This is a genomic window from Nocardioides sp., from assembly GCF_036405735.1.
Taxonomy (GTDB): Bacteria; Actinomycetota; Actinomycetes; order Propionibacteriales; family Nocardioidaceae; genus Nocardioides.
The window spans coordinates 55,590-100,249 of sequence record NZ_DASWXC010000037.1; the positions used below are offsets into that span (position 1 = coordinate 55,590).

Annotated in this window: 43 protein-coding genes (1 of these 43 only partly in view); 31 read left to right on the plus strand and 12 right to left on the minus strand. The window is 70.6% G+C overall.

The window, feature by feature from the left end; translation table 11 throughout:
* Together icmF and VGE38_RS05645 are read right to left on the minus strand one after the other, a co-directional pair.
* Positions 1 to 227 carry the 5' end (the start) of a fused isobutyryl-CoA mutase/GTPase IcmF gene (icmF, locus tag VGE38_RS05640; RefSeq protein ID WP_331141558.1) on the minus strand. 2,974 nt of this gene lie to the left of the window's left edge, so the window shows 227 of its 3,201 coding nt (coding positions 1–227); it begins with the start codon at positions 225 to 227; the stop codon falls past the left edge of the window.
* Positions 228 to 308: 81 nt separating this feature from the next.
* The gene (locus VGE38_RS05645; RefSeq protein ID WP_331141559.1) at positions 309 to 809 is read right to left on the minus strand and encodes a MarR family winged helix-turn-helix transcriptional regulator; all 501 of its coding nucleotides are present in this window, start codon (positions 807 to 809) and stop codon (positions 309 to 311) included.
* A 98-nt stretch (positions 810 to 907) separates the two neighbouring features.
* Between VGE38_RS05645 and VGE38_RS05650 the strand changes: the two genes are divergently transcribed.
* The 6 genes from VGE38_RS05650 to VGE38_RS05675 all read left to right on the plus strand — a co-directional run bounded on the left by VGE38_RS05650 (position 908) and on the right by VGE38_RS05675 (position 5,470).
* Entirely contained in the window at positions 908 to 1,231 is a 324-nt protein-coding gene (locus VGE38_RS05650) for a 2Fe-2S iron-sulfur cluster-binding protein (protein ID WP_331141560.1), read from the plus strand.
* An 86-nt stretch (positions 1,232 to 1,317) separates the two neighbouring features.
* Positions 1,318 to 2,598: an aromatic ring-hydroxylating dioxygenase subunit alpha gene (locus VGE38_RS05655; RefSeq protein WP_331141561.1), complete on the plus strand. Its 1,281-nt coding sequence runs from the start codon at positions 1,318 to 1,320 to the stop codon at positions 2,596 to 2,598.
* Positions 2,599 to 2,606: 8 nt separating this feature from the next.
* Positions 2,607 to 3,098: a hypothetical protein gene (locus VGE38_RS05660; RefSeq protein ID WP_331141562.1), complete on the plus strand. Its 492-nt coding sequence runs from the start codon at positions 2,607 to 2,609 to the stop codon at positions 3,096 to 3,098.
* Entirely contained in the window at positions 3,095 to 3,916 is an 822-nt protein-coding gene (locus VGE38_RS05665; RefSeq protein ID WP_331141563.1) for a 3-methyl-2-oxobutanoate hydroxymethyltransferase, read from the plus strand. Before VGE38_RS05660 ends, VGE38_RS05665 begins: the two co-directional genes overlap by 4 nt.
* A gap of 51 nt (positions 3,917 to 3,967) precedes the next feature.
* Positions 3,968 to 4,816, plus strand: coding sequence for an alpha/beta fold hydrolase (locus VGE38_RS05670; protein WP_331141564.1), 849 nt, complete (start codon positions 3,968 to 3,970; stop codon positions 4,814 to 4,816).
* A gap of 9 nt (positions 4,817 to 4,825) precedes the next feature.
* On the plus strand, positions 4,826 to 5,470 hold the full coding sequence (locus tag VGE38_RS05675; protein ID WP_331141565.1) for a 2,3-bisphosphoglycerate-dependent phosphoglycerate mutase: 645 nt from the start codon (positions 4,826 to 4,828) through the stop codon (positions 5,468 to 5,470).
* On the opposite strand, the gene VGE38_RS05680 is transcribed toward VGE38_RS05675, so the two are convergent.
* Entirely contained in the window at positions 5,409 to 6,338 is a 930-nt protein-coding gene (locus VGE38_RS05680; RefSeq protein WP_331141566.1) for an ABC transporter substrate-binding protein, read from the minus strand. The genes VGE38_RS05675 and VGE38_RS05680 overlap by 62 nt on opposite strands.
* 60 nt (positions 6,339 to 6,398) lie before the next feature.
* Between VGE38_RS05680 and VGE38_RS05685 the strand changes: the two genes are divergently transcribed.
* From VGE38_RS05685 to VGE38_RS05740, 12 genes are all read left to right on the plus strand, one after another.
* Positions 6,399 to 7,550, plus strand: a complete 1,152-nt coding sequence (locus VGE38_RS05685) for a zinc-dependent alcohol dehydrogenase (RefSeq protein ID WP_331141567.1) — start codon at positions 6,399 to 6,401, stop codon at positions 7,548 to 7,550.
* On the plus strand, positions 7,547 to 8,254 hold the full coding sequence (locus VGE38_RS05690; protein WP_331141568.1) for a 4-carboxy-4-hydroxy-2-oxoadipate aldolase/oxaloacetate decarboxylase: 708 nt from the start codon (positions 7,547 to 7,549) through the stop codon (positions 8,252 to 8,254). The genes VGE38_RS05685 and VGE38_RS05690 overlap by 4 nt, the downstream gene beginning before the upstream one ends.
* Complete coding sequence (locus VGE38_RS05695) at positions 8,251 to 9,270, plus strand: amidohydrolase family protein (RefSeq protein ID WP_331141569.1); 1,020 nt, start codon at positions 8,251 to 8,253, stop codon at positions 9,268 to 9,270. Before VGE38_RS05690 ends, VGE38_RS05695 begins: the two co-directional genes overlap by 4 nt.
* Positions 9,270 to 10,256, plus strand: coding sequence for a substrate-binding domain-containing protein (locus tag VGE38_RS05700; protein WP_331141570.1), 987 nt, complete (start codon positions 9,270 to 9,272; stop codon positions 10,254 to 10,256). The genes VGE38_RS05695 and VGE38_RS05700 overlap by 1 nt, the downstream gene beginning before the upstream one ends.
* Positions 10,257 to 10,334: 78 nt before the next feature.
* Complete coding sequence (locus VGE38_RS05705; RefSeq protein ID WP_331141571.1) at positions 10,335 to 11,582, plus strand: cupin domain-containing protein; 1,248 nt, start codon at positions 10,335 to 10,337, stop codon at positions 11,580 to 11,582.
* Complete coding sequence (locus VGE38_RS05710) at positions 11,569 to 13,149, plus strand: ethanolamine ammonia-lyase reactivating factor EutA (RefSeq protein WP_331141572.1); 1,581 nt, start codon at positions 11,569 to 11,571, stop codon at positions 13,147 to 13,149. Before VGE38_RS05705 ends, VGE38_RS05710 begins: the two co-directional genes overlap by 14 nt.
* Entirely contained in the window at positions 13,146 to 14,342 is a 1,197-nt protein-coding gene (locus VGE38_RS05715; RefSeq protein ID WP_331141573.1) for a cupin domain-containing protein, read from the plus strand. The genes VGE38_RS05710 and VGE38_RS05715 overlap by 4 nt, the downstream gene beginning before the upstream one ends.
* 4 nt (positions 14,343 to 14,346) lie before the next feature.
* Complete coding sequence (locus VGE38_RS05720; protein ID WP_331141574.1) at positions 14,347 to 15,846, plus strand: ethanolamine ammonia-lyase reactivating factor EutA; 1,500 nt, start codon at positions 14,347 to 14,349, stop codon at positions 15,844 to 15,846.
* Positions 15,847 to 15,862: 16 nt separating this feature from the next.
* A complete protein-coding gene (locus tag VGE38_RS05725; protein ID WP_331141600.1) occupies positions 15,863 to 17,092 on the plus strand; it encodes an MFS transporter in 1,230 nt (409 codons plus the stop codon).
* Between the two features lie 12 nt (positions 17,093 to 17,104).
* A complete protein-coding gene (locus tag VGE38_RS05730) occupies positions 17,105 to 18,352 on the plus strand; it encodes a M1 family aminopeptidase (RefSeq protein ID WP_331141575.1) in 1,248 nt (415 codons plus the stop codon).
* A 102-nt stretch (positions 18,353 to 18,454) separates the two neighbouring features.
* Positions 18,455 to 19,570: an ABC transporter substrate-binding protein gene (locus VGE38_RS05735; protein WP_331141576.1), complete on the plus strand. Its 1,116-nt coding sequence runs from the start codon at positions 18,455 to 18,457 to the stop codon at positions 19,568 to 19,570.
* Positions 19,571 to 19,661: 91 nt separating this feature from the next.
* Positions 19,662 to 20,804, plus strand: a complete 1,143-nt coding sequence (locus tag VGE38_RS05740; RefSeq protein WP_331141577.1) for an MFS transporter — start codon at positions 19,662 to 19,664, stop codon at positions 20,802 to 20,804.
* A gap of 16 nt (positions 20,805 to 20,820) precedes the next feature.
* On the opposite strand, the gene VGE38_RS05745 is transcribed toward VGE38_RS05740, so the two are convergent.
* Complete coding sequence (locus tag VGE38_RS05745; RefSeq protein ID WP_331141578.1) at positions 20,821 to 21,561, minus strand: FadR/GntR family transcriptional regulator; 741 nt, start codon at positions 21,559 to 21,561, stop codon at positions 20,821 to 20,823.
* 321 nt (positions 21,562 to 21,882) lie between these two features.
* Between VGE38_RS05745 and VGE38_RS05750 the strand changes: the two genes are divergently transcribed.
* Genes VGE38_RS05750 through VGE38_RS05760 form a run of 3 tightly spaced genes read left to right on the plus strand, consistent with a single transcriptional unit; the run spans position 21,883 to position 25,603 of the window.
* Positions 21,883 to 23,553 carry an ABC transporter permease gene (locus VGE38_RS05750; protein WP_331141579.1) on the plus strand — a complete coding sequence of 557 codons (1,671 nt, stop codon included), beginning with the start codon at positions 21,883 to 21,885 and terminating at the stop codon, positions 23,551 to 23,553.
* 29 nt (positions 23,554 to 23,582) lie between these two features.
* Positions 23,583 to 24,716, plus strand: coding sequence for an ABC transporter ATP-binding protein (locus VGE38_RS05755; RefSeq protein ID WP_331141580.1), 1,134 nt, complete (start codon positions 23,583 to 23,585; stop codon positions 24,714 to 24,716).
* 8 nt (positions 24,717 to 24,724) lie between these two features.
* Complete coding sequence (locus VGE38_RS05760; protein WP_331141581.1) at positions 24,725 to 25,603, plus strand: NAD(P)-dependent oxidoreductase; 879 nt, start codon at positions 24,725 to 24,727, stop codon at positions 25,601 to 25,603.
* Here the strand turns inward: VGE38_RS05760 and VGE38_RS05765 are convergent.
* Positions 25,590 to 26,822 (minus strand): NAD(P)/FAD-dependent oxidoreductase, encoded by a 1,233-nt coding sequence (locus VGE38_RS05765; protein ID WP_331141582.1) that lies wholly within the window; start codon positions 26,820 to 26,822, stop codon positions 25,590 to 25,592. The genes VGE38_RS05760 and VGE38_RS05765 overlap by 14 nt on opposite strands.
* Before the next feature lie 81 nt (positions 26,823 to 26,903).
* Here VGE38_RS05765 and VGE38_RS05770 point away from each other — a divergent pair, with 81 nt between their 5' ends.
* Together VGE38_RS05770 and VGE38_RS05775 are read left to right on the plus strand one after the other, a co-directional pair.
* Positions 26,904 to 27,332: a MarR family winged helix-turn-helix transcriptional regulator gene (locus VGE38_RS05770; protein ID WP_331141583.1), complete on the plus strand. Its 429-nt coding sequence runs from the start codon at positions 26,904 to 26,906 to the stop codon at positions 27,330 to 27,332.
* Positions 27,329 to 28,576, plus strand: a complete 1,248-nt coding sequence (locus tag VGE38_RS05775; protein ID WP_331141584.1) for an MFS transporter — start codon at positions 27,329 to 27,331, stop codon at positions 28,574 to 28,576. Before VGE38_RS05770 ends, VGE38_RS05775 begins: the two co-directional genes overlap by 4 nt.
* Positions 28,577 to 28,619: 43 nt before the next feature.
* Here the strand turns inward: VGE38_RS05775 and VGE38_RS05780 are convergent, their stop codons facing one another.
* On the minus strand, positions 28,620 to 28,955 hold the full coding sequence (locus VGE38_RS05780) for a hypothetical protein (RefSeq protein WP_331141585.1): 336 nt from the start codon (positions 28,953 to 28,955) through the stop codon (positions 28,620 to 28,622).
* Positions 28,956 to 29,039: 84 nt separating this feature from the next.
* On the opposite strand from VGE38_RS05780, the gene npdG reads away from it, so the two are divergent.
* The 3 genes from npdG to VGE38_RS05795 all read left to right on the plus strand — a co-directional run bounded on the left by npdG (position 29,040) and on the right by VGE38_RS05795 (position 32,469).
* Positions 29,040 to 29,708, plus strand: a complete 669-nt coding sequence (gene npdG / locus VGE38_RS05785; protein WP_331141586.1) for an NADPH-dependent F420 reductase — start codon at positions 29,040 to 29,042, stop codon at positions 29,706 to 29,708.
* A 40-nt stretch (positions 29,709 to 29,748) separates the two neighbouring features.
* On the plus strand, positions 29,749 to 30,759 hold the full coding sequence (gene fgd, locus VGE38_RS05790) for a glucose-6-phosphate dehydrogenase (coenzyme-F420) (protein WP_331141587.1): 1,011 nt from the start codon (positions 29,749 to 29,751) through the stop codon (positions 30,757 to 30,759).
* 63 nt (positions 30,760 to 30,822) lie between these two features.
* The gene (locus tag VGE38_RS05795; protein ID WP_331141588.1) at positions 30,823 to 32,469 is read left to right on the plus strand and encodes a methyl-accepting chemotaxis protein; all 1,647 of its coding nucleotides are present in this window, start codon (positions 30,823 to 30,825) and stop codon (positions 32,467 to 32,469) included.
* A gap of 188 nt (positions 32,470 to 32,657) precedes the next feature.
* Here the strand turns inward: VGE38_RS05795 and typA are convergent, their stop codons facing one another.
* Complete coding sequence (gene typA, locus VGE38_RS05800; protein ID WP_331141589.1) at positions 32,658 to 34,547, minus strand: translational GTPase TypA; 1,890 nt, start codon at positions 34,545 to 34,547, stop codon at positions 32,658 to 32,660.
* A 136-nt stretch (positions 34,548 to 34,683) separates the two neighbouring features.
* On the opposite strand from typA, the gene VGE38_RS05805 reads away from it, so the two are divergent.
* Complete coding sequence (locus VGE38_RS05805) at positions 34,684 to 35,988, plus strand: protealysin inhibitor emfourin (RefSeq protein ID WP_331141590.1); 1,305 nt, start codon at positions 34,684 to 34,686, stop codon at positions 35,986 to 35,988.
* A gap of 159 nt (positions 35,989 to 36,147) precedes the next feature.
* Here the strand turns inward: VGE38_RS05805 and VGE38_RS05810 are convergent, their stop codons facing one another.
* Together VGE38_RS05810 and VGE38_RS05815 are read right to left on the minus strand one after the other, a co-directional pair.
* Complete coding sequence (locus tag VGE38_RS05810) at positions 36,148 to 36,837, minus strand: aspartate/glutamate racemase family protein (protein ID WP_331141591.1); 690 nt, start codon at positions 36,835 to 36,837, stop codon at positions 36,148 to 36,150.
* A gap of 188 nt (positions 36,838 to 37,025) precedes the next feature.
* Positions 37,026 to 37,793, minus strand: a complete 768-nt coding sequence (locus VGE38_RS05815; protein ID WP_331141592.1) for an SDR family NAD(P)-dependent oxidoreductase — start codon at positions 37,791 to 37,793, stop codon at positions 37,026 to 37,028.
* A 109-nt stretch (positions 37,794 to 37,902) separates the two neighbouring features.
* On the opposite strand from VGE38_RS05815, the gene mshA reads away from it, so the two are divergent.
* The 3 genes from mshA to VGE38_RS05830 all read left to right on the plus strand — a co-directional run bounded on the left by mshA (position 37,903) and on the right by VGE38_RS05830 (position 40,747).
* The gene (gene mshA / locus VGE38_RS05820; RefSeq protein ID WP_331141593.1) at positions 37,903 to 39,162 is read left to right on the plus strand and encodes a D-inositol-3-phosphate glycosyltransferase; all 1,260 of its coding nucleotides are present in this window, start codon (positions 37,903 to 37,905) and stop codon (positions 39,160 to 39,162) included.
* Positions 39,159 to 39,650: a type III secretion system chaperone family protein gene (locus VGE38_RS05825; protein ID WP_331141594.1), complete on the plus strand. Its 492-nt coding sequence runs from the start codon at positions 39,159 to 39,161 to the stop codon at positions 39,648 to 39,650. The genes mshA and VGE38_RS05825 overlap by 4 nt, the downstream gene beginning before the upstream one ends.
* Positions 39,651 to 39,814: 164 nt before the next feature.
* Complete coding sequence (locus VGE38_RS05830; RefSeq protein ID WP_331141595.1) at positions 39,815 to 40,747, plus strand: type IV toxin-antitoxin system AbiEi family antitoxin; 933 nt, start codon at positions 39,815 to 39,817, stop codon at positions 40,745 to 40,747.
* Between the two features lie 106 nt (positions 40,748 to 40,853).
* Here VGE38_RS05830 and VGE38_RS05835 read toward each other — a convergent pair whose 3' ends face one another.
* The 3 genes from VGE38_RS05835 to VGE38_RS05845 form a co-directional block, all read right to left on the minus strand.
* The gene (locus tag VGE38_RS05835; protein WP_331141596.1) at positions 40,854 to 41,795 is read right to left on the minus strand and encodes a DMT family transporter; all 942 of its coding nucleotides are present in this window, start codon (positions 41,793 to 41,795) and stop codon (positions 40,854 to 40,856) included.
* Positions 41,796 to 41,943: 148 nt separating this feature from the next.
* Entirely contained in the window at positions 41,944 to 42,621 is a 678-nt protein-coding gene (locus tag VGE38_RS05840) for a response regulator (protein WP_331141597.1), read from the minus strand.
* A complete protein-coding gene (locus VGE38_RS05845) occupies positions 42,618 to 43,799 on the minus strand; it encodes a sensor histidine kinase (RefSeq protein WP_331141598.1) in 1,182 nt (393 codons plus the stop codon). Before VGE38_RS05845 ends, VGE38_RS05840 begins: the two co-directional genes overlap by 4 nt.
* 121 nt (positions 43,800 to 43,920) lie before the next feature.
* On the opposite strand from VGE38_RS05845, the gene phoU reads away from it, so the two are divergent.
* Positions 43,921 to 44,571, plus strand: coding sequence for a phosphate signaling complex protein PhoU (gene phoU, locus VGE38_RS05850; RefSeq protein WP_331141599.1), 651 nt, complete (start codon positions 43,921 to 43,923; stop codon positions 44,569 to 44,571).
* Positions 44,572 to 44,660 lie beyond the last annotated feature (89 nt).

Genomic DNA, 44,660 nt, shown 5'->3' on the forward strand with positions numbered 1-44,660 from the left:
TCGACGTGGCCGCCCTGGTAGGAGCTGACCGCCACGCAGTGCGCGTCCTCCTCGACAGCGGCGTCGACGACCTCCTGCACCGACCGGTTGTGCCCGAGGTGGATCACCTCGCACCCCTGCGACTGGAAGATCCGGCGCATGATGTTGATCGAGGCGTCGTGGCCGTCGAACAGGCTGCTCGCGGTGACGACGCGGACGTGGTGCTGGGGGACGTGAAGGTCGGTCATGGCGCGGCGCAGCTCCAAAAGGTTGGAAGTCCTAGTAATCCGATAGTAGGACGTCCAACCAATCCCGTCGAGATAGCGCGGTCAGTCCTCGACGGGGTCGCCCAGCGCTGCGCGGACCGCGCCGAGCAGGTCGGTCAGCGCGACCACGTCGGCGGGGGAGGCACCCGGCTTGGCGAACACCTCGTCGTTGAGCCCGTCGGTGGCCGCCTCGACCACCTCGCGGCCCGCGTCGGTGATCGCCGCGAGCACGACCCGGCGGTCGGTCTCGCCGCGCTCCCGGCGTACGAAGCCCTGCTTCTCCAGCCGGTCGACCGCCGAGGTGACCGAGGTGGGGTGCACCTGCAGCAGCGAGCCGAGCCTCGTCATCGGCAGGGCTCCGGCGCGAGTGAAGGAGAGCAGCCGGAGGACCTCGTAGCGGGCGAACGTCAGCTCGTGCGGGCGCAGCACGGCGTCGATGCGCTCCATCAGCAGCTGGTGGACGCGGGCGACGGAGGTGACCATCGCCATTCCGGGCGCGGCGTCGGTCCAGCCGTGGGCGTCCCACTGTCGGCGCGCCTCGCGGATCGGGTCGAGCTGGGGCATGGCGACACCCTAGGGCGCCGGACCTCCGCAGAGGTTGACGTGACCTGGGCCACGAAGGCACAATGGTTAGGCCATTAGTTGGAACGAAGGGAAGTCTCGTGCCGAAGGTCGTGTACGTGGGTAGTGACGGTGACGAGCGGGTCGTCGACGCTGCCGTCGGCGAGAGCGTGATGAGTGCCGCTCTGCGCAACGGGGTGCCCGGCATCATCGGCGAGTGCGGAGGCAACAACTCCTGCGCGACGTGTCACGTGATCGTCCGCGAGGAGTTCAGCGCGGCGGTGGGCGGTCCGAACGACATGGAGGACGACCTCCTGGACCTCGGGGTGACCGATCGCCAGGACTGCAGCCGCCTCGGCTGCCAGATCGCCATCACCGAGGAGCTCGACGGTCTCACCGTCGACGTTCCCGCGCACCAGAACTGACCGCCGCCAGCCCGAGTTTCCGGACCATTGTCATCCGCTTAATGGTCTGATAGTTAAGCCTCAATCTGGTTCTGGAAGGAACGACGATGCTTCGCACCGAGATCAACGAGCTGCTCACGCAGACCGGCCCTGGTACGCCGATGGGTGAGCTCTTCCGGCGCTACTGGCAGCCCGTGCTGCTGGCCGAGGAGCTCCCCGAGAACGACTGCCCGCCGGTGCGGGTCAAGGTCCTCTCGGAGCGTCTCATCGCCTTCCGTGACAGCTCGGGCCGCTACGGCCTGATGGACGAGTTCTGCGCGCACCGCGGCGCCTCGCTGTGGTTCGGCCGCAACGAGGAGAACGGCCTCCGCTGCCCGTACCACGGCTGGAAGTACGACGTCACCGGCCAGGCCGTCGACGTGCCGAGCGAGGCGGACAACGGCAACTTCTGCGCCAGCGTCAAGCTGAAGTCCTACCCCATGGTCAAGCTCGGCGACGTCCTCTTCGCCTACCTCGGCGACCCGGCGAAGCAGCCGCCTCTGCCCGAGTGGGAGGCCTACACCGTTCCCGAGGGCCAGGTCTTCACCTCCAAGCGGCTGCAGGAGTGCAACTGGCTGCAGGCGCTCGAGGGCGGCATCGACTCCAGCCACGTCACCTTCCTGCACGGCGGCAACCTGGAGAGCGACCCGCTGTTCAAGGGCTCGAAGGGCAACGAGTACAACAAGGGCGACCTCAAGCCCTTCTTCGAGGTCGTCGACTACGAGGGCGGCCTGCTGATCGGCGCCCGGCGCAACGCCGAGGAGGACACCTACTACTGGCGCGTGACGCCGTGGGTGCTCCCGAACTTCACGATGGTCCCGCCGCGCGGCGACCACCCGGTCCACGGCCACTTCTGGGTCCCGATCGACGACGAGAACTGCTGGGCGTACAGCTTCGACTACCACCCCACCCGGAAGCTGACCGACGTCGAGGTCGCCGCCATGCGCGCCGGCAAGGGCGTCCACAGTGCCAACGACGCGGCGTACCGTCCGCTGGCCAACAAGGACAACGACTACCTCATGGACCGCGAGGCCCAGCGCCGCGGCGAGACCTACTCCGGCATCGAGGGCATCGCGCTGCAGGACTCCTCGCTCCAGGAGTCGATGGGCCCGATCGTCGACCGGACCAAGGAGCGCCTGGTCGCGACGGATGCCGGCATCATCAAGGCCCGCCAGAAGCTCCGCAAGGCCGCGCTCGCCCTGCAGGAGGGCGTCGAGCCGGTCGGCAACCGCCCGCAGGACCAGAAGGTCCGCTCCGTCGCCAAGGTGCTGCCCCGCGAGCAGGCCTTCGTCGACGGCATCGGCGAGGCGATGAGGGCCGAGCCGGGCAAGCCCCACACGACGGTCTGAGGTCGGCCATGTTCGAGAACCTGTCGATCCCGGTCGGGCCCAGCTCGTGTGCCGAGGCGACCACCGCCAAGGAGGCGGCGTTCCGCATCGACTACCCGCTGCCGGCCGCCCGCAACACCCGCATCATCGCGCTCGACGCCGAGGCGGCCGAGATCGTCCGTGCCGCGTCGGAGCTGGAGTGGGGTGAGGCCCGCTTCTACGTCACCAGTGACCCCGGCACCGAGCTGGTGACGATGGACGGGGAGACCGTGGCGCTCGAAGGCGAGATCGCCGAGTCCAACACGCTCGTCATGGTGTCGGTCTCCGGCGAGAACGCCGCGGCGATGGCTCACCTCGGCGAGGTCTGCTACAACCAGGGCATCATGACCGCGGGGCTGGCGATGACGCCCGGCGATCTGGACAGCGACGCACTGCACCACCTGCGGCCGCACGCCCGGGTGCTCCTGGTCCCGGCGGAGCCGGACGACCTGGTCGAGCTGCTCTGGGCGACCCGCGCATGAGCACGGGCGCGCCCTCGAAGGTCAGCGTGCCGTCGCTCCAGGCGATGAAGGCGGCCGGCGAGAAGAGCGTCTGCTTCGTCGCCTGGGACTACCAGATGGCCCAGCTCGCGGACCGTGCCGGCGCCGACATCGTCTCGGTCGGCGACACCGTCGGCGTCAACCTCTGGGGGCAGCCGCACCCGCTGGAGATCACGATGGACGAGATCCTCGTGGTCGCCAAGGCGGTCCGCCGCGGGGTGCGGCGCGCGTTGCTCAGCGTGGACTTCCCCTTCGGCCCGCTGCAGGAGGGGCCGGCCAGCGCCGTCACGGCCGCCATCCGGATGGTCAAGGAGGCCGGCGTCGACCTGGTGAAGCTCGACGGCGCCTCGGACCACCCGGAGGCCGTGGAGGCCATCACGCGGGCCGGCATCCCCGTCTTCCCGCAGTTCGGCATCACGCCGCAGACGTCGCTGAAGTACGGCATCGACTACCAGGCCGCCGAGGGCGTCCACGTGCCCGACGAGATGGTCGACGAGATGGTCGCCGAGGCCAAGCGGCTCGAGTCCGCGGGCGCGGTCGCGCTCAACTTCACCAACTCCGGTCCGGTCGTCGGCCCGGCGGTGGTCGAGGCGGTGGGCATCCCGGTGCTCGGCGGCTTCGGGGGCGGCCCCTGGCTCGACGGCCGGATCCGGATGGTGACGGCGGCGATCGGCTACAGCGCCGGCAACGTCGACAAGGAGCCGGACACCTACGCGAACGTCGCCAAGGTGGCCTTCGACGCCCTCGTCGAGTGTGCCTCCGACATCCGGGGAGCCAGGAAGCTCCGCGGCCAGAAGTAAGCCCGTCACAGCACCAGTCAGCGCGAATCAGAGCCAGTCAGAGGAGCAGCCGTGCCCATCGTCGACCTCGACGGAATCAGGACCCGTTACGAGACCGTCGGCGAGGGGCCGGCTGTTCTCATGTTCAGCCCGGGCGGCTTCGACTCGAGCCTGGAGAACTGGACGACCTTCGGTCGCTACAAGGACCTCGGGTTCGTCGGCGCTCTGTCGGAGAGCTACACCTGCATCGTCTTCGACCGCCGCGAGTCCGGGCAGTCCGGCGGCCGCCTCGAGCGCCTCTCCTGGGACAAGTACGTCGCCCAGGCGGTCGGGCTGCTCGACCACCTCGGCGTCGAGAAGGTCCACGCCATGGGCGGCTGCGTCGGCTGCTCGACGGCCGCGGCCCTCGCCGTGGCACGTCCCGACCGGGTCAGCAGCATGGTGCTGTTCTCGCCGGCCGGCGGCTACACCTACCGCGCGGCGCAGCACAAGCGCTTCCACCAGCACATCGGGTTCGTGGTCGAGCACGGCTTGCAGGCCGTCGTCGACCTGGCCCGCGAGTCCGGCGCCGGGTTCAGCAAGGACCCGCGGGTCGGCCCGTGGGCGGCGCCGCTCCGCACCGACGACAGCTTCGCCGCGTCGTACGCCGCCACCAGCCTCGACCGGTACCTCGCGATCGTCAGCGGCACCTCCCGGGTGCTCTTCGACCGTGACACGGTGCCCGGCGTCGAGCCCGAGGACCTCGCCGTCCTCGACGTCCCCGCCCTGATCGTGCCGGGCGAGGACCTGTCCCACACCCGCTCCGCGGCGCGGTATCTCGAGGAGTGCCTCCCCGACACCGACTACTGGGACGTCCCCGTGGCCGAGCAGACGCCGGCCGCCTCGCAGCAGCGCGTGCTCGAGTTCCTCGGCCGGCACTAGGTCGGCCCGATGCTGATCCTCGTCCGCCACGGCGAGAGCGCCTGGAACGCCACCGACCGGTTCGCCGGTTGGGCGGACGTCGCGCTCACCGAGGTGGGTCGGACCGAAGCCCGCTCGGCCGGCCGATGGCTGCGGGAGCAGGGGATCGTGCCCACGCTCGTCCACACCTCGCTGCTGGCCCGGGCACGCAACACCGCCGACCTGATGCTGGACGCGTGCGGCGCCTCGACGGTGCCGGTGCTGGCCACGCCGCGGCTCAACGAGCGGCACTACGGAGCGTTGCAGGGTATGGCCCGGACCGAGGCCGTCGAGTGCTACGGCGCCGACGCGGTCGCACGCTGGCGGCGTGGGATCGAGGACCGACCGCCCGCCGACGCGTCCGGGCGGGGGGAGAGCCTGGCCGACGTCCGCGCCCGGCTGGAGCCGTACCTCGACGGCGAGCTGCTCCCCGCGCTGGACGCGGACGAGACCGTGCTCGTGGTCTCCCACGGCAACACCCTGCGGATGCTGACCCAGCTGCTCGTCGGGCTCAGCGACCCCGACGCCAGCGCGCTCGAGGTGCGGACCGGTGTTCCGAGGGTCTTCCGCGACCTCAGCCCTGCAGGTGCAGGGTCTCCGCGGCGAACACGTCCTCGATCGCGACCGGTTGCGTGAGGATCCCCTGGGCGACGGCGTTCTCCATGAGCTTCTCCAGGACGGCGCGGTTGGGCTCGACGCCGTAGGGGAGCGGGTCCGCGTCGCCGGTGATCTCGGTGAACCTCTGGAAGTTGCGGTCCTGCTTGGTCTCGGCCAGGCCGTCCTGCAGCCGTGCCACGTAGCGGCGCTTGGCCTCGGCGAAGGCCTCGAACAGAGCGACCGGCAGGTCCGGGTGCTCGGCGATCAGGTCGTCGCGGACCACCACGAGGTGGTTGACCGGCACGAAGCCCGTCTCCTTCAGCGAGTCCCAGGCGGCGTCGGCGGGCAGCAGCGAGACCACGGCGTCGTTCTCGATGCCGGCGTTGACGACCGCGTCGAGCTCGCCGGCGAGCAGCAGCTCCTCCAGGGTGCGGCCCTCGGGCGCGGACTCGACGTTGGCCGGCGGCACGTACGTCGCGACGTGCTCGTCACCGGAGAGGACCCAGGTCACCGACGACAGGTCGAGCCCGGCGTCGGCGAGCGCCGCCCGGGCCCAGACGCCGGCGGTCACGGTGTAGCCGCGGTTGACGCCGACCCGCTTGCCGGTCAGGTCGGCGGCCGTCCTGATGGGTCCGTCCTCGAGCACCTGGGTCTTGCCGTGGTGGAAGTCGCGGACGATGAAGATCGGCAGCGCGGTGAACGCCGCACCGTGCTCCTTGGCGGTCAGGTAGGTGGTGACGGCGAGCTCGGCGACGTCGTACTCCAGGCCCCGGACCATCTTTCGGAAGCCCTTCACCAGGACCGGCTCCTCGGCGAACGTCAGCGAGTAGCCCGACGGGGTGACGTCGCCGTCGATCAGCGCGCGGTTGGCGCCCTGGGCGCGGGTCAAGGTCGAGAGCTGTCGCATAGGGCGATGATATGTTGGTCAGACCATTCTGCCAATGGACGTTCGATCGATGGAGAACAGATGACCGACAAGGTGCTCGCGGCCGTCCGAACCGCGCCCGGCACGACCGAGATGCGCGAGTTCGACAAGCCGCGGATCGATGCCGAATCCGCGCTGCTGAAGGTGGAGGTCGCCGGCATCTGCGGCACCGACGTCAAGCTCTACACCAACCCGCCCACCTTCGCCGCCACCCAGGGCGAGGTCATCATGGGCCACGAGAACGTCGGTGTGATCGCGGAGGCGGGGGAGAAGTTCCTCCAGCGCCACAACGTCGAGATCGGCGATCGGATCTTCCTCGAGCACTACGTCGCCTGCTACAGCTGCGAGTGGTGCCGGATCGGCGAGTACCGCCACTGCGAGGCGACCGACTGGCGCACCAACCCCGACGCCCGTCGCTTCGGCTACACCTCGACCGGCTTCGAGGGCACCTTGTGGGGCGGCTTCTCGGAGTACGTCTACCTGCCGTGGAACGCGGTCATGCACAAGATCCCGGACAGCATTACAGCGGAGGAGGCCGGCCTGGTCATGCCGCTCTCCAACGGCATCGAGTGGGCGCTGCTGACGGCCGGCGTCGGCTACAACGACACCGTCCTCATCCAGGGGCCGGGCCAGCAGGGCCTCGCCCAGCTCGTCGCGGCGAAGACCGCGGGTGCGGCGCAGGTCATCGTGTCCGGCACCACCCGCGACCAGCACCGCTTCGAGCTGGCCGAGGAGCTCGGTGCCGACGCGGCCGTCGACGTCCTCACCGAGGACCCGCGCGAGAAGGTCATGGACCTGACCGGTGGCCGCGGCGTCGACTACGTCCTGGACTGCACCTCGCGGGCCGGAACCGCCCCGGTGCTGCTCGGCGTCGACGTCCTCAAGCGCCGCGAGGGCACGCTGCTGATCCAGGGCGAGCTGGCGGCGTTCCCGGACTTCCCGGTCAAGAAGATCACCGAGAAGGCGATCACCATCAAGTCCGCCCGCGGCCACTCCTTCAACGCCTGCGAGCTCGCCGTGGCCCAGCTCGCCTCGCACCGCTACCCGCTGGAGAAGCTCGCCACGCACCGCTACGGCATCGACCAGGTCGACCACGCCATCCGGGTGCTCGCCGGCGAGACCGACGAGGACGCGATCCACGTCTCGATGATGCCGTCGATGATCGGCCAGGCCGGCGGGGTGGTCGCCCGATGAGCCCCATCGTCGTCACCAACCCGCCGCGCGCCGACCGCGAGGTCGTCGGCGCGCTCGCCGGCTACGGCGTCGCGACCGTCCACGAGGCGCAGGGTCGCCGTGGGCTGCTCGGCTCCCACATCCGGCCCCGCCAGCGCGGGGTCCGGGTCGCCGGCACCGCGGTCACCGTCACCGTCGCTCCCGGTGACAACACCACCATCGGCGTCGCGGTCGAGCAGTGCGGCGAGGGTGACGTGCTCGTCGTCGTGCCGACCGCTCCGTGCGACATGGGCTACTTCGGCGACCTGCTCGCCACGACCCTGAAGGTGCGCGGCGTGCGCGGGCTCGTCATCGAGGCGGGCGTGCGCGACGTCGCCGACCTCAACGAGATGGGCTTCCCGGTGTGGTCCAAGGCGGTCTCCGCCGAAGGCTGCGGCAAGGGCAACCTCGGCGACGTCAACGTCCCGATCGGTATCGCCGGCCGGATCGTCCACCCCGGCGACGTGATCCTCGCCGACGACGACGGCGTGGTCGTCGTACCGCGTCTGGAGGCCGCCGACGTGCTCGCCGCGTCGCAGGCGCGCGAGGAGAAGGAGGCGAAGGCGCGGGCCCGGTACCTGGCCGGCGAGATCGCCCTCGACGTCAACAACATGCGTCCGCTGCTCGAGCAGGCGGGCGTCCGCTACGTCGACTACGAGGACTACCGCAAGGAGCAGGGGCTGTGAGCCGTCCGATCATCGACATCCACGGTCACTACACGACCGCTCCGGGTCAGCTCCAGGCGTTCCGTGACGCCCAGCTGGCTGCGCTCTCCTCCGGTGGCGCCGCCCCGGCGATGGCACCGATCAGTGACGACGAGCTGCGCGAGAGCGTCGAGAGGAACCAGCTCCGCGTGCTCAAGGAGCGCGGCGGCGACGTCATGCTCTTCTCGCCGAAGGCATCCGGCATGGAGCACCACGTGCCCGACGCCGCGGTGGCGACGGCGTGGGCCCAGGCGTCCAACGACCTGGTGCACCGCATCGCCGAGCTCTACCCGACCGCGTTCGCGCCGGTGGCCCAGCTGCCGCAGACGCCGGCCGGGAACATCGACGGCGTCGTCGCGGAGATCCGCCGTACCGTCGGCGAGCTCGGCTTCGTGGGCGTCAACCTCAACCCCGACCCCTCGGGCACGTGGGCCGGCAAGCCGATCACCGACGAGTCGTGGTTCCCGGTCTACGAGGTGCTCGAGGAGCTCGACGCCCCGGCGATGGTCCACGTCTCCACGGCGTGCAACCCCAACTTCCACACCCTGGGCGCGCACTACCTCAACGCCGACGTCAGCGTCTTCGTGCAGCTGCTGCAGTCCGACCTCTTCAGCCGCTTCCCGAGGCTGCGCCTGCTGATCCCGCACGGCGGCGGAGCCGTCCCGTACCACTGGGGCCGGTTCCGGGGCCTGGCCATGCGCAACGGCTGGCAGGACCCGGCCGAGCTGTGGCGCAACGTCTTCTTCGACACCGCCGTCTACCACCAGCCGGGCATCGACCTGCTGCTCGACGTCGTCCCGGCCGACAACGTGCTCTTCGCCTCGGAGATGCTCGGTGCCGTCCGCGGTGCCGACCCGGCCACCGGCATCGAGTGGGACGACACGCTGCGCTACCTCGAGGCGGCGGAGCTGAGCGACGCCGACCGCGCCAAGGTCATGACCGACAACGCGCTGCGCGTCTACCCGGGGCTGGCCACGCGCCTCGGCACCGGCGTCTGATGCGGCGACTCCCGCTGACGCTCGCGTGCGGGGACTACGACCGCACGCGAGCGCTGCTGGAGGGGACCGTGGTGCCGGACGGCATCGACCTGACCTACCTGCGGCTGCCGGTCGAGGAGACCTTCTTCCGGATGCTGCGTCATCGCGAGTTCGACGTCGCGGAGATGTCGCTGTCGACGTACGCCGCCACGCTTGGCCGGGATGACCCGCCGTTCGTCGCGCTCCCGGTCTTCACCTCGCGGATGTTCCGTCACGGCGGCATCTTCGTGAACGCCGACGCGGGCATCGAGCAGCCGTCCGACCTGCGCGGCAAGCGGGTCGGCAACGCGGAGTTCCAGCTCACTGCCAACGTCTGGATCCGCGGCATCCTCGAGGACGCGTACGAGGTCCCGGTCGGCTCGGTCAGCTACCTGACCGGCGGCCAGGAGACCCCCGGGCGGATCGAGAAGGGCGCCATCGAGACGCCGTACGACCTGAGCGCGATCCCGGCCGACCGCACCCTCGCCGACATGCTGCACACTGGCGAGATCGACGCGTTCTACGGCCCTCGGATCCCGAGCTCGTTCCACGCCGGCGACGGTCGGGTGCGCCGGCTCTTCTCCGACCCGGTGGCGGCAGAGAAGGAGTACTTCGCGCGCACCGCGATCTTCCCGATCATGCACGTGGTCGCCATCCGCCGCGACGTCTACGAGGCCGACCGGTGGATCGCGCAGTCGCTCTACAAGGCGTTCACGCGGGCCAAGGACCTGGCGTACGACGCGTTCCTTGACTCCTCGGCGCTGCGGTTCATGTCGCCGTGGCTCATCCAGCACGCCGAGGCCGACCGCGCGCTGCTGGGGGAGGACTTCTGGTCCTACGGACTCGAGCCGAACCGCCGGGTGCTCGAGACCTTCCTGCGCTACCACCACGCGCAGGGGCTCTCGCCTAAATGCCTGCGCCCCGACGACCTGTTCGCCCCGGAGTCACGGGAGAGCTTCGTCATCTGAGCGTGACGGTTGCCACTCCCATCTCGTTGGTCTAACCTTTGGACCATAACCACCCGCGCACCCACTGGAGGCTCATTGATGTCCGAGGACAAGACGACACAGAAGGTCTGGCAGGAGCCGACGGGACACGCGCGGGCGGGCTTCGGCGACTTCAAGAAGCAGCCGACCCCCTACGACACCTTCATGGAGTCCGAGGGCATCCCGGTGTGGCGCGGTCTTGGAGTGCGCACCGTCCTCGACCTGCCGCGCGAGGACTGGGAGCGCAAGGGCGGCCGTGGCAGCTACATCCAGACCTACGGCACCGAGACCAAGTGGGGCCACTTCGTCGTCGAGGTCCCGGCCGGTGGCGCGCTCAACCCCGAGAAGCACATGTTCGAGGAGATCTACCTCGCCGTCGAGGGTCGCGGCACCTGTGAGGTCTGGCAGGAGGGGGACGTCAACAAGCACGTCTTCGAGTGGCAGAAGGGGTCGATGTTCTCGATCCCGATGAACGCCTGGTTCCGGATCGTCAACGCCACCTCCAAGCCTGCCGTGCTGATGGCCGGCAACACCGCGCCGAACGTGCTCAACCAGCTCAACAACGTCGAGGCCGTCTTCAACAACGACTTCATCTTCCGCGACCGCTTCAGCGGTGCCGACGACTTCTACAAGTACCGCGAGGAGGTCGAGCCCGACCCGGTCCGCGGTCTCGCCATGCGGCGCACCAACTTCATCCCCGACGTCGTCAACTGCGACCTGCCGCTCGACAACCGTCGCTCGCCGGGCTACCGCCGCGTCGAGCCGTACATGACCGACAACCAGTTCTACTACTGGATCGCGCAGCACGAGAACGGCCGCTACTCCAAGGCGCACGCGCACACCTCCGCGGCGATCCTGATCTGCCTCAAGGGCAAGGGGTACACCCACACCTGGCCCGAGCACCTCGGCCCGACCCCGTGGGCCGACGGCAACGGCGACCAGGTGCAGCGCCTCGACTACGAGCAGTTCGGCTTCATCACCGCCGCCCCGGGCGGCCAGCGCTGGTACCACCAGCACTTCTCGGTCTCCAAGGAGCCGTTCCGCCTCAGCGCCTGGTTCGGTCCGCACAACCCGGGTCGTGACCCGGGCGCGCCGGGCTCCAAGCACACCGACTACACGGCGCGCGAGCTCCACGAGGGCGGCACCGCGATCGCGTACTGGCAGGAGGACCCGCACGTCCGCAACGAGTACGAGTCGCTCCTGAAGGAGAACGGCGTCGAGCTGCGGATGGACCCGACGTGGTACGAGAAGCCAGAGGGCATCGAGTGGGACTACAAGAAGCGGCAGATGGCTGATGGGATTCAGTGACCCCGCTGAGTCCACGCCGCTCGACCACGCCGGCGGCCGGATCTTCACCAGCGGAGGGCGCAGCCTGATCCTGGAGGACGACGAGATCCGGCTCGTCAGCGTGGGCGTCGACATCGGCTCGTCCACGACGCACATGGTGCTGTCGCGGATCGTGCTGGAGCGTCGGGACAACCGCTACGTCGTGACGTCACGCGAGGTGACGCACACCTCGGAGGTCCTGCTGACGCCGTACAGCACGAGCGACACGGCGGGCGACACGCTCGACGGTGACGCGCTGCGCGCGTTCTTCGACCGGCAGTACGCCGAGGCCGGCGTGCTGCCGGAGCAGATCGACACCGGCGCCCTGATCATGACCGGTGTCGCGGTGCGTCGCCGCAACTCGCGCATCATCGCCGAGGTGTTCTCCGAGCACGCGGGCAAGTTCGTCTCCGTCAGCGCCGGCGACGCGCTGGAGACGCAGCTCTCGGCGTTCGGGTCCGGGGCAGTGAGGCGGTCCGAGCGCAACCGCGACCGCACCATGAACGTCGACGTCGGCGGCGGCACCTCCAAGATCGCCGTCTGCCGGGACGGCGAGGTCGAGGCACTGACCGCGATCGACATCGGTGCCCGCATCGTCGCCTTCGACGCGGACGGTCGGGTCACCCGGATCGAGGAGGCGGCCCGTCGCCTCGGGGCCGAGGCCGGCCTCACCCTCGTCCTCGGCGAGGTGCCGGATCCGGACGGGCTGGCGCGCCTCGTCGACGTGATGGCCGACCACCTGTTCGCCGCCATGCAGGGAGGGACGCCGCCGGCGGCCACGAGCGACCTGCTGCGCCTGGAGCCGCTGCCAGGTGGCCCGGTGCCCGGGGCGCTCTCGTTCTCGGGCGGTGTCGCGGAGTACGTCTACGGGCGCGACACCAGCGAGCACGGTGACCTGGGCCCGCGGCTCGCGGAGGCGATCCGCGCCCGGGTCGACGGCTGGGGCCCAGAGCTGCAGGTGGCCGAGCAGGGCATCCGTGCCACCGTGGTCGGTGCCTCGCAGTACACCGTGCAGGTCAGCGGCACCACGATCTTCGTGGAGCCGACCTCCCTCCTCCCGCTGCGCAACGTCCCGGTCCTGATGCCGCAGCTGCCGCTGGGCGACGAGGAGCTGGACGCGGACCGGATCGCGGCTGCCATCCGCGACGAGCTGCAGCACTTCGACGAGATGCCGAAGGACCAGCCGATCGCCCTGTGCTACGACTGGCAGGGATCCGCGACCTTCGGGCGGCTCGATGCGTTCTGCCGCGGCGTCGCCGCCGGCATGGCCGAGTGGACCCCCCATGATGGCGCGAGCGGCGTGCCGCTGGTGCTGGTCGGCAGCGGCGACGTCGGCGGTCTGATCGGCATCCACGTCAACGAGGAGCTGGGGCTGCCGGTCCCGGTGGTCTCCATCGACGGGCTCGTCCTGCAGGCCTTCGACTTCATCGACATCGGCGAGCTGCTGGCGACCTCGGGCGCCGTACCCGTCGTGATCAAGTCCCTCGTGTTCCCGACCACCGCGGCGCTGGGCCGCGCCACCACTACTGAGGAGGTCATGACTCCATGACGCAGACGTCCGACGCCCCGCTGGCGCAGGCCGAGCCCGGGTACCTGGTCGACCCCTACAAGGACTGGGCCGAGGGCGAGGGCATCCCGATCCACCTCGACTTCGGTCACGACCTGCTCGCCCTCGAGACCGGCCCGTGGGAGCGCTACGGCGCCAAGGGCTGCTTCGCCCACACCAAGGGCATGGGCGACTTCATGGCCAACTACGTCCTCGAGGTGGAGCCGCGCAAGAACACCGAGGTCGTGCGGCACCTCTACGAAGCGTTCTTCTTCGTCCTCGCCGGCCACGGCTCCACGGTCGTGTGGCTGCCGGACGGCACCCAGCGCACCTTCGAGTTCGGCCCGAAGGCGATCTTCGCGATCCCGCTGAACTGCAAGTACCAGATCTTCAACGGCTCGTCGTCCGAGCCGGTCCGGCTCTCGGTCACCAACGACGCGCCGCTGACGATCAACCTGTACCACAACCTCGACTTCGTCTTTAACAACGACTTCGACTTCACCGACCGCGTCAGCGACCCGAAGTACTTCGACGGCGAGGGTCAGCACAACGTCTACAACAAGTCCTCGGTGAAGGTGCAGAACGTCTGGGAGACCAACTTCGTCCACGACGTCAGCTCCTTCAAGCTCTACGAGTTCGAGGGCCGCGGCAAGGGCTCGATGAACGTCAACTTCATCCTGGCCGAGGGCACGATGCACTCGCACGTCTCGCAGATGCCGGTGGGCCGCTACAAGAAGGCCCACCGCCACGCGGCCGGCACCCACGTGCACGCCGTCGACGGCTCCGGCTACTCGCTGCTCTGGTACGAAGGCGACGAGGAGTTCGTGGAGCTGCCCTGGCGTCACGGCATCATGTACACCCCGCCGTTCTGGATGTTCCACCAGCACTTCAACACCGCCGACCAGCCGGCCCGCTACCTCGCCTGCAGCCTGGGCAGCCGGCGCTACCCGTTCATCGCGCTGCGCCGCCGCAGCGCCGAGGGCGCGGGTGCGGTCTCGGTCTCCAAGGGCGGCCGCCAGATCGAGTACGACGAGCAGGACCCGCGGGTGCACCGCAAGTTCCTCGAGGAGTGCGCCAAGACCGGCGTACCGTCGCAGATGGGTGACATCTTCGACGAGCCGGCCATCCTCGCGATCCCCGAGTCGGAGCTGACCGGCGTCATCTCGACCCCGCAGTCCACCGGCCCGGCGGTCTGAGCCGGTGCACGACCTGGACTTCGAGCACTACCACGAGCTCGGCATCACCGAGGACGAGGCCGCCGCGATCGCGAAGCTCATCGAGGAGCAGGACACCCTCGAGCTGGTCACGGTCGGCATCGACATCGGGTCGTCCACCTCGCACCTGCTGTTCGCGAAGGTGGTGATGCGGCGGCGCACGACGGACCTGTCGAGCAAGTTCGAGGTGGTGGACCGCCAGGTCGTGTGGACCTCGCCGATCATCCACACGCCGTTCCGCGAGGACGGGATGATCGACGCCCACCAGCTGTCGCACTTCATCGCCGACGCCTACGGCGCCGCCGGCTTCACCGCCGCCGACATCGACAGCGGCGCGGTGATCCTGACCGGAGAGGCGATCAAGCGGCCCAATGCCCGGGCCATCGACGAGATCTTCGCCAGCCAGTCCGGCAAGTTCGTGTGCGCCACCGCGGGTCACGAGCTGGAGAGCCTGCTCGCCGCGCACGGCTCGGGAGCCACCCGGCTCTCGCGCCAGCGCGGCGGCACGGGTCTGCACGTCGACATCGGCGGAGGCACCACGAAGCTGGCGCTGATCAGTGACGGTGAGGTGCTCGACGTGGCGGCGTACGCCGTGGGCGGTCGCCTCCTCGCGCAGGACGCCGACGGCGCCTGGACCCGCATCGACGACTCCGCCCGGCTCGTGGCCGACGACCTCGGTCTCGACCTCACCCCGGAGACGGCCGCGGACCCCGAGGTCCGCCGGCGCATCTGTGAGCGGCTCGCGCAGGTGTCGGTCGACGAGATCCTCGGCACCGGCGTCGACGAGCTCGGGAAGGCCCTCGAGCTGACCCGTCCTCTCGAACGCAGCGTCAGCCCGGCGTACCTCACCTTCTCGGGTGGTGTCTCGGAGTACGTGTTCGGCAACGAGCCGGGGGACTACGGCGACATCGCCCGCGAGCTGGCCGACCAGATCGTGCGCCAGCTCGCCGAGCGCGCCGACATCCCGGCCATCGACGCCGGCCAGCGGATCCGGGCGACGGTCATCGGCGCCTCGCAGTACACCGTGCAGGTCAGCGGCAAGACGATCTACGTCAGTGACGAGTCGGTGCTGCCCGTGCACAACCTGCCGGTGGTCCACCTCGGCGTCGTGGACGCCACGACGGTCAGTCACGAGGAGATCGCCGCCTCGATCCGGCGTGGCGCCGAGATCCGGGGGGCGGAGCTGTCGGCTCCGGTCGCTCTCGGTCTCAGCTGGACCGGGCTGCCGGCGTACGCCGCCCTGGAGCAGCTCGCCCTCGGTGTCCGGGAGGCGGTCGGTGCCTCCGCGTTGCCGATCACCCTGGTGATCAACGGCGACGTCGGGCAACTGGTCGGCCGGATCCTCGCCGTCGACCTCGGCCTCGAGCGACGGGTCGTGTCGGTGGACGGGGTCGAGCTCAACGACCTCGACTTCATCGACATCGGTGAGGTTCTCACGCCGCCGGGAGTCGTCCCTGTGGTCATCAAGTCGCTGCTGTTCTCCTAAGGGCCCGCCCGTGTCGATGCCAGAGGTCCTGCGCAACCGCTCCTTCGTCGCCTACCTCAGTGGCGTCGTCCTGTCCCAGATCGGGACGCGCGGCGCCATGGCGGCCAGTCTCTATCAGGTCTATGACCTGACCGGCTCGCTCGCGACGACGGGACTGGTCGGCGCGGCGGGCGGGATCGCGGTGATGGTGCTCAGCCCGTTCGGAGGCGCGCTCGCCGACCGGATGGACCGCCGCCGCCTGCTGCAGCTCGCTCAGGCGGCCGGGGGTATCGTCGCGGCCGCGCTCGCCGTCCTGACGCTGAGCGGCCACGTGCAGCCATGGCACGTCATCCTCGCCTCGCTGCTGTCGATGGCGGCCACGACGTTCGACAACCCGACCCGCCAGGCGCTCATCGGCACGATGGTCCCCGCGCACCAGCTGCCCCAGGCCTTCGCGCTGGTGAACCCCTGCCGCGAGGTCGCCGTGCTGGTCGGGCCCGGCCTGGCCGGCGTGCTGATCGCGGTCGGCGGTCCTGGGCTCGTGCATGCGGTCGACGCGGTGACGTACGCCGCGATGATCGTGCTGCTCCTCTTCATCAACGCCCCGACCGATCACCTCTCCCGTGAGCACAAGCCGATCCTCAGCGCGATCGTCGAGGGCGCCCGCTACGTCGCGCACCGGCGGATCATCCTGCTGCTGATGTCGCTCGACCTCTCGGCGATGGTGTTCGGCGCCTACCGGGTGCTGCTCCCGGCCATCGCGCTGGACGTCCTCGAGATCGGCCCCACGGGCTACGGCCTGCTCGCCGCCGCGCCCTCGGCGGGGGCTCTCCTGTCGACCTACAGCATCGTCTCGCTGGTCGGCCGGTCCCGGCGCCACGGTCGGATCCTGATGCTCGCGACCGGCTGCTTCGCGGTCGCCGACCTGGTGCTCGCCAACTCGCACTGGTTCGCACTGACGCTGCTGGCGGCCCTCGGCCTCGGCGCAGCCGACGCGTTGGCGACGTCGATCCGGCACGCCGCCATCCAGATCGAGACGCCCGACGAGCTGCGGGGCCGGGTGTCGTCGATCTCGCAGATCTCCTCGCGGGGTGGCCCGGCGATGGGGGACGCCTTCATGGGTGCGCTCGCCGGGGCGCTCGGCCCGGCCCTCGCGCTCACCGTCGGCGCCTGCGTCACGCTCAGCTATGTGACGGCCATGCTGGCGCGACCCAACCCGGTGCGGTCCTATGCCGGACCCGAGCGAGATCCGGCTCCCGCCGCCTGATCAACTGTCCGCGTGAGCAGGACCGTCCATCTCGCGCTCGGCCCTCACGACGCCGCGGTCCGGACGTCGGTCGGCGGTGTGCTCGTGCACGAAGGGCGGATCGCCTACCGGTCCTCGCCGTGGGGGCTGTCGCGGTGGATCGACGCCGAGGACGGCGGCGCGTACGTCGTCGGCAGTGGCGCGCTCGCCGGCGCGGCCGATCTGCTCGGCACCGTGACCGGTCCGGACGACCTGCTGCCGACGACGGTGCTCGTCGACCCCGGCCACCCCGTCGAGGCCGACGTGGTCGTCGCCCCGCGGCCCGGGACGCTGCTCGCCGGTCATCAGCTCGGGTTCGCCGCCGGTCCGTGGGCTCGCCACCGAGGCGACGGCGTCACGGTCTTCGCCCGACGTACGCTGCCCGACGACGTGACGCCTCTGCTCGGCGAGAGTCGGCGGGCGCTCGACTGGATGCTGGAGTGGTTCGGCGACCCGGCACCGTGGGGAACCGACTACGCCCAGGTGCTGGTGCCCGAGGCGCCCTGGCTCGCGATGGAGCACCCCGGGTGCGTCCTCCTCTCCGAGCGGCTGCTCACGACCACGGCGGACCGTCGCGTCGCGGTGGTGGCGCACGAGGCGGCGCACCAGTGGCTCGGCAATCTCGTCCCGCCCCGGACGTGGGCCGACCTCGGCGTCTTCGAGGGGCTCGCGGAGCTGCTCGGTCAGCTGGCGTGTCGCGCGCTCCTCGGGACTGACGCCGACCGCTACCTGGAGCACCGGCGCCGCAGTGCGCCGCTGGCCGACGTGCCGGGCGTCGATGTCAGGACGCTCGCGGCCACAGCCGGTCTGACGGAGGTGGCCGGGCCGATCCAGCACGCCGTGCTTTTCCACCGCGTCCGCACCGACCTGGGGCCACGGGTGTTCCAGCGGCGCATCCGGAGCCTGGTACGCCGTCGTACCAGCGTCCCGACCAGCGTCGACGACGTCTGGGCGGCGCTCGGGGTCGAGCCCCGCCAGCCGACGCGCGTCCGCCTGCCCGGTCCGCCCGGTGCACGACGTGGGGCTAGACCGGGGGAATGGACCGGCGGCCTCCGCGCACTGGCGGATGTTGATCCCGCCACCGCCGTCGTGGAGGCCCGCCGGGCGTTCCGCGGCGCCGGCGGTCGACGGGTGCTCGAGGCGTTGGACGCGCTCGCCGACCCGTCCCTGGATCCAGCGGTCCGGGTCGGACTGGCAGCCGAGCTGGCGATTGGCACGGTCCAACGGAATTTTCCCGAATAAGGTCTAACCATAAGTCCCTCGGTGTGATATCCATCTCCTAGTGGACTAACCAACAGTCCGACGCGGCCGGTGCGGCCTCGAAGAAGAGCCCTGGGAGAAACCATGATGAAGAAGGCCCTGATCGTTCCGGCGGCCGTGCTGACGGCCGTCCTCGCCGCCTGCGGCAGCCCGACTGCCAGCGGCTCGGACGACGGCGGTGCCTCGAAGGTCGACAGCCACGCGAAGGAGGTCTTCGACAAGTACAACGGCATGTCCGGCCAGGAGCGGACCGACGCCCTCGTCGCGGCGGCGGAGGAGGAGGGCGAGCTCTCGATCTACACCTCCAACACCGACCTGGACGCCATCGTCGACGCCTTCAGCGACAAGTACGACATCGACGTCAACGTCTACCGCGGCAACTCCGAGTCCGTGCTCCAGCGGGTCCTGCAGGAGGCCAAGGCGGGCTTCGCCGGCGTCGACCTGATCGAGACGAACTCCGGTGAGCTGAACATTCTTGGCAAGGAGGGGCTCTTCTACCCCTACGAGGGCGAGTTCCGTGACGCCGTACGGGCCGAGGGCCAGAAGGAGCACTGGACCGCTGACCGGTTCAACGTGTTCGTCGTCGCGTCCAACACCGACCTGGTGAAGGCGAGCGAGCTGCCGACGTCGATCGAGGGCTTCGCCGACCCGAAGTGGAAGGGTCGGATCTCCATGGAGCTCGGGGACGTCGACTGGTTCTCGGCGATGTTCACCCACTTCGTCGAGCAGGGCAAGACGGAGGCCGAGGTCACCGAGATGTTCAAGGCGATCGCCACCAACGCCAAGGTGGTCAAGGGCCACACGGTCCAGGCCGAGCTGCTCAGCGCGGGCGAGTTCGGCGTCGGCATCTCGATGTACTCGCACTCCGTCCAGGAGGGCACCGAGGACGGCCGTCCGATCACCTGGCGGCCGAAGGGCGTGGCGCCCATCCAGCCCCTCGTCCTGCGTCCCAACGGCGCCGGCCTGATGGGCAACGCGAAGCACCCCGCCGCCGCGCTGCTGTTCATGGACTTCCTGCTGACCGACGGCCAGCAGAACATCGCCGACGAGTTCCGTGTCGGCTCGGTCCCGGTGGCGAACGACCCGCTGGCCGGTCTCGACACCATCGAGGTCGACGAGAACGAGATGCTCAACAACCAGAAGAAGTGGGACGACCTCTACGCCGAGGTCGTCCAGGGCGGCGAGCTCGCCGAGGAGTGACCTCTGCCCCCATGCGGCGCCCCGGCTCGTACGTCGAGCCGGGGCGCTCGCGTTTGACGATGCCCGCGGACCCGATCGAGGAGCACTGCTGATGGACCTGTCCCGGCTCATTCCGAGGTTCGAGGGCGACGGGCAGTGGGTCGCCGCCGCCAACGTCGGCTTCTCGTTCGCACTGGGGATGGCGTCGGTGGCCGTCCCGCTGCAGGCCGTCGCCGTGGGCTACTCGGCCGTCGAGGTCGGCGTGTTGACGGCGGTCTCCGCGGTCGCGCAGATGGTGGGCCGGCTCTTCTTGGGACAGGTGATGCGGCGCGTGCCCGACTGGCTGATCGTGGCCGCTGCCTGCGTGTTCCTGGCGGCGTCGTGCCTCGTCGTCGTCGGCAGCAGTGCGGTCGCCCCGTTCGTCGTGGCGCAGCTGCTCCAGGGCGTCGCCCGGGCGGCGTTCTGGACCGGCAGCCAGACCCACGTCGTCCGCGGCGACGGGTCCTCGGTCAAGGCGCTCGCGTCGGTCAACCTGGTGGGGAACCTCGGACTGCTGTCGGGTCCGGTGGTGGCGGGGCTTCTCATCGCCGACGACGCCCGGCTGGCTCTCGGCGTCTCCGCGGGCGCGGCGCTGCTCGCCGTACTGCCTGCGGCGAGGCTCGACCGTCTGCCGCCGTTCCAGAAGCTCCGCGACCGTCCTCAGGGCTACCTCTGGCAGCGCCGCGGCGTCTGGGAGGGCTGCTACGCGGGCGTCACGGCCGGCGCGTGGCGCGGGCTCCTCGGCTCCTACGTTCCGATCGCCCTGGTGCAGGCCGGCCATACGTCCCTGACCGTGGGCGTCCTGGTCGCCGTCGCCAACGCCGCCGCGATCCTCGGGGCCTGGCTGGTCCGAGGCGTCGACGAGTCACGCATCCAGCACGTCCTGCTGGCCGGCACGCCTGTCACCGGACTCGCGCTCGCGGCCATCGGTCCGCTGGCGTTCTCCTCGGTGCTCGCCGCGCTGGCGCTGGTCGTCTCGGGCACCGCGGCCGGTGTGCTGCAGGTGCTCGGCCCGGCTACCGCGGCCGACGCGGTCCATCCTCAGGAGCGGGGCGAGGCGGTGGCGGTGACCGGCACCTGGCGCGCGGCGTCGCTGTTCGTGGCGCCACTCGCGACGGCAGGACTGGTCGCGGTCCTCCCCGTCGGCGCGGCGATGGTGATCACCGGCGCTGTCATGGCCGTCCCGTTGGGCCGCTGGCGAGGGTCCTCGACCTAGCAGCCGGCCCGACGCTTCACTCCTGGTCCGACGGCTCCAGGTCGCGCACGAGCGACGCGGTCCGGTTCAGGTGGGTGTTCATCACCCGGATCGCCGCCTCGACGTCGCGCTTCTCGATCGCATCCACCAGGGCGGCGTGCTCGTCGGTTCCCTTGCGGCCCATCGCGGGCGCGACCAGTTGTGCCTGGCGCAGCGAGAGCAACATCGGGCCGTGGAAGCTCTGCACGAGCATCTCGATGGCCGGGTTGTGCGCGCAGGTGGCGACGCCCACGTGGAAGGCCGCCGACAGGTTCATCGTGTAGGCGTTGCGGTCGAGCGCCTCCTGACCCTGGTCGACCATGCGCCGCAGGTTCGCGATGTCCGCCTCGGTGGCGCGCTCGACGACGAAGGGGAGGATCCCCACCTCGATCACGGTCCGTGCCTCGGTGACGTGTGCGGGGGTGAGCGGGGACAGGGCCATCAGGTCGGCGAGGCCCTCGCCCAGCCGCTCCGTGGTGGGGGAGGCGACGAAGGCGCCACCGCGGGCGCCGACGCGGATCGCGATCAGGCCACTTGCCTCCAGGACGCGCAGCGCCTCGCGCACGGTCACGCGGCTCACGCCGAAGCGCTGGCACAGGTCGCGCTCGCTGGGAAGCCGGTCGCCCTTGACCAGCTTGCCCTCACGGACGAGCGCCTTGATCTGATCGACGATGACCTGCGAGGCGCGGTCGACCGACACGGGGCGGAAGATGTCCTGGCCGGCGGGTTCCTCGATCATGGGTGCCTCGTACCTGTTGATTGGATGGATGGTCTGACCTCACAACCTATCGCCGTGCGGTTCGGTTGTGTCGCTCCTCCGCGCGCAAGCGAAGAAATCTTCAAGGACACTTCCCTTCCCGCAATGTGATGTGCCACACTCAGGCTAATGGTCTGACCGTCAGGCCACTGAAGTAGAGCCTGAGCGCTTGAGGAGCCTTCTGATGTCATCAGCCCGCGTCTTCCGGGGCCAGTCGTGTGGGGAGGCGATGTGAGCGCCGCAGCCACCTCCCCGTCGCAAACGCACGTACCCACCGAGGCTGAGGCCGCCTGGAAGCGCTTCGTGCCCACGCCGAAGCTGCTCATCCTCGGCGTCGTCGCGTTGGTCGTCGCGTACCTGGCGATCGTCCCGCTCTGGTTCCTGATCCAGGGCACCTTCTTCGACTCGCAGACCAACGCCTTCACCTTCAGTGGCTTCACGCGTGCCTACACCGACGACCAGGCGTTCGAGATGCTGCGGAACTCGGTCTGGTTCGCGATCGGCTCCGCGGTGCTGTCGCTGGTCGTCGGCACCGCACTGGCCTTCCTGAACGTGCGCACCGACGTGCCGTTCAAGGGGCTCTTCTTCGCCGCGTCGATCATCCCCCTCGTCATCCCCGGCATCCTCTACACCGTCGCCTGGATCTTCCTGGCCAGCCCCGACATCGGCCTGGTCAACTTCGTGCTGGAGCCGATCTTCGGCGAGGGCGCCGTGGACATCTACACGGTGTGGGGGATGATCTGGGTCGAGGGCCTTCACCTCTCGCCGATCACCTTCCTCTTCATGGTGGCGGCCTTCCGTGCCCAGGACCCCTCCCTCGAGGAGTCCGCTCTGATGTCGGGTGCCTCCCGCATCGCGGTGCTGCGGAGGATCACCGTGCCGTTGCTCCGGCCGGCCATCGCCGCGAGCGTGCTGATCATGACGGTCCGCGCCCTGGAGAGCTTCGAGGTCCCCGCGCTGCTCGGCCTGCAGAACGGCATCTACGTCTTCACCAGCAAGATCTACTTCATGCTGCGGACCTACCCGCAGGACCTCAACGGCGCCGGCGCGCTGGCGCTCGGCCTGCTCGCGATCGCCGCTCTCGGCATGATCATCGAGCACCTGCTGAGTCGCGGCGCGAAGGCCTACCAGACCGTGACCGGCAAGGGCTTCCGGCCGCGCCCGATCGAGCTGGGCAAGTGGCGCCCGCTCGCCGGCGTCGCGATCATCGGCTACTTCCTGCTCACGGTGATCCTGCCGATGCTGATGCTGGTCTACACGTCGCTGCTGCCCTACTACCAGCGGCCGTCGGCCAAGGCCTTCCAGTCGATGTCGTTCGACAACTACGGAGACCTGCTGCACCTGTCGCAGGCGACGACCGCGCTGAAGAACTCCCTCATGCTGGGTGCCGGTGCGGCGACGCTCGTGATGCTGTTCATGGCGATCGCGGCCTGGATCGTGGTGCGCTCCAACATCCCCGGGCGCAAGATCCTCGACCTGCTCTCGTTCGCGCCGCTGGTCATTCCCGGCCTGGTGCTCGGTCTGGCCCTCCAGTTCGTCTACCTGCGGCACCCGATCGCCATCTACGGCACGATCTGGATCCTCCTGGTCGCCTACTGCACCCGCTACATGCCGTACGGCATGCGGTACGCCGTCACCTCGATGCAGCAGATCTCCTCCGAGCTCGAGGAGTCGGCGTCGGTGAGCGGCGCCACCTGGTGGCAGGTCTTCCGCCGGGTGCTGCTCCCGTTGCTGATGCCCGGCCTGCTGGCCGGCTGGATCTACATCTTCGTGGTGTCGTTCCGTGAGCTCTCCAGCTCGATCCTGCTGTACAGCTCGGGCAACGAGATCCTCTCGATCCTGATCTGGGAGCAGTTCGAGAACGGCAAGTTCACGACGCTGGCCGCGCTGGGTGTCGTGATGGTCGCCATCCTGATGCTGCTCGTCTCCATCGCCTACAAGCTCGGGGCCAAGGTCGGCCTCCAGCAGGACTGACCACGAGTTCGGAAAGAGAAGGACAAGCCATGCTGGAGATCAGCAACCTCGTCAAGTCGTACGCCGGGGAGAAGACCGGCAAGCGCGGCTCGAACGGCGCGAGGGTGTTCGCCGTCAACAACGTCAACCTCAGTGTCGAGCCGGGTGAGATGTTCACGCTGCTCGGCCCGTCCGGATGCGGCAAGACCACCACGCTGCGGTCGATCGCCGGTCTGGAGCGGCCCGACTCGGGCACCATCTCCGTCAAGGGCCGCGCGCTCTTCGCCGCGGGCAACGGCGTCAAGGCCGTCAACGTGCCCGCCAACCGCCGCGGCCTGGGCATGGTGTTCCAGTCCTACGCGATCTGGCCGCACATGACGGTGTTCGACAACGTCGCCTTCCCGCTGCAGGTCCGGCCTCGCCAGGAGCGACCGAGCAAGGCTGAGATCGAGCAGCGCGTGGGCCGTGTCCTGGAGGTCATGGAGCTGCGGCAGTACTCCGAGCGCCTGGCCACCAAGCTCAGCGGTGGCCAGCAGCAGCGCCTGGCGCTCGCTCGTGCTCTCGTCATCGAGCCGGAGCTGCTCCTGCTCGACGAGCCGCTGTCGAACCTCGACGCCAAGCTGCGGGAGTCCCTGCGCTACGAGCTCAAGCGCCTCCAGCGCGAGCTGGGCATCACCTCGATCTACGTGACCCACGACCAGATCGAGGCGCTGTCCCTGTCGTCGCACATCGCGGTCATGCGCGATGGCGAGGTCATGCAGCTGGGCAAGCCGCGCGACATCTACGAGAACCCGACCAGCAAGTTCGTCGCCGAGTTCATCGGCTCGTCCAACTTCGTGCAGGGACACGTGCTGAGCCGCACGGGCGAGGACTACGTCGTCGAGTCTGCAGCGGGCCGGCTCCACCTGCAGTCCGCGGCCGCGATGCCGGCCGGCTCGGAGGTGTCGGTCTCGATCCGGCCTGAGGCCGTCGAGCTCTACACCCAGCGTCCGGCGGACCTCCAGAACGTCTGGGAGGGCGTCGTCGGCACCCGCGCGTTCCTGGGCGACGCGGTCGACCATCTGGTCGCCGTCGACAAGCTCGAGCTCCGCGTCCGCTCGCTGCCCAACCTGTCGTTGGAGCCGGGCACGAAGGTCTTCGCGAAGCTGCCGTCGGACAAGCTGGCGCTGGTTCCCATCAGCTGAGGAGAGACATGGAGTCGACAACGATCGGACTGATCGGCGTCGGCGGGATGGGCCTGCCGATGGTCGGGCACCTGCTCCAGGCAGGGTTCGCCGTCGTCGCCCACGACGTGGAAGAGGGCCGGCTCGGCCTCGCGCGCGAGCGCGGGGCGGAGCCGGCCCTCGGCCTTCCCGATCTCGCCGCGCGGGCCGACACGGTGATCGCCTGCCTCCCCGGAGACCGCCAGCTCGCCGCCGTCGTCGGCGAGCTGGCGTGCTGCACGAGGGCCGGGCAGGTGCTGGTCATCGCCGGAACCCACAGCGTCGCAGCGACCAGGGCGGCCGCCGCCGCGCTCGCTCCCCGGGGTGGCACGGTGGTCGACGCGCCGGTGGTCTTCGGCGCTGCCGGAGCGCGCGAGGGCACGCTGCTCTCGCTGTGCGGCGGCACCGCGGAGGACGTTGCGCGCGTGCGCGACGTGCTCGCGGCGTACAGCGGAAGGGGGGTCGAGCACGTCGGCCCGCTGGGCGCGGGACAGATCGCGAAGACCTGCAACAACCTGCTGCACTGGATCCACAGCATCGCCAACTACGAGGCCATCGCGCTCGCCAAGCGCTACGGCATCGACGCCGAGCGGATGCGGCAGGTGCTCACCAGCTGCCCGGGGGACAACGGGACCCTGCGCCGGTGGGAGGACTCCCGGTTCACCTGGCAGGAGAAGGACATGGACCTCGTCATGGACCTGGCCCAGGACGGCGGCCTGGTGCTGCCGCTGACCGGTCAGGTCGACCAGCTGGTCAAGCTGATGACGGCCGGCGACGTGACCGACCTGCTGCACTCCGACGTCGCGCACTACCTCGGCCGCGAGATCCGGGCGCTCTCGCCGGACGAGGGCGGCCTCAGCGAGGGATGAGCGTCTTGAGCTGCACCTCGGTGTCGCCGGCCAGCTCGCGGGGCACCGATCCGCCGGTCTCGAGGATCTTGCGCACCGCCATGTAGTCGCGCGGGGCGTTGACCGCGTCGATCGCGATCAGGTCGGCACCGGAGTAGTAGAGCGCTGCGAACCGCTCGCTCCGCGGGTCGCCCCGCAGCACCACGTCGTCGTACCCCGCGCTGAGCCCGGCGATCTGGAGCTTGAGGTCGCCCTGGTCGGACCAGAACCACGGCACCGCGGAGAGCGGGTCGTGTACGTCGGCGATCGTCGCCGCCGCGGCCCGCCCCTGGGCGATCGCGTTCGCGACCGACTCGATCCGCAGCAGGCCGTCGCCCGACGCCTGGCGCAGCGTCGTGCAGTCGCCGGCGGCGACGACACCGCGGCGGCTGGTCCGCGCGTGCTCGTCGATCACGATCCCGCCCTCACAGGCGAGGCCGAGCTGCTCGGCGAGCTCGGTGTGGGCGACGAGGCCGATGCCCACCAGCACGATGTCGGCCGGCAGGCTGGACCCGTCGGACAGCTCGACGGACTCGACGGTCTCCTGTCCGCCGAGACCGACCACGCCGGTGCCGAGCAGCACGCGGACGCCGCGGCGCCGGTGGGCCTCGAGGTAGAACTGCGAGACCACGGGAGCCACGGCGCGCGCCATCAGCCGGTCGAGGGCCTCGACGACGGTCACGTCCTTGCCGAGGGACCGGCCGACCGCTGCCGCCTCGAGGCCGACGAAGCCGCCGCCGACGACCACGACCCGCTGCGCGCGGCCGAGCGCGGCGCGCAGGGCGGTGGCGTCGTCGAGGTCGCGCAGGTAGAAGACGTTGCCGAGGTCGGCGCCGGGGACGGGCAGGCGGCGAGGGGAGCCGCCTACGGTCAGGGCCAACTGCGAGAAGGCGAAGGTGCGGCCGGACGCGGCGACGGCCCGTCCACCGGCGTCGGCGAGCTCGACCTGCTCGATCCACTCACCGGTGACGACGTCGATGTCGTGCTCGGCGTAGTAGGACGCCGAGCGCAGCAGCAGTTGGTCCGCGTCCGTCTTGCCATTGAGGAACGACTTGGACAGCGGCGGACGCTGGTAGGGCAGGTGCGGCTCGCCGCCGACCAGCGTGATGGGGCAGGTCGCGCCGAACTCCCGCAGCGACGTGGCGAGCTGGGCGCCCGCCTGGCTCGCGCCGACGATCAGAACCCCGGTATCGGTCGTCATCGCATCTCCTCGTGGTGGTCATACCATTAAACCACGGCACTTGACGAGGCGCGAGTAGTACGCACTGCGTACTATTATCCTGTGTCGGTCCCCGAAGCAGCGCAGGTCGACGCGCTTCGACTCGCCGTGGTGCGCCTGGAGCGAAAGCTGCGCAAGAGCGCCGGGTCGGCTGCGGTGACGCCGTCGCAGTACTCCGCGCTCTTCTCGCTGGACCGTCACGGCCCGTTCCGCCTCGGCGAGCTCGCCCGGCGCGAGCAGATCGGCAAGTCCACCGTCACGCGGCTGGTCGCCGGACTGCTCGCCAAGGGACTGGTCGAACGGCACGTCGACGACCTGGACGCTCGCAGCAGCATCATCGCCATCGCGCCGGCCGGCAGGAAGCTGCTCCACGACATCGCCGAGGGGTCCAACGACTACCTGCGCGGCCGGCTCGAGGGACTCGCGCCCGACGACCTCGCCCGGCTGCTGGACGCGCTCGGCGCCCTGGAGCAGCTCGGCGAGCGGCCGTGAGCGGCTATCTGCGGGCGACGTTCCGGTCGCTGCGGCATCGGGCCTACCGGCTGTACTTCATCGGCCAGACCATCTCCACGGTCGGCACCTGGGCCCAGAAGGTCGCGCAGGCCTGGCTGGTCCTCCAGCTCGGTGGCTCAGGCACGGTGCTGGGCGTCACCGTCGGCCTCCAGCAGGCGCCGACGCTCTTCCTCACCCCGTGGGCCGGCCTGCTCGCCGACCGGATCGACCGCCGGACCATGCTGCTGTGGACGCAGGTGTGCGCGGCCGTGCCGGCAGCCGTCCTGGCGGTCCTCGCGCTGCTCGACCGGGTCACCCTGCCGGCGGTCATGGTGCTCGCCGTCGCTGTCGGGGTCGTCGAGGCGTTCGACAAGCCCGTGCGCCACACCTTCGCGGCCGATGTCGTCCCGCCCGAGGACATGACGAACGCCGTCACGCTCAACGCGACGATGTTCAACGCGGGCAAGGTGCTCGGTCCCGCGGCCGCCGGCATCGCCATCAGCGTGCTCGGCGTGGCGGCGACCTTCCTGTTCAACGTCTTCTCGTTCCTGGTCATGATCGTGACGCTGGTCGCCATCCGGCCCGGCGAGATCCGGCCGCGCGAGCTCGTGCCGAAGGAGCTCGGGGCGCTGCGCGCCGGCCTGGGCTACGCGCGACGTACGCCGGTCATCTTCACCGCGCTGGCGCTCACGACCCTGACCGGTCTGGTCGCCTATGAATGGAACACGGCCGTGCCGCTGCTGGCACGCGAGTTCTCCCCCGACGCGGCGACGATCGGCTTCTTCTTCGCCGCGATGGGGGCGGGGGCCATCGTCGGCAGCCTCGCGCTGGCGGGAGCGCTCGTGGCGTCGCCGCGGACCTTCCTGATCGGCGGCGGCGTCTTCGCGGTCACGCTGGGGCTGGTGGCGGCGGCCCCCACGATGGGCCTCGCGCTCGTCGCCCTGTTCATGCTCGGTGCCACGGCGACGACCTTCCGTGCCCTGGCGACCTCGCTCATCCAGCTGGAGTCCGAGCCCGGCATGCGTGGCCGGATGGTGTCGCTGTTGATCATGGCGCTCAACGGCACCTCGCCGGTGAGCGCACCACTGATCGGTGCTGTCGCGGAAGGCCTCGGCGCCCGGGTGGCCGTCGGCGCCGGCGCAGGCCTCTCGCTGGCCGCCGCGGTGGTCTGCTGGCGCTACCTCGCCGCCGTCGCTCCGGAGCGGCTGCGACGCGAGTCGCTGGTCGGGGCCCGGCGGGCGTGAGCCGGATCCGGTTCCGGTCGACGGGTGCCGGATGCTGTGGGCGTCAGCGGAGCACGAGCCAGAGACCCAGCGCCGTCGGAAGCAGCCCGGGCAGCAGCCAGGGCGTGAGGAGCGGTCGACGGTGGATCGCCAGCCACGACATGATCGCACCGACGCCGAAGGCACCGGCGATCACGCACAGGCCGACCTCGGGGACCGTCTGGTCGTCCGGCATCGCGATCGCGGCCAGCACGAGCCCCGCCGAGAGGTGGAGGATCGTCACGACGGCCAGCGACGAGACCACCCAGCGCTGCACGTTGGTCAGTGACTGGTCGTTGACCGGCCGGCGCAGGTTGTCGGGGTCCATCAGGTGACGCGGGCGACGCTGCGGCTCGGTCATGGCGATCCTCCTCGGTGGGACGAGGACAAGGATCCCACGCGAGCACCCTGCAGCTGCCAACCGGGCGGGTGAGAGAGTGACGCCATGACCATCGCTGACTCCCTGGTCGGCAGGACCGTCGCGATCCTCGGCGGTGCCGGGCCCGAGGGCCGCGGGCTCGCCCGCCGCTTCGCCGTCGCGGGGCTGCCCGTCGTGGTGGGCAGCCGCAGTGCCGAGCGTGCCGCCGCCGCGGCAGCCGAGCTCAGCGCGGCCACCGGGGCCGAGGTCCGCGGCGCCGGCGCGACCGACGCGGTCCGCGACGCCGACCTGGTAGTCGTCGCCGTGTCCTGGGACGACCACGCCGGCATGCTGCACGACCTTCGCGACCAGCTCGCGGGGAAGATCGTCGTCGACACCGTCTGCCCAATCGCGCTCGACGACCACGGCCCCTACCTGCTCCATGTCTGGGAGGGCTCCGCCGCCCAGCAGGCGCAGAGCCTGCTGCCGGCCAGCTCGGTCGTCGGCGCCTTCCACCACCTGCCCGGGGACGTTCTGGACGCCGAGGGCGAGCTCGACACCGACGTCCTGGTCGTCGGTGACGACGACACGGCGGTCGACGTCGTGCGCGACCTCGTCGCCACCATCCCGGGCGCCCGCGGCGTCTACGCCGGCCGGCTCCGCAGCGCGCTCCAGGTCGAGGCGCTGTGGGCGAACCTGCTCTCGGTGGAGGAGCGCACCGGCCGACGGGCCGGCTACCGCGTCACCGGCCTGTGACCACGCCGCCCACGCCCGCTCTCGGACCCAGGAGGACCCTATGCCCGTGAAGATCGGCTACAAGGCATCGGCCGAGCAGTTCGGCCCCCGCGACCTGGTCGAGTACGCCGTGCTGGCCGAGCAGGTCGGCCTGGACTCGGTGATGGTCAGCGACCACTTCCAGCCGTGGCGACACGTCGACGGCCACGCGCCGTACTCGCTGGCCTGGCTCGCGGCCGTCGGCGAGCGCACCGAGCGGATCCAGCTCGGGACGAGCGTGCTGACGCCGACGTACCGCCACAGCCCGGCGATGACGGCGCAGGCCTTCGGCACCCTCGGCTGCCTCTACCCCGGCCGGATCATCCTCGGGGTCGGCACGGGCGAGGCGCTCAACGAGATCGCGGTGGCCGGCGACTTCGCGTGGCCGGAGTTCAAGGAGCGGTTCGCGCGGCTGCGCGAGGCCGTGCGACTGATGCGGCTGCTGTGGACCGAGGAGCGGGTCACCTTCGAGGGCGACTACTACCGCACCAAGGACGCCACGGTCTACGACCGTCCCGAGGGCGGCATCCCGGTCTACGTCGCGGCCGGCGGCCCGGTGGTCGCGAAGTACGCCGGCCGCGCCGGTGACGGCTTCATCTGCACGTCCGGCAAGGGCATGGAGCTCTACACCGAGAAGCTGCTGCCCGCCGTCGAGGACGGGGCGGCCGCCGCGGGCCGGACGACCGAGGGCCTCGACAAGATGATCGAGATCAAGCTCTCCTACGCCCACAGCCGCGAGGAGGCGCTGGAGAACACCCGGTTCTGGGCGCCGCTCTCGCTCACCCCCGAGCAGAAGCACGGCCTCGAGGACCCGGTCGCCATGGCCGAGGCCGCCGACCGGCTCCCCATCGAGCAGGTCGCCCAGCGCTGGATCGTCGCCACGACGCCCGAGGAGGTCGTCGCCGGGGTGCGGGCCTACGTCGACGCCGGCTTCGACCACCTCGTGTTCCATCCGCCCGGTCACGACCAGGCCGGCTTCCTCCGGTCCTTCGCCGACGAGGTCGTGCCGGGCCTCCGGGAGCTCAGCACCTAGCCTCAGGTCGGGGTCGGGTGCGCCGATGAGCGAGCCGAGGACTCCGCAGAGGGAAGGAACCCGATGGCCACCGTGAGCATGGATGCTCCGGCGATCGGCATCGACCAGGGCGAGCGCACCCGCCGCATGGCCTGGATCGTCGACCGCAGCATCACCACCAAGATCATGCTCGTCGTCGTGGGACTCGGCCTGGTCGCCTGCGTCGCCGCCATCTCCGGCGTACGCGGCACGCAGGCCGGCCGCGACGCCGCCCATGCGCTCGCCGTCAACCAGGAGGACATCGCGACGCCGCTGAACCGGATGGGCCGCGCGACGCTCACCTCGCAGCTGCGGCTCTCGCAGCTGATCGCCGTCGGGGACAACCCCAGGATCGTCGAGGAGCTGACCACCGACATGGCCGCGGCCGACGCCACGGTCGAGGACGCGTTCGAGCGGCTCGAGTCCACGTTGTCCTACGAGGACTGGTGGGACGACCTGACGTCGGCCTGGGCGACCTACATCAGCGTCCGCGACGGCAAGGCGATGCCGCTGCTCGAAGCCGGTGACGCCGAGCGGTTCATCGCGGTCTACGAGCGCGAGCTCGACCCCGCGCTCCTCGCCATCAACGAGGCCATCGCGGCCGCCGACGAGTCCACCAACGCCTTCTACAAGCAGAGCGCGGCTGATGCCGACGAGTCGGCGGCGAGCTCGGTGCGGCTGCAGTGGATCGTGCTCGCCGTCGGGCTGCTGCTCGCCCTGAGCCTGGCGCTGGTCATCGCGCTGGCCATGAGGAAGCGCATCGGCGTCGTCAAGACCGCTCTGAGCGCGATGGCCGAGGGCGACCTGACGGTCAGCGCCGGCGTCGCCGCCCGTGACGAGCTCGGCCAGATGGCCGACGCCTTCAACCAGGCACGCGCGAACTTCCGCGACGTCATCGCGCAGGTCGTCGGGTCCTCCGACGCCGTGGCGGCGTCCTCGCAGCAGTTGCAGGCCAGCGCCGTGCAGATCGCCTCGGCGGCCGAGGAGACCAGTAGCCAGGCCGGCCTGGTCGCCGGCTCGTCCGACCAGGTGGCTCAGAACGTCCAGACGGTGGCCGCCGGCGCGGAGGAGATGGACGCCTCCATCCGGGAGATCGCCCGCAACGCCAACGAGGCCGCCCGGGTGGCCTCGACCGCGGTCGACGTCGCGACCGCGACCACGGCCCGCGTCGAGCGGCTCGGCGCGTCCTCGGAGGAGATCGGCGCCGTGGTCAAGGTGATCACCTCGATCGCCGCGCAGACCAACCTGCTGGCGCTCAACGCCACCATCGAGGCGGCCCGCGCCGGCGAGATGGGCAAGGGCTTCGCCGTGGTCGCCAACGAGGTCAAGGACCTGGCCCAGGAGACGTCGAAGGCCACCGAGGAGATCGCCGCCAAGGTGCAGGCCATCCAGGCCGACACCGCCGGCGCGGTCGAGGCGATCGCCCAGATCGCCGACGTCATCGCCACGATCAACGAGTCGCAGCTGACGATCGCCTCGGCGGTCGAGGAGCAGTCGGCGACGACCAACGAGATGGGCCGCAACGTCGCGTACGCCGCCCAGGCGACCGGCGAGATCACCACCACCATCAGCAGCGTGGCCGAGGCCGCTCGGACCACCACCGAGGCCGTCGCCCACTCCCGCGCCGCGACCGAGGAGCTCGCCCGGATGGCGGTCGACCTCCGCACCCAGGTCGCTCAGTTCACCTACTGACTCGTCGAGCCCCGGGTTCCTGTGTGTTGAGCCCCGGGTTGGCGAGGGTTGAGTCCCGGGTTGCCGTGCGTTGAGTCGCGGGTTCGTGAGGGTTCGGATGCGCAAAGAGCCGGGTCGTCATCATGACGACCCGGCTCTCGGCGTACGGCGGAACGCGGCCCGGGCCCCACGGGAGCCCGGGACTCGACCTACTTGTTGGCCTTGCGGGCGCGGGATGCGATCTTGGCGCGCTCGTTGGCGTCCAGGATGACCTTGCGGATCCGGACCATCTCGGGCGTGACCTCGACACACTCGTCGTCGCGGCAGAACTCCAGCGACTGCTCGAGCGAGAGCTTCTTCGGCGGGGTCAGCTTCTCGAAGTTGTCCGAGGTGGCGGAGCGGATGTTGGTCTGCTGCTTCTCGCGGGTGATGTTGACGTCCATGTCGTCGGCGCGGGAGTTCTCGCCGACGATCATGCCCTCGTAGACCTCGGTACCGGGCTCGACGAAGATCGTGCCGCGCTCCTGCAGCGACGTCATCGCGTGGGCGGTCGCGGCCCCCGCGCGGTCGGCGACCAGGGAGCCGTTGTTGCGAGCCCGGATCTCGCCGGCCCACGGGGTGTAGCCCTCGGAGATCGAGGACGACATGCCGGTGCCGCGGGTCTCGGTGAGGAAGTCGGTGCGGAAGCCGATCAGGCCACGGGCGGGTACGACGAACTCCATCCGCACCCAGCCGGTGCCGTGGTTCGTCATGTTCTCCATGCGGCCCTTGCGGTTGGCCAGCAGCTCGGTGATGGCGCCGAGGTACTCCTCGGGCGCGTCGATGGTCAGGCGCTCGAGCGGCTCGTGGAGCTTGCCGTCGATCTCCTTGGTGACCACCTGCGGCTTGCCGACGGTGAGCTCGAAGCCCTCGCGCCGCATCTGCTCGACCAGGATCGCCAGGGCCAGCTCGCCGCGGCCCTGCACCTCCCACGCGTCGGGCCGGTCGGTCGGGAGAACGCGGAGCGAGACGTTGCCGATGAGCTCCGCGTCGAGACGGTCCTTGACCATGCGGGCGGTGACCTTGGAGCCCTTGACCTTGCCCACGAGCGGGGAGGTGTTCGTGCCGATGGTCATGCTGATGGCCGGCTCGTCGACGGTGATCAGCGGCAGCGCGACGGGGTTCTCGGCGTCGGCGAGGGTCTCGCCGATCATGATGTCCGGGATGCCGGCGATCGCGACGATGTCGCCCGGGCCGGCGTACTCGCCCGGCACCCGGTCCAGGCCCTTGGTGACGAGCAGCTCGGTGATCTTGACGTTCTTGATCGTGCCGTCACCCTTCATCCACGCGACGGTCTGGCCCTTGCGGAGCTCGCCCTGGTGGATGCGGAGCAGCGCCAGCCGGCCGAGGAACGGCGAGGCGTCGAGGTTGGTGACGTGGGCCTGCAGCGGCGCGCCCTCGGTGTACGTCGGCGCGGGGATCGTCTCCAGGATGGTCTTGAACAGCGGCTCGAGGCTGTCGCCGTCGGGCAGGGTGGCGTTCTCCGGCTTGGTGAGCGAGGCGATGCCCGCCTTGCCCGAGGCGTAGACGACCGGGAAGTCGAGGGCGTCGTGGCTGTGGCTGTCGTCGAGCAGGTCCATGAACAGCTCGTAGACCTCCTCGACGACCTCGTCGATGCGCGCGTCGCCGCGGTCGACCTTGTTGACGACCAGGACGACCGGCATGTCGGCGTTGAGCGCCTTGCGCAGCACGAACCGGGTCTGCGGCAGCGGCCCCTCGGAGGCGTCCACGAGCAGCACGATGCCGTCGACCATCGACAGGCCGCGCTCGACCTCGCCACCGAAGTCGGCGTGGCCGGGGGTGTCGATGATGTTGATCGTCATGCCCTGCGGGGCCGACGGGCCGTTGTAGTGGATCGCGGTGTTCTTCGCGAGGATCGTGATGCCCTTCTCGCGCTCCAGGTCACCGGAGTCCATGACGCGGTCGGCCACCGACTCCGCCTGGTGCTCGCTGAACGCACCGCCCTGACGCAGCATCGCGTCGACGAGCGTCGTCTTGCCGTGGTCGACGTGGGCGACGATCGCGACATTGCGAAGGTTGGCGGACTTGGTCTCAGGCATGCGTCATCTCTCGGTCGGCGAGGGGGGAACCGGTTGATCCTACCGACGGTCCGCCGCCCTGCCCGCATCGTCGGATCGCATGACGGGCGCTACCCGAGGGAGCGTGCGAGCCGACCCCACGGGGTATCCGTCCGGTATGAGCCGCTGTCAGTTCGTCCCGCCGTACCTCGTCGAGCGGCTGCAGCCGCCGTCCCTGGTCGCCCGCGACCGCGAGCTGCGTGCCGCCCGCGAGGCCGGTCCACGGCCGGTGCCGCGCAGCGCCGTCGCCCAGGAGGCGTGGGTGGTGCACGACTGCGGCAACACCGCCAACCTGCCCGGACGGCGGGTGCGCGCGTCGGGCGAGCCAGCGGAGAACGACGCGGCGGTCGACGTGGCGGTCGACGAGGCGGCGTACGCCGTCGACGCCGCGCTCGCGTTGTGCCAGCTGTTCGGGCGGCGCTCCTTCGATGACCGGGGCGCGCAGGTGAGCGTGAGCGTCCACTACGAGCAGGGCTACGCCAACGCGTTCTGGGACGGCGCCCAGCTGGTGTTCGGCGACGGTGACGGGGAGGTCTTCGGCCGGTTCACCGGGCCGGTCGACGTGCTCGGTCACGAGTTCGCACACGCGCTGGTCGAGCGCACCACGGGGTTCACCTACTGGGGCCAGCCCGGTGCGCTCAACGAGTCGTTCGCCGACGTCTTCGGCGCCTGCCTCAAGCAGCGGGTGCTCGGCCAGACGGTCGACGAGGCCGACTGGATCGTGGGGGAGGGGCTGTTCCTGCCGGGTGTCGGGGCGCGCGGGCTGCGCGACATGGCGGCACCGGGAACGGCGTACGACGACCCGCGACTCGGCCGTGACCCGCAGGTCGGCCACCTGCGCGACTATGTCGACACGTCCGAGGACAACGGTGGCGTCCACTACAACTCCGGCATCCCCAACCGCGCCTTCCACCTCGTAGCGACCGCGATCGGAGGCAGCGTCTGGGAGGGCGCCGGGCGGATCTGGTGGGAGGCGCTCACCACTGCCGACCTGGCGGCCGAGTCCGACTTCGCTGCGTTCGCCGCCGCGACGATCATCGCCGCCGGCCCGCACGAGCGGGCGGTGGCCACCGCCTGGGACCAGGTCGGTGTGACGCCGATGGCGGGCTCGGCCGACCAGCCATCGCACTCCGCGGCCGGCCGGGATCCGGCTCCGTCGCCGATCGTCTTCGTCCGCCGTACCGGCGGGCTCGCCGGGATGATCTCCGAGGGCTCGGTCAACCTCGAGACCCGTGACGAGCGGGTACCCGAGCTGCAGGCCCTCGTCGAGCGGGTCGACGTCGCCGCCGTCGGAGAGCGTGCCCCCGCTCCGGCGCCGGACCGCTTCGTCTACGACTTCGACCTCTGCGGCGCCAGCTGTCAGGTCGGCGAGCAGGACCTCACCCAGGAGCTGCGCCGCATCGCCGACCTCCTGCTCCGTTGAGACCCGGGTTGGCGTGGGTCGAGTCCCGGGTTGGCGTGGGTCGAGCCCCGGGTTGGCGTGGGTCGAGTCCCGGGTTGGCGTGGGAGAGCCCTCGGAAACCCGGGTCTGAACCCTCGGAAACCCGAGACTCAACGCACGGGAACCCGGGGTTCGACCGGCCTAGGCGAGCGCGCGCTCCAGGGCGGCCTCGACGTGGACGGTGATCACGTCGAGCACCGGGACCTCGACATCCTGCTGGCGCACCAGCAACGACAGCTCGGAGGCGCCGAGGATGACGCCGTTGGCGCCGCCGTCCCACAGCTCGTCGATCATGGAGAGCACCCGGCGGCGAGAGCTCGGGTTCACGGTCCGGAAGACCAGCTCGTCGTAGATGATCGAGTCCAGCGTCTCGATGTGGAGCGGGTCGGGCAGGTTGACGTCGAGACCGTGGTCGGCGATCCGCTGGGCGAAGAACTCGTTCTCCATCGTGTACGCCGTGCTCAGGAACCCCACGTTGGTGATGCCCTCGGCCTTGCAGCGCTCCGCGAGCACGTCGGCCAGGTGCAGCACGGGGACCGAGACAGCGGCGGCGACCGCGGCGTAAGCCCGGTGGAAGGTGGTCGCGCACAGCAGGATGAAGTCCGCCCCTGCCTTCTCGACCCCCACGGCGGCGTCGGCCAGGATCGCCCCGGCCTCGTCCCACGCCTCGCGCTCCTGCAGGGCGGTCAGCTCGGCGAAGTCGAGGGAGCCGAGCACGATCTTCGCGGAGTGCAGGCCGCCGAGCCGCTGCTGGACCCCCTTGTTGAGGCCCTCGTAGTACGCGGCGCTGCTCTCCCAGCTCATCCCACCGATGAGTCCGATCGTCTGCATGCTCGGCAGTGTGGCACCGGCCTCGGAGTGTCGCGGAATCCGCGGCGCCGGTCTCCGCGCGGCCGCTCGACCTCCACCGCGTCAGGCCTTCGCACGCTCGGGCCTGGCTGGTCTCGAACCGCCCGTCGCGACCTCCTTCGTTGGTCGCGGGGCTCGCTCGACCTCCACCGCGTCAGGCCTTCGCAAGCTCAGGCCTGGCGGTGGACCTTGTGCTGGGCGGCCTGGGCGCGGGGCCGGATGACGACCTCGTCGAAGTTCACGTGGGGCGGGCGGGTCACCATGAACGTGATGGCGTCGGCCACGTCGTCGGCCACGAGCGGCTCGGCGACGCCGGCGTACACCGCCTCGGCCTTTTCCCGGTCGCCCTCGAACCGCACCAGCGCGAACTCGTCGGTCCGCACCATCCCGGGCGCGATCTCCATGACCCGCACCGGCTGGTCCCACAGCTCCAGCCGCAGCGTCTCGGTGACGACCTGGGTGCCGTGCTTGGCGGCGGTGTAGCCGGCGCCGCCCTCGTACGCAATCCGCCCGGCGGTCGAGCCGACGTTGACGATGGTCCCGGCGCCGGTCGCGATCAGCTGGGGCAGCAGCGCCCGGGTGACCTGCATCAGGCCGATGACGTTGACGTCGTACATCCGCCGCCACTGGTCGCTGTCGGCCTGGGCCACCGGCGTGGCTCCGAAGGCGCCCCCGGCGTTGTTGACGAGTACGTCGAGCCCGCGCGGCGACAGCTCGGCGACCAGGTCCGCCAGGGCTGCCACGGAGTCCTCGGAGGTCACGTCCGTCGCCGCGGCCGTGCCACCGATCTCCGTGGCCAGCTCCTCGAGACGATCGGCACGCCGGGCCGCGGCGACGACGTGGTAGCCGGCCTGCGCCAGGTGGCGTGCGGTCGCGGCGCCGATGCCGCTGCTCGCGCCGGTGACCACGGCGATCCTGCGGTCCGCGGGGAGGGTCATGGCGCCATTGTGATGCGCGCGGAGGTGTCGGAGGGAATGTGAGGGGCACCGGCGAGGTTCACGTCTGGGGTCGACGCGTCCGGTCGACCCGCGTAGAGAGGAGCAGTCGATGCGCGTGGACGCCGTCCGGCGGGTCGCGATGATCAGCCTGCACACCTCGCCGCTGGACCAGCCCGGCACCGGCGACGCGGGGGGCATGAACGTCTACGTCCTCGAGCTGGCCCGCCAGCTCGTCGCCCGGGGCGTCGAGGTCGACATCTTCACGCGCGCCACCTCCTCCCGACTGCCCGCGGTGGCCGCGCCCGACGACGGCATCCTGGTGCGCCATATCCATGCCGGTCCGTTCGAGGGTCTGGCCAAGGGTGACCTGCCGGGGCAGCTGTGCGCCTTCGCGCGCGAGGTGCTGCGGACCGAGGCCGCCCATCCGCTCGGCCACTACGACGCCGTGCACTCCCACTACTGGCTCTCCGGACAGGTCGGGGCACTGGCCCGCGACCGCTGGGGTGTCCCGCTGGTCCACTCCATGCACACCATGGCGAAGGTGAAGAACGAGGCGCTCGCCGAGGGCGACACCCCCGAGCCGGCCGCCCGGGTGATCGGCGAGGAGCAGGTCGTCGACGCCGCCGACATGCTCATCGCCAACACCGACCTCGAGGCCAAGCAGCTCATCGAGCTGTACGACGCCGACCCCGGCCGGGTCGAGGTCGTTCACCCCGGCGTCGACCTGGGCCGGTTCGGGCCGGTCGCGTCGGCGCGCGCACGGGTGGGGCTGCCCGCCGATGCGACTGTGCTGATGTTCGCCGGCCGCATCCAGCCGCTCAAGGCGCCCGACGTGCTGCTGCGCGCGGTCGGGGTGATGCTGACTCGCGACCCCTCGTTGCGGCAGCGGCTGGTGGTGCCGATCGTGGGCGGTCCCTCCGGGTCCGGCCTGGACCGGCCCGAGTCGCTTGCGGCGCTGGCCGCCGAGCTGGGGATCACCGACGTCGTGCGGTTCGTCCCGCCGGTGTCGCAGGAGGAGCTCGCGGCGTGGTACTCCGCTGCGACGCTGGTCGCCGTGCCGTCGTACAACGAGTCCTTCGGGCTCGTCGCCGTCGAGGCCCAGGCCTGTGGAACACCCGTCGTCGCGGCCGCGGTCGGTGGGCTCACGACCGCCGTACGCCATGGCCGCAGCGGCCTGCTCGTCGACGGTCACGACCCGCAGCAATGGGCCGACGCCCTGACGCGGGTCGCGTTCGACGACCGGCTGCGACTCGAGCTGGAGGCCGGCGCGCTGGCTCAGGCGCGCAGCTTCACCTGGGAGGCGACGGCGGCTGGCACGCTGACGGCCTACGAGCTGGCTCGGTCGACGATGCAGGAGGACGTGGCGTGACGGCAGCCGACGTGGTGCGGGACTACCTCTCCTGCAACGACATCGAGTTCACCGAGGACGCCCGGGAGACCGGCGAGACGGTCTTCTCGTTCTCCCTACCCGGCGAGAAGAAGCTGCAGACGCCGGTCCGCCTCGACGTGGGCACGCACGCGCTCGCCGTCCACGCGTTCGTGTGCCGCCGCCCCGACGAGAACACCGACGGCGTGCACCGCTGGCTGCTGGAGAAGAACCTGCGCCTGTACGGCGTCGGCTTCGCCATCGACCGCCACGGCGACATCTACCTCGACGGCCGGCTGCCCCTGTCGGTCGCCACCCCCGACGAGCTCGACCGCCTTCTCGGCGCGGTGCTCTCCTACGCCGACGACTCGTTCAACGTCATCCTCGAGCTCGGCTTCGCCTCCTCCATCCGCAAGGAGTGGGAGTGGCGCAAGCTCCGTGGCGAGTCGACCGCCAACCTGGAGGCGTTCCGCGGCTGGCTGGAGCGTTGAGCCCCGGGTTTCCGTGGGTTGAGCCGCGGGTTTCCGTGGGTTGAGCCGCGGGTTGGCGTGCTGGTGGCCAGTTGTCATCCACAGGTACGCCGTCGGCGGCTCTTCTTCACAGCCCACTGATCCGGCGGCTGCGTCGGACCGGGCGCCCGACGACCGTGATCGGCATGACCACCTCACTCGTCGACGCGCTCCCTGAGCTCCCTTTCACCGTCGCTGACCTCGACGACCTCCGACTCTCCGCGTGGTCCCTGCGTCAGCTCGTGGCGGCCGGCCACGTGCGCGCGCTGGTGCGGGGCGTCTACGTCCGCTCCGAGGTGCCCGACTCCCTGGAGCTGCGCGCCGCGGCCCTGATGCTCGTCGTCAGCACCGAGCACATCGTCGTCGACCGGACAGCCGCCTGGCTCCATGGCGTCGACACCCTGCTCTCGAGGGAGAAGGAGCTGCTCCCGCCGATCGAGGTCTGCGCGCTCCGCGGCCACCATCCGACCGAGCGGCGCCAGGTCGACAGCGGGCAGCGCGACCTCGCTCCCCATGACCTCATGCGCATCGGCGACGTCCGGGTGACGACGCCCCTTCGCACGGCGCTCGACCTCGGGTGCCGGCTGCGACGTCGCGAGGCGCTCGCCACGCTCAACGAGTTCACCCGCAGCCAGGGCGTCACCCGGGCGATGCTGACCCACGAGCTGCCACGCTTCCGCCGCCGGCGCGGAGTGATCCAGCTGCGCGAGCTCATCGGGCTCATCGATCCACGCATCGAGTCACAACGCGAGTCCTGGGTCTGGCTCGCCATCCGCGACGCCGGCCTGCCGCTCCCGACGCCGCAGGTGTGGGTCGAGGACGACGACGGGCGGCCGCTCTACCGCCTGGACTTCGCCTACCAGCTGTGCCGAGTCGCCGTGGAGTACGACGGCATCGAGGCGCATCTCAAGACCCCGGAGCAACGCCAGGCCGACGAGGCGCGTCGGTCATGGCTGCGTCGCCGAGGCTGGACGGTCATCGTGGTGCGGCGTGGCGACTTCACCGGCCGGCGTCTCGACGACTGGCTCGACGAGCTGTCGAAGGCGCTGATGCCGACGTACGACAACCGGCGCTGGTGACCGACACCAACCCGAGACTCGACCCACGGAAACCCGAGACTCGACCCACGGAAACCCGGGACTCGACCCACACCAACCCGGGGCTCGACCGACGGGAACCCGGGACTCAACGCTTGCGGCGCGCGACCGCGACACCCACGAGAGCGAGCGCGCCGCCGACGTACGCCAGCGCCGGCGGGGTCTCGGCGAGGAAGAGCCAGCCGAGCAGGATCGTGATCGGCGGCACCAGGTAGGTCGTGATGCCGAGCCGGGAGGCGTCCATGTGGCGCAGCGCGAAGGCGTAGGTCGTGAACGCGATGGCCGTCGGGAAGACGCCGAGGTAGATCAGCCACCCGGTCGAGGACGCCGGGGCGTCGCCGATCTCGGAGACCAGCTGCCCGGCGAACGGCAGGCAGGCGATGGCGCCGATCGTGCACGCGATCCAGGTGACGTGCAGGGCCGGAAGCCGGCCGACCAGTGGCTTCTGCAGGATCAGGCTGACGGAGTAGACGACCGCCGACACCAGGCACAGCAGGACGCCGACGACGTCCTGGCCGCCGCCGGAGCCGTGCGTCGCCAGGCTGATGACGGCGACGCCGCCGAAGGCGAGCGCGAGGCCGAGGGCGAGGTACGGCGTGAACCGCTCGCCGAGGAAGAAGGTCGCGAGCACGGCGATCAGCACCGGTGAGAGCTGGATCAGCATCGCGGCCGTGCCCGCGTCGACCCGGCGCTCGCCCTCGTTGAGAGCGACGTTGTAGACGCCGAACCACAGCACGCCGATCACCACCAGCGACAGCCACTCCCGCCGCTGCGGTCGAACCCGTGTCCCGGTGGCGCGCCGGCCCGTCACCAGCACCGCCGCGCCGAGACACAGCGTCCCGACCAGGAGCCGGCCGAGCGAGAGGGCGCCCGGCGAGAAGTCGCCGGCGAGATGGCGGATCCCGACGAACGCCGACGCCCACAGGACGAGCGTCACTCCGACGGCGGCCGGCGGCAGCCAGGCCTTGAGGAGCGGTACGTCGGCATCAGTGGCTCGAGCAGATCGTGATCCCGGCGTCGTCGTACTCACGACAGCAGCCTAGGAACTGTCGACACCTGGCGTCGCGCGGGTTTCGGACACGCAGGCGCGAGATCGAGCCAGACCCCACGGGAACCCGGGACTCGACCCACGGGAACCCGGGACTCGACCCGCGGGAACCCGGGACTCGACGCGACGGTCAGAGGTCGAGCTTGTAGCCGAGGCCGCGGACGGTGACGAGGTACTTCGGCTCGGAGGGGTCGGGCTCGAGCTTGGCGCGCAGGCGCTTGACGTGGACGTCGAGGGTCTTGGTGTCGCCGACGTAGTCCGCGCCCCAGACCCGGTCGATGAGCTGGCCGCGGGTGAGGACACGGCCGGGGTTGCGCAGGAACATCTCGAGCAGCTCGAACTCCTTCAGGGGCAGCCGCTGCTCGACGCCGTCGACGGTCACGACGTGACGTTCCACGTCCATCCGCACCGGGCCGGCCTCCAGGGCGACCGGCGCAGCGTCCGGCTCCTGGCCGCGGCGCAGCACGGCGCGGATCCGGGCGACCAGCTCGCGAGGGGAGTACGGCTTGGTGACGTAGTCGTCCGCACCGAGCTCGAGCCCGACCACCTTGTCGACCTCGTCGTCCTTCGCGCTGACCATGATCACCGGCACCGAGGAGGTCTGCCGGATCTGGCGGCACACCTCCGTGCCGGGGATCCCGGGCAGCATCAGGTCGAGCAGCACGATGTCGGCACCGTTGCGGTCGAACTCCTTGAGCGCGTCGGTGCCGTTCTCGGCGACGGCGACCTCGAAGCCCTCCTTGCGCAGCATGTAGGAGAGCGCCTCGCTGTAGCTCTCCTCGTCCTCCACGACCAGAACCCGCGTCACGGGCGTTCCTCCCTCTCAGTGATGGGGTTGAAGGCGAACGTGTCGGCGTCCGCGGGCACGTGCGAAAGATGCTGGGGCAGGGTGAGCGTGAACGTCGACCCCTGGCCCTCCACGGACCAGACCCGCACGTCGCCGCCGTGGGTGGCCGCGACGTGCTTGACGATGGAGAGTCCCAGGCCGGTGCCGCCGGTCGAGCGGTGCCGGGCGGGGTCGACGCGGTAGAAGCGCTCGAAGATCCGGTCCAGCTCGCCGGACGGGATGCCGATGCCCTGGTCGACCACGGCGATCTCGACGGCGCCCGCCTCCGCGCGGGTCTGCACCGAGACGGTCGCGCCGGCGTCGGAGTAGGCGACGGCGTTCGAGACCAGGTTGGTGACCGCGGCGAGCACCTGCTCCTCGTTCCCGAACACCTGCAGCCCGCGCTGGCCACCGGCGACGATGTCGATGTGGCGCTCGTTCGCGTCGACCTCGACGGTGTCGACGGCGGTCGAGATCACCGCGTCGACGTCGACCGCGACCGGGGTCTCGATCGGCTCGTCGCCCTGCAGCCGCGACAGCTCGATGATCTGCTGCACCAGCTGGGTGAGGCGGTCGCTCTCGGTGAGCATCCGGCCGGCGAACCGCTTCACCGCCGCAGGATCGTCGGACGCCTCCACGACCGCGTCGGCCAGCACCCGGATCGCGCCGACCGGCGTCTTGAGCTCGTGGCTGACGTTGGCGACGAAGTCGCGTCGCACCGCCTCCACGCGGCGCTCGCGGGTCCGGTCCTCCACCAGCGCCAGGACCAGCCGCGAGCCGAGCGGGGCGACGCGTGCCGTCACGTGGCGCACCGGTACGCCGGGACGGGCCATGACCAGCTCGGTCTCGCGGATCTGCCCGTCGCGACGGACCTGGCGCACCAGGTCGGCGAGCTCGGCGGAGAGCAGCGAGGTCCCACGCACCAGGCCCAGCGCGTACGCCGGCGCCGAGGCCTTCACGACCGTGTCCTGCTCGTCGATGATGACCGCGCTGCTGCGCAGCACCGACAGCACGGTGGCGACCTCGGGCGGGACGACCGGCTCGCTCACCTGCGGCACGCGGTGCTGCTGCCGTTCGCTGACGTGCCAGGCGAGCACCGCGGCTCCGGCCACGACGGCTCCGAGCAGCGCGGCGAGAAGGGCCTGCGTCGTCGGGTCCACGGCCTCAGCGTAGGCCCGGATTCACCGTGGGTTCTCCAGCGGGGCATCTCCCCGCCGAACGTTCATTCGGGGTTCACCCAGCGACCCCGTGTCGTCACCTGGGCTGCCTACCTTTCCTCCCATGCGTAACGCGTTCCACGACCAGCTGGACTCCATCTTCGACGACCTCGCGGCCATCTGCGCCGACGTGGAGGTCGCCGTCACCCGAGCCACCCACGCCCTCTTCGACGCCGATGCCGACCTGGCCGAGCAGGTGATCAGCGGCGACGCGGCGATCGACCTGGCTCGCGAGCGGGTCGAGGACAACGCGCTCTATCTCCTCTCGCTGCAGGCTCCGGTCGCCGGCGACCTGCGGATCGTCGTCGCAGCACTGCGGATGGTGAGCGAGCTGGAGCGGATGGGTGACCTGTCGGTGCACGTCGCCAAGATCGCCCGGCTGCGCGTGCCGCACCGGGCCGTGCCGGCCGGGGCCGAGCAGACCGTCGGCCGGATGGCCGAGGTGGCCGAGGCGATGGTGCGCCGGGCCGGTCAGATCATCCGCTCCCGCGACGTCGACGCCGCGGCGGCGTTGCGTGCCGACGACGAGGAGATGGACCTGCTGCGGCGTACGTCGTTCACCGAGCTGCTCGGCGACGACTGGGCCCACGGCGTCGAGGCGGCCGTCGACATCGCCCTGCTGGGGCGCTACTACGAGCGGATCGCCGACCACGCCGTCTCGGTCGCCAACCGGGTCGTCTTCGTCGTCACCGGGCAGTACCCCACCTCTGACTGAGCCTGACGGCGAAACCCGGGTTGTGGCCCCGCGAAACTCGGATCGTGGCCCTCGTCAAGGGCCAGAACCCGGGACTCGCGGGGCCACAA

Coding starts and splice junctions, on each gene's coding strand:
- VGE38_RS05645 (WP_331141559.1), bottom strand. CDS start 809: ATGCCCCAGCTCGACCCGATCCGCGAGGCGCGCCGACAGTGGGACGCC.
- VGE38_RS05655 (WP_331141561.1), top strand. CDS start 1,318: ATGCTTCGCACCGAGATCAACGAGCTGCTCACGCAGACCGGCCCTGGT.
- VGE38_RS05660 (WP_331141562.1), top strand. CDS start 2,607: ATGTTCGAGAACCTGTCGATCCCGGTCGGGCCCAGCTCGTGTGCCGAG.
- VGE38_RS05665 (WP_331141563.1), top strand. CDS start 3,095: ATGAGCACGGGCGCGCCCTCGAAGGTCAGCGTGCCGTCGCTCCAGGCG.
- VGE38_RS05675 (WP_331141565.1), top strand. CDS start 4,826: ATGCTGATCCTCGTCCGCCACGGCGAGAGCGCCTGGAACGCCACCGAC.
- VGE38_RS05680 (WP_331141566.1), bottom strand. CDS start 6,338: ATGCGACAGCTCTCGACCTTGACCCGCGCCCAGGGCGCCAACCGCGCG.
- VGE38_RS05685 (WP_331141567.1), top strand. CDS start 6,399: ATGACCGACAAGGTGCTCGCGGCCGTCCGAACCGCGCCCGGCACGACC.
- VGE38_RS05690 (WP_331141568.1), top strand. CDS start 7,547: ATGAGCCCCATCGTCGTCACCAACCCGCCGCGCGCCGACCGCGAGGTC.
- VGE38_RS05700 (WP_331141570.1), top strand. CDS start 9,270: ATGCGGCGACTCCCGCTGACGCTCGCGTGCGGGGACTACGACCGCACG.
- VGE38_RS05705 (WP_331141571.1), top strand. CDS start 10,335: ATGTCCGAGGACAAGACGACACAGAAGGTCTGGCAGGAGCCGACGGGA.
- VGE38_RS05710 (WP_331141572.1), top strand. CDS start 11,569: ATGGGATTCAGTGACCCCGCTGAGTCCACGCCGCTCGACCACGCCGGC.
- VGE38_RS05715 (WP_331141573.1), top strand. CDS start 13,146: ATGACGCAGACGTCCGACGCCCCGCTGGCGCAGGCCGAGCCCGGGTAC.
- VGE38_RS05725 (WP_331141600.1), top strand. CDS start 15,863: ATGCCAGAGGTCCTGCGCAACCGCTCCTTCGTCGCCTACCTCAGTGGC.
- VGE38_RS05735 (WP_331141576.1), top strand. CDS start 18,455: ATGATGAAGAAGGCCCTGATCGTTCCGGCGGCCGTGCTGACGGCCGTC.
- VGE38_RS05740 (WP_331141577.1), top strand. CDS start 19,662: ATGGACCTGTCCCGGCTCATTCCGAGGTTCGAGGGCGACGGGCAGTGG.
- VGE38_RS05745 (WP_331141578.1), bottom strand. CDS start 21,561: ATGATCGAGGAACCCGCCGGCCAGGACATCTTCCGCCCCGTGTCGGTC.
- VGE38_RS05755 (WP_331141580.1), top strand. CDS start 23,583: ATGCTGGAGATCAGCAACCTCGTCAAGTCGTACGCCGGGGAGAAGACC.
- VGE38_RS05760 (WP_331141581.1), top strand. CDS start 24,725: ATGGAGTCGACAACGATCGGACTGATCGGCGTCGGCGGGATGGGCCTG.
- VGE38_RS05765 (WP_331141582.1), bottom strand. CDS start 26,822: ATGACGACCGATACCGGGGTTCTGATCGTCGGCGCGAGCCAGGCGGGC.
- VGE38_RS05780 (WP_331141585.1), bottom strand. CDS start 28,955: ATGACCGAGCCGCAGCGTCGCCCGCGTCACCTGATGGACCCCGACAAC.
- npdG (WP_331141586.1), top strand. CDS start 29,040: ATGACCATCGCTGACTCCCTGGTCGGCAGGACCGTCGCGATCCTCGGC.
- fgd (WP_331141587.1), top strand. CDS start 29,749: ATGCCCGTGAAGATCGGCTACAAGGCATCGGCCGAGCAGTTCGGCCCC.
- VGE38_RS05795 (WP_331141588.1), top strand. CDS start 30,823: ATGGCCACCGTGAGCATGGATGCTCCGGCGATCGGCATCGACCAGGGC.
- typA (WP_331141589.1), bottom strand. CDS start 34,547: ATGCCTGAGACCAAGTCCGCCAACCTTCGCAATGTCGCGATCGTCGCC.
- VGE38_RS05805 (WP_331141590.1), top strand. CDS start 34,684: ATGAGCCGCTGTCAGTTCGTCCCGCCGTACCTCGTCGAGCGGCTGCAG.
- VGE38_RS05810 (WP_331141591.1), bottom strand. CDS start 36,837: ATGCAGACGATCGGACTCATCGGTGGGATGAGCTGGGAGAGCAGCGCC.
- VGE38_RS05815 (WP_331141592.1), bottom strand. CDS start 37,793: ATGACCCTCCCCGCGGACCGCAGGATCGCCGTGGTCACCGGCGCGAGC.
- mshA (WP_331141593.1), top strand. CDS start 37,903: ATGCGCGTGGACGCCGTCCGGCGGGTCGCGATGATCAGCCTGCACACC.
- VGE38_RS05830 (WP_331141595.1), top strand. CDS start 39,815: ATGACCACCTCACTCGTCGACGCGCTCCCTGAGCTCCCTTTCACCGTC.
- phoU (WP_331141599.1), top strand. CDS start 43,921: ATGCGTAACGCGTTCCACGACCAGCTGGACTCCATCTTCGACGACCTC.